Here is a 49,676-nt window from a genome sequence, read left to right as displayed (position 1 = left end):
ACCCCGCCTGGCGCAGGCGGTACTCCCCCGGCGTGGTACCGGCATGCCGCTGGAAGAACCGGCTGAAGTACGCCGGATCCTTGAACCCCAGCTGGTAGCAGATCGCATTGGCCGACCCACCGGAATACAGCAGCAGCCGCCGCGCCTCCTGCATCAGCCGCTCGAACACCAGGCGCTTGGACGGCAAGTCGGCGATACGCCGGCACACATCGTTCAGGCGCGCCTCGGTCACCCCCAGCGCCGCCGCGTACGCCGGTAGCGTCCAGTGGTCCAGGTAGTGGCGCTCGATCAGCTCGTTGAAGCGGCGGAACACCTGCAAGTCCTCGTGCCGCGCCGGGTTGGCCGGCAACGCATTGGCGCTCAGGCGCAACAGGCTGATCATCACCAGCCGCGCCAAGTCCTGCAGTGCCGTGCCCTGCCCCACCTGGCCCTGGCCGACCTCGCTGCCCAACAGGTCGAACAACTGCTCCAGGCGCTGCGCCTGCTCGCCTGCCTGGCCCTGCAACTGCCCCAGGGCGACACAGGCCGGGGCCAGTTGCGGGTTGCTGCCTAGCCCTGGCTCAGCCTGCAACAACTGCCAGACCAGTTGCTGGCTCACGGTCAGCACATGGCCGTCGGCGTCCGCCTCGGTGACGAAGGCATGTGGGATGGTCGGCGGAGTCAGGAAGAACATCGGCCCGGCCTCGTGGAACCGCTGGTCGTCGAGCAACACCCGCACGCTGCCGCTCTTGACGTAGTGCACCTGGAAGCACCGGTCATGGCGATGCACCGGCATGTTGCGGCCGAAGAACCCGGCCAGGTTGCCGAGCCGGTCGTAGTGCACCTCGCTGTCGCTGTAACGCTGGTCGTAGACCTGCCCGATATTGATGTTGGGGATCGGCTGTCGCGCTTTCATTATTGTTCTCTCGCCGGTTGGACTGCCCGCGATCGCCGCCTTGGCAGTGTCGATGCCTTGACGATCGTTAACATATTAAATATAACGTTAACACATTAACAAAAACACCATGAAGCATACCCCCATGCTTCGCAGAGCGCAGGAGAAAAGCATGAGCCGTGCCTTGCACGAGGTCGCCAGCGGCAGCCTGTTCGGCGTCGCCCTGAACTACCAGGGCCTGCTGCAGCAGCACCTGGCGTCTTTCCATGAAGCGCCCTACCGGCAACCGCCGGTCAAGCCGGTGCTGTTCATCAAGACCCCCAACACCCGTAACGGGCATGGCCAGGCCTTGACCTACCCCTCGGGAGTCGAACGCCTGCAACCCGGTCCCGCCCTGGGCGTTGTGATCGGCAAGGACGCCAGCCGCGTGAGCGTGGCCAAGGCCCTGGAACATGTGGCCGGCTACACCCTGGTCAACGAGTTCAGCCTGCCCGAGGACAGCTACTACCGCCCGGCGGTCAAGGCCAAGTGCCGCGATGGCTTCTGCCCGCTGGGGCCAGCACTGGTACCGGCGGCGCAGGTCGCCAATCCTGATGCGCTAGGTATTCGCCTGTGGGTCAACGGCGTGTTGCGCCAGCACAACAACACCGCCAACTGCGTGCGCGGCGTCGCGCAACTGATCGCCGAGATCAGCGAGTTCATGACCTTGCATGCCGGCGACGTGCTGATCACTGGCACCCCGGAAGGCCGCGTCGATGTGTTGCCAGGCGATCAGGTGACGGTCGAGATCGACGGCCTTGGCCAGCTCAGCACCCCTATAGTCGCCGAACGAGGACTCGCCCGATGAAGCATGCCCGTATCCAGTTCGACGGTCAGGTCCACGCCGTCACGGTCGAAAACGACCACCTGCGCCTGGCCGATGGCCGCCTGGTCCACCAAGACCAGGTGACCTGGCTGCCACCTGCCACCGGCAGCATGTTCGCCCTGGGCCTGAACTACGCCGACCACGCCGCCGAGCTGGCCTTCACCCCGCCCACCGAGCCGCTGGCGTTCATCAAGTCGCCCGGCACCTACACCGGCCACAACCAGATCACCTGGCGCCCGGACAACATCAAGTACATGCACTACGAGTGCGAACTGGTGGCGGTGATCGGCAAGCCGGCGCGGAACGTCAAGCGTGAGGACGCCCTCGCCTACCTGGCTGGCTACACGGTGTGCAACGACTACGCCATCCGCGACTACCTGGAAAACTACTACCGGCCCAACCTGCGGGTGAAAAACCGCGATGCCAGCACTCCGGTCGGCCCGTGGATCGTCGATGCCGCCGATGTGCCAGACCCGTCGAACCTCACATTGCGCACCTGGATCAACGGCGAGCTGAAACAACAAGGGACCACCGCCGACATGATCTTCGACATCCCCTACCTGATCGAATATTTCTCCAGCTTCATGACCCTGCAGCCCGGCGACATGATCGCCACCGGCACCCCGGAGGGCCTGGCCGACGTGGTGCCGGGCGACGAGGTGGTGGTCGAAGTGCAAGGCGTCGGCCGCCTGGTCAACCGTATCGTCAGCGAAGCCGAGTTCTTCGCCCGTAAAGCACAAGAGGCAACAGCATGATCAAGCACTGGATCGATGGCCGCGAAGTCGCAAGCCGCGACACCTTCGTCAACTACAACCCTGCCACCGGCGAGGCCATTGGCGAAGTCGCCAGCGGCGGCGCCGAGGAAGTCGCCCAGGCCGTGGCCGCGGCCAAGGCAGCCTTCCCGAAATGGGCCAATACCCCGGCCAAGGAGCGCGCTCGCCTGATGCGGCGCCTGGGCGAGCTGATCGAGCAGAATGTGCCACAGCTGGCCGAACTGGAAACCCTGGACACCGGCCTGCCGATCCACCAGACCCGCAACGTTTTGATCCCCCGCGCTTCGCACAACTTCGACTTCTTCGCCGAGGTGTGCACGCGCATGGACGGCCACAGCTACCCGGTGGACGACCAGATGCTCAACTACACCCTATACCAGCCGGTAGGCGTGTGTGCCTTGGTGTCGCCGTGGAACGTGCCGTTCATGACCGCCACCTGGAAGACCGCGCCGTGCCTGGCCCTGGGTAATACCGCGGTATTGAAGATGAGCGAGCTGTCGCCGCTGACCGCCAACGAGCTGGGCCGCCTGGCGGTCGAGGCCGGCATTCCCAATGGCGTGCTCAATGTGATCCAGGGCTATGGCGCGACGGCCGGCGATGCCCTGGTGCGTCACCCGGACGTGCGGGCCATTTCCTTCACTGGTGGCACCGCCACCGGCCGCAAGATCATGCACAGCGCAGGCCTGAAAAAGTACTCCATGGAGCTCGGCGGCAAGTCGCCGGTCCTGGTCTTCGAAGACGCCGACCTCGAACGCGCCCTGGATGCCGCGCTGTTCACCATCTTTTCGCTCAACGGCGAGCGCTGCACCGCCGGCAGCCGGATCTTCATCCAGGAGAGCGTCTACCCGCAGTTCGTCGCCGAATTCGCCGCCCGCGCCAAGCGCCTGATCGTCGGCGACCCGACCGACCCGAAGACCCAGGTCGGCTCTATGATCACCCAGCAGCATTACGACAAGGTCACCGGCTACATCCGCATTGGCCTGGAAGAAGGCGCGCGCCTGCTGGCCGGTGGCCTGGAGCGCCCGGCAGGCTTGCCGGCGCACCTGGCCAAGGGGCAGTTCATCCAGCCGACCGTGTTCGCCGATGTGAACAACCAGATGCGCATCGCCCAGGAGGAAATCTTCGGCCCGGTGGTGTGCCTGATCCCGTTCAAGGACGAAGCCGAGGCGCTGCGACTGGCCAACAACACCGAGTACGGCCTGGCCTCTTACATCTGGACCCAGGACATCGGCAAGGCCCACCGCCTGGCCCGTGGCATCGAGGCGGGGATGGTGTTCATCAACAGCCAGAACGTGCGCGACCTGCGCCAGCCGTTCGGCGGGGTCAAGGGCTCGGGCACTGGCCGCGAAGGCGGGCAATACAGCTTCGAGGTCTTCGCCGAGATCAAGAACGTGTGTATATCCATGGGTAGCCATCACATTCCGCGCTGGGGCGTCTGACGTCATCGTGGGGCAAGTCGCAGCGGCGACTTGCCCCACCACCCTCGGATCACAACAACAATCACTGGAGATTCCCATGGGCAAACTCGCTCTAGCCGCCAAGATCACCCATGTGCCGTCGATGTACCTGTCTGAGCTGCCCGGCCCGCGCCAGGGCTTTCGCCAGGCGGCCATCGACGGCCACCACGAGATCGGCCGACGCTGCCGGGAACTGGGCGTGGACACCATCGTCGTGTTCGACACCCACTGGCTGGTCAACGCCAACTACCACATCAACTGCGCGGCGCAGTTCGAAGGCCTTTACACCAGCAACGAACTGCCGCACTTCATCGCCAACATGAACTACGGTTTCCCCGGCAACCCGGAACTGGGCCACCTGCTCGCGCAAGAGTGCAATCGCCTGGGCGTGGAGACCATGGCCCACGACGCCACCACCCTGGCCCCGGAGTACGGCACCCTGGTGCCGATGCGCTACATGAACGCCGACCGCCATTTCAAGGTGATTTCGGTCTCGGCGCTGTGCACCTCGCACTACCTCAACGACAGCGCGCGCCTGGGCTGGGCCATGCGCCGCGCGGTCGAGCAGCACTACGACGGCACCGTGGCGTTCCTGGCCAGCGGTTCACTGTCGCACCGCTTCGCCCAGAACGGCCAGGCCCCGGAGTTCGCCACCAAGGTCTGGAGCCCGTTCCTGGAAACCCTCGATCACCGGGTGGTGCGCATGTGGCAGGACGGCGACTGGGCGGACTTCTGCGCGATGCTGCCGGAATACGCGGTCAAGGGCCATGGCGAGGGCTTCATGCACGACACCGCGATGCTTCTCGGTGCCCTGGGCTGGTCGCGCTACGACGGCAAGGCCGAGGTGGTGACGCCCTACTTCGGCTCGTCCGGTACCGGCCAGATCAACGCGATCTTCCCGGTCACCGCGCAGGACGGCAGTGCCATCCCTGCCGCCCAGGCCTCGAACCCGGCTGGCGTGGCCTCCACCAGCCGCCTGTAAGGAGCCGCTGCATGCCCCATCTGGTCCTGCTCTACAGCCCGGACATCGAAGCCGATGCCGACATGCCCGCACTGTGCCGCGCCCTCGCCGACTGCATGCTCGAACAACGGGATGAAACCGGCCGGCAAGTGTTCCCCACCGGTGGCACCCGGGTGCTCGCCTACCCCGCTGCCCATGCGGCGATTGCCGACGGCCAGGGCGACTATGGTTTCGTCTACGCCAACCTGCGCATGGGCGCAGGGCGCAGTGCCAGCGTGCACCGCCAGGTCGGCGACCAGTTGCTGGCGGTAATGCGCCAGCAGCTTGACCCCTTGCTCGCGCGACGCCCGGTGGGCGTGACCGTGCAGATCGACGAAAGCCAGGCCCAGGTGTACGACGCCAAGCACAGCAGCCTGCATCCCTTGTTCAACCGTCAGCCTTGAGGTTTCCATGCTCGACGCGCACATCATCCAGCAAGCCGCCGCCCGTCTCGACCAGGCCGAACGCGCCCGCGAACAGGTCGGCCAGTTCTCCCTCGAATACCCCGCCATCAGCATCGAGGATGCCTACGCCATCCAGCGCGCCTGGGTCGAGCAGAAGATCAAGGACGGCCGCCGGCTGGTCGGCCACAAGATTGGCCTGACCTCCCGCGCCATGCAGGTCTCCTCGAACATCACCGAGCCGGACTACGGCGCCTTGCTCGACGACATGCTGTTCGAGGAAGGCAGCGACATCCCCTTCTCCCGCTTCATCGTGCCGCGGGTGGAGGTGGAGCTGGCCTTCATCCTCGGCAAGCCCTTGAAAGGCCCGGACGTGACCCTGTTCGATGTGCTCGAGGCCACCGAATGGGTGATTCCGGCGCTGGAGATCATCGACGCACGTATCCAGCAGGTCGACCCACAGAGCGGCGCCACGCGCAAAGTGTTCGATACCATTTCCGACAATGCCGCCAACGCGGGCGTGGTCATGGGCGGTCGCGCGGTGCGGCCCGATGCCATCGACCTGCGCAAGGTGCCGGCGGTGCTTTATCGCAACGGCGTGATCGAAGAGTCCGGGGTCTCTGCCGCCGTGCTCAACCACCCAGCCAAGGGCGTGGCCTGGCTGGCCAACAAGCTGGCGGCCCACGACGTCGGCCTGGAAGCCGGCCAGGTGATTCTCGGCGGTTCCTTCACCCGCCCGGTGGCAGCTCGCCCCGGCGACACCTTCCATGTCGATTACGATCAACTCGGTTCGATTGCCTGCCGTTTCGTGTAAGGACTACCCATGGACATGCCCATCAACACCTTCAAGCAACGCCTGCGCAGCGGCCAGGCGCAAATCGGCCTGTGGCTGGGCCTGGCCGACCCGTACTGCGCGGAGCTGGCCGCCAACGCCGGTTTCGACTGGCTGCTGCTCGACGGCGAGCACGCGCCCAACGACCTGCGCAGCCTGCTCGGCCAGTTGCAGGCAGTGGCGCCCTACCCTGGCCAGGCCGTGGTACGTCCGCTAATCGGCGACACCGCGCTGATCAAGCAACTGCTGGATATCGGCGCACAGACCCTGCTGGTGCCGATGGTCGAGAGCGCCGAGCAGGCCTGCCAGCTGGTGCGCGCCACCCGTTACCCGCCAGCGGGCATACGCGGTGTCGGCAGCGCCCTGGCCCGCGCCTCGCGCTGGAACAGCGTTGCTGATTATCTGGATCACGCCGACGACCAGGTCTGCCTGCTGGTGCAGATCGAGAACCGCGAGGGCCTGGCCAACCTCGACGCCATCTGCGCGGTGGACGGCGTCGACGGGGTGTTCATTGGCCCGGCCGACCTCAGCGCCGCCATGGGCCAGCGGGGCAACCCCGGGCATCCCGAGGTGCAGGCGGCCATCGAGCAGGCCATCGTGCGTATCGGCCAGGCCGGCAAGGCGGCGGGGATCCTCAGTGCCGACGAGCAGCTGGCGCGCCGCTATATCGAGCTGGGCGCGGCGTTCGTCGCGGTGGGGGTGGATACCACCGTGCTGATGCGTGGCTTGCAGGGGTTGCTGGGCAAGTTCAAGGCCGGTACACCGAACACGGTTGCAAGTTCGGTGTACTGAGCCTTTCGCGACTCCACCGGCCCTGTACAGGGGGGGCGATGCACTATACCGGTAGGAGCCAGCCTTGCTGGCGAACCAGGCGACGCAGTGCCTGGCACCGGATCGTCACTCAAAGGCCGCCACCAACCGCTCGATCACCGCGCGCACCCGCGCGGTGTGGCGCAGGTCCTGGTGGGTGACCATCCACACCTCGTAAGGCTGTGCCCGGGTGCGCTGCGGCCACACCCGCCGCAGCCCGTCACGCTGGCCCAGTTCAAGCGGAATCTCGCCAATCCCCAACCCCTCGTGAATGGCCCGGCGCAACAGCATGCTGGCGTTGGCCGCCATCACCACCCTGCCCTCGCCGATCGGCACATCCACCAGGGTTGGCTGCGCCTGGCCACGCCAGTAAGGCTCGTACACCACCAGGTCATGCCCGGCGAAGCTGCCGTCTTGCGGCAGGCCGTGGCGTTGCAGGTAATCCTCTGCGGCGAACAACCCCATCTGCCAACTGGCCAGCTTGCGCAGCACCAGGTCGGGGCTGTCTGGTCGCTGGTTGCGTATGGCGATGTCGGTTTCGCGTTGCGACAGGTTGACGATATCGGAGCCGCCACTGAGCACCACGCGCACCTCGGGGTGGCTCTGGCGCAGTTCGCGCAACGCCGGAATGACGAACTCATGGGCCAGCGAATCGGTGGTGGCGATACGGACCTCGCCGGCTTCTTCATTGTCGGCGCCACGGGTACGCCGGGCCAGCTCCAGCGCGGCGTGCTCCATCTTCTGCGCCATTTCCACCGCCACCTCGCCGATGGCGGTCAGCTGGTAGCCGGCGGGGGTGCGCAGGAACAGGGTCGAACCCAGGTCCGCTTCCAGTGCCGCCACGCGCCGGCCCACCGTGGCCTGGTCGACTCGTAGCACCCGCGCGGCGCGGCGCAAGGTTTGCTCACGGCTCAAGGCCAGCAGCATGCGGGCGTCATCCCAGTTCATTCGTCTACTCCATCAAGGGCCACAAGTTATCCGGCCTTGCCGATGATCACTAACGTCGGCAAGGCATCCACCGCGCCGGCTGCTTCGCCAGCAAGGCTGGCTCCTACACGTGCGCTTGGCTGAAGAAAATCTGCAAAGGTGTGGCGCAAAATCGCCGCGCGACTGCAGCCTATGGGTTCCATACCCTGTGACGCACCTTTCTTCAGAATGACAGAGGTCCTCATGCGTCACATCGTTCCCAGCCACATGACCGCCATCGACATCACCCAGCCTGGCGGCCCGGAGGTCTTGCAAGCCGCCAGCCACGCCACACCGCAACCCGGCCCGCGCGAGGTGCTGATCCAGGTGCACGCCGCCGGCGTCAATGGCCCGGACCTGCTGCAACGCAAGGGCCTGTACGATCCGCCCGCCGGCGCCCCGGACATCCCGGGCCTGGAAATTGCCGGCCAGGTGGTCGCACTCGGCGCGCAGGTCAAGGGCTTCGCCCTCGGCGACGCGGTCATCGCCCTGGTCCAGGGTGGTGGTTACGCCGAGTATGCCGTGGCTGACGAGCGTACCACCGCGCACCTGCCCGACAACCTGTCGATGGTCGAGGGCGCGGCGCTGCCCGAAACCTTCATGACCGTCTGGGTCAACCTGTTCCAGCGCGGCGCTTTCAAGGCCGGCGAAAGCGTGCTGATCCACGGCGGCGCCTCGGGCATCGGCACCACCGCCACGCAACTGGCCAAGGCCCTGGGCGCGGCGCAGGTGTTCACCACGGTCAACGGCCCTGGGCAACAGGCAGCGAGCCTCGAGTTGGGCGCCGATGTCGCCATCGACTACAGCCGCGAGGACTTCGTCGAGCAGGTGCTGCTGCACACCGAAGGCCGTGGCGTCGATGTGATCGTCGATATCATTGCCGGCGACTATGTCGCGCGCAACTTCAAGGCCGCGGCCATGGACGGGCGCATCGTGCAGATCGGTGTGATCAAGGGCCCGGCCACCGAGGTCGACCTGTTCCCCATGCTCACCAAGCGCCTGACCCATATCGGTTCGACCCTGCGCGCGCGCAGCGCCGACGACAAGGCGGTGATCCTCGCCGAGCTGCAGGCCAAGGCCTGGCCCCATGTGCGCAGTGGCGCGGTCAAGCCGCTGATCCACGCCACCTTCCCATTGGCGGCGGCCAGCCAGGCCCATGCGCTGATGGAGTCTGGCCGGCACATCGGCAAAGTGGTGCTGAACGTCGCACACAAGGGCTGAGTCAGTCGAGCGCGCCACTGCCCAGGGCGATCCTGATCGCTTGGGCGGTGGTGCTCACACCCAGGCGCCGGCGGGCGGCGCGCAGGTGGTTTTCCACCGTGCGCAGCGACAGGCCGAGGGTGGCGGCGATATCGGCCTGGCGCTGCCCGGCGGCGGTCCAGGCCAGCACCTGGCGCTCACGCTCGGACAAGCGCCCCTCCCCGCTGGGCGCCTCCAGCAGCCGCCGAGCGCCCGCGAACGCGGCCTGGGCCAGCAGCGTCAGGGCCAGCCGTGCGGCAGGTGTCGCCACGACCTGCGCACCGCCGAAACTCATGGCGCCTTCCAGGCCTGCGGGACCGAATACCGGCACCTGCAAGCCGTGGATGCCCGGCCCGCTCGGCGCCCGCACCACCCGGTAGCGCTCGTTGCCAGCGTCCAGCCGCTTGCTCCAGAAGAACGGCTCGCGTGCCGCCAGCAGGTGACGGGTCACCGGACAGTGGCGCACGTAGGTCTGGGCGTCGACTGCCTGGCCATCGCCGAACCAGTCCCCCTCCACCCAATGGATACGCTCGAGCACCTCGTCCCGCGCAGCGCTGGCGCTGAACAGCACGAAGCGGTCATAGCCCAGCGGCCGGGCGACATTGCGCACGGCCGACTGGATATCCGCCAGGTCGGTGGCCTGCGCGATCCGCTGGACGGCTTGCACCACCTGATCGAATGGCAGGTCCCTCATCCGCCGTTGACTGCCTTGAGCAACGCCGCGGCGGCCAACTTGCCCAGGGCATTACCGGCCAACGGACTGTCGCCGGTGAGCAGCTTGCGGTCCTGGTGGACGGCACCGGAAATGCCCTTGTTGATGATCTCGACGCCCTGGGCCTGGAGCCGTTCGCCGAACTTCCAGGTCAGGTGGCCGGGCATGTAGCCGATATCCGGGGTCTTGGCATCCAGATCGTCAGGGAAGGCGCAGATCTTGTAGCCGTCGTAGAGCTTGCCGCCGGCCAGCAGCGCCGCCGGGCCGTGGCACAGGGTGATGACGAACTTGTCGTGGTCCGCCGCCCATTGCAGCACTCGCCCGACTTCCTCGCTTTCCGGCAGGCCGATCAGCGCGCCGTGGCCGCCCGGGATGAACACACCGATATAGTCCGAGTCCTCACCCAGGGCCTGTTCCAGCACATCGGCGAGCTTGCGCGGCTGCTTGAACGCTGGCTTGTAGCGATCGAACAGGCCCAGCACCTCGGTGTCCTCGCCGGGCATGGCCCAGTATTCGAACTTGACCGGGTTACCCGACAAGGTCGCGACGTCGAAGGCAAAACCGGCCTTGTCCAGGTGGTACATCGGCAGCAGGGTTTCCACCGGGTGGTTACCAGTGGAGAACAGCGTGCCGTTGTCGGTGAGCAGGTAGCGCTCGTCGGCGCCGATCAGCAAGATCTTCCAGCGCCCGCCCTGGTAGGCGTCGGGGTAGTCGGCGCCGCTGAGGTCGGACTTGCTCGAGGTGAACTGGCTGAGGGAATACGGCGAGGGGAAGAAAGCGTTGTCCTCGGCGGGGTCGGGGGTTGGGCGTTTTTCGTCGTTGGGGCTGGTCATGGTAGTGCTCCTGTGCCTGGGTTAGGTAACCGGATCCATGCTAGGAGGCCGCCGGATGAGCGGCAATGAGGGTTTTCCCTCAATGGTGGCGTCGGTGACGCGGCGGCCCCCGGGCAGTCTAGCCGAGCGCTGAGGGCGTATCGACGTCGCGCAGCACACCGCTGTCCTGCAAATCCAGGAGCAAAACGCTGTTCGCATGCCGCCGCAGCACCGAGCGCGCGCCTTCATCGCCGGACAACTGGCCAAGCTCGGCCCAGTAATCCCGGCCGAACACCACCGGGTGGCCGTTCTGCCCCTGATGACACGGCACCACGATGACCGAGGGCGCCGCCGAGGCAAGCAGACGACGGAAGGTCGCCGCCCCGATCCACGGCATGTCCCCGAGCAGGATCGCCACCGCCTGCGCCTCGCTGTCTGCCAGCGACGCCGCGCCGGCCGCCAGGCTATGGCCCATACCCAGGCCTGCCTCGGGGCTGTGGACGACCCGGCAGGCTGGCGGCAGCCCAAGATCCGCGGCCCGCTCGCCTGCGCGCAGCACCACGCGCACCTCGTCGAACACCGCCAGGGCGCGCTCGACGCTGTGCTGCAACAGGCTGCGGCCATCGCCCAGCAGCGCCCGGCGCTTGTCCGCGCCGAAGCGCGAACCTTGGCCGGCCGCCAACACCAGGGCGACGACGCTCACAACGCCTCGCGGGCGATGCCGCTACGGGTACGCAGGATATCGGCGAGCACCGCCAGGGCGATCTCCGCCGGGGTCTTGCTGCCCAGGTTCAGGCCAATAGGCGCATGTATACGCGCCATCTCGGCATCACCCAGCTCGCCGATACGGCGCAGGCGCTCCCGGCGTTTTGCCGAAGTGGCGCGCGAGCCCATCACCCCAATGTAGAAGGCTTCGGTACGGACGGCTTCGAGCATGGCCAGGTCATCGATCTTCGGGTCGTGGGTGAGGGCCACCACCGCAGTGTCGCGGTGGCAACCACCATTGGCGATGAACAGCGAAGGCAGTTCACGGCGGATTTCTACCCCGTCGAGCACCACATTGTCCATCACCTCGTCCCGTGGGTCGCACAGCACCACCTCGAACCCCAGGCCTTTGCCGAACTCCGCGCAGAAATGCGCGACGCTCGAATAACCCGCCAGCAGCAAGCGCTGGGCGGCGCCGATGCGCAGGCGCACGCAATGCTCGCCCTGCTCGACCCGTGGGCCCTGGCTGTGATCGTCGCTCAGTCGGCATTGGCCGCTGCGCAGGTCGACCTCGCGCAACAGTCGACGTCGCCCCAACAGTGCCGCCTCCAGCTCGGCAAAGTGCGCCTGGGTGGCGCAATCGGCGGGAAGGTGCTCGACCAGCACGTCGAGAATGCCGCCACACGGCAGGCGGATGTTCGCGCGCGTGTCGCTGCCGTCGCCATAACGCACCACGGCCACCGCCGCGCTGAACTCGCCCGCGCCGAGGCGCTCGAGAAAGTCCTCCTCGACGCAGCCACCGGACAGCGAGCCGAGCCAGTGCCCCTGGCCATTGACCGCCAGCAGCGAGCCCGGCGCGCGGGGCGCCGAGCCATAGGTGCAGAGCACCGTGCACAGCCACACCGGCAGCCCGTCGCGGGACCACTGCGCGGCCTGGCGCACCACCTGCAGGTCCAGATGCTGCACTTCAGTCCGCCTTCAGCTGGGCCAGTTGCTGGGTGCTGAAGTCGCCCGGCAAGCCACCCCAGGCCTCACGCAGGTAATTGACCATGTCGGTCAACTGCTGGTCGTCGAGCTTGCCGGCGAAGCCCGGCATCGGCTGCATGCGCTCGAAACCGGTGAACTGCTGCTCGCGGATGCCCTCGACGATCACCTTGACCAGGTTGCGCGAGTCGGCCTGGCGCAGGATGGTGTTGCCCTGCATGGCCACTGCGATGTGCGGCTTGCCCTCGCCGTCGCCGCCATGGCAACCGGCGCAGACGTTGAGGTATTGCTGGCGGCCACGCTTGGCGCTCTCGCCCAGGGTCTCGTGGGCCACGGCCTGGACCACCTTGGCCGCCGGCGGCCGGTCGCCGAGCAGGAAGGTGGCCATGGCGGCCAGGTCGCTGTCTTCGAGATGCTGGGTGCTGTGGTGCACCACCGGGTACATCTCGTTGAACATGCTGCCTTGGGCGCTCATGCCGTGCTTGAGGAAGGTCGCCAGGTCGGCCTGGTTCCAGCCGCGCTCGGCCAGGTCGTTGGCCAGCAGGCTCGGCGCCAGGTAGCCGCCGAGCAGGCCGCCGGTCAGGCGCTTGTCCTGCTCCAGGGCGCCGATCGGGTTGCGCGGGGTGTGACACTCGCCGCAGTGGCCGAGCACCTCGACCATGTACTGGCCACGCTTCCAGGCCTCGCTGTTGCCCTTGCCCTCTTCGAGTTGCACGCTCTTGCCGTAGAGCATGTTCCAGCCGATCAGGCCCGCGCGCACGTTGAACGGGAAGCTCAGGCTGGTTTCAGGGGCCGGGCGATTGATCGGCGCCACGGTCATCAGGTAGGCGTGGATGGCATCGGCATCTTCGCGCTTGACCAGGTGGTACGAGGTGTATGGCATGGCTGGGTACAGGTTGGCGCCGTCCTTGCGCTTGCCTTCGGTGAGGGCGGCGAAGAACTCGTCAGCGCTGTAGTTGCCGATGCCGTACTGCTTGTCCGGGGTGATGTTGGTGCCGTAGATGGTGCCGAACGGCGAATGGATCGGCAGCCCGCCCGCGTAGGGCGCGCCACCTTCGGCGGTGTGGCAGGCCATGCAGTCGGCGGCGCGGGCGAGGTATTCGCCGCGCTTGACCTGGTCCTGGTCGGCCGCCTGGACGCTGAAGGCCAGCGCCGCGCCAATGGCCAATGCCAGGCCGTTGAAAACGCGCATCATGCTCAAGCCTCCTTGACCAGACCGAGATCGGTCAGCACATCGCGGGTCGCCTCGTAATAACGCACGTAGCCAGTGCAGCGGCACACGTGGTGGCCCAGGCTGGCCTCGATGGCGTCCTCCAGCTCGCTCTTCTTCAGTGGCTGGCGCTGGGCCTTCTCCACCAGCACCGTGGCGGCGTTGACAAAGCCCGGGGCGCAGTAGCTGCACTGGAAAGCGAAGCGATCGACGAACTTCTGCTGGATCGGGCTCAATTCGCCCAGGTTCCCGGCTTCGTCACGCTTGGCGTGGCCTTCGATGGTGCGCACCTTCTTGCCCTCGAAGTAGTGCGCGCCGGTGATACAGGTGCGTACTTCCTCGCTGGTGCCGTCGGGATTGTCGACGATCACCACGCAGGCATGGCAGATGCCCTGGCCACAGCCCAGGCGGGATCCTGTGAGGTTCTGGTATTCGTGCAGGTAGTCGATCATCGCCAGGTCATCGGGGACCACCTCGGTGACGACGGATTGACCATTGAGGGTCAGTTGCAGCTTGCGATCAGCCATTGAGGGCCTCCTTGACGCGGGCGGGGGTGATGGGCAGGTCGCGCACGCGCTTGCCGGTGGCGTGGGCCACGGCGTTGGCGATGGCACCGACCACCGGGATCATCACCACCTCGGCGATGCCCTTGGACGGGTCGGTGGGCGACAGCGGCGGCAGGATCTCCGAGGTCTGCTTCCACACCGCCACGTGCTTGGCCATCGGCAGGCGATAGCGGTTGAAGTTCCAGTCGCCCTCGCCCGGGCCACCCTCGTACAACGGCATTTCTTCCAGCAAGGCATGGCCGATGCCCATGGCAATACCGCCTTCGAGCTGGCCCTTGACCAACTCCGGCACCAGCACCCGGCCGCACTCGACCCAGCTGTGGTGGTTGAGCACGCTCACCTCGCCACTGCCCTTGTTGACCTTGACCTCGACGATGGTCGCCACCGGGCTGTAGTAGGTGACCATGGCGTTGTTCAGCTGGGTGGCCGGGTATGCGGCGTTCTGCCGGTCGAGCAGGTGGAAGCCGGCGCTGTTCATCTGCGCCTTCTTGGCGTTCGGCGCACCGTCGCCGTACTTCACCGCCAAGCCGTCCAGCGGCAAACGCTCGCGCACGCCGTCGATGACAAAATCGGCCTCGGCCCAGCTCCAGCGGTTGAACGCATGCACGCTGACGCCAGTGACCAGGCCCATCTCATGAGCTTTCTTGGCCAGCACGGTGAATGGTATCGGCTCCAGGCCGTTGCCGGTCAGCGCGCCGTTGACCCACACCGCGCTCTCGCGGCGCACCACCAGCGGGTTGGCCTGGCCGCCGAACGGCCCCTGACGCCACAACGCAACCGCTGCCGGCCACAGGCCGTGGTTGAACAGCACACGGGCGGCTTCGCGGGTGGCGTGGCTGAAGTAGAACGCCGAGTTGGTCGCCGACGACGGCGAGGCCAGCTTGGCCACCCAGCGTGGGTTGCGCAGTGCGGCGTCCTGCTCGGCCTGGCTCATCAGGTACGGGTTGCCGCTGGTGCTCAGGGCCAACTCCGGCCATTCGGTCTGCGCGGTCTGCACCTGGTCGGCGGCGCGGCCAAGGAAGTCGCTTACCACGAAGGCCTGGGAGGTGGACATGCCCGTGCCCAGCTCGGTGCCGATATGGCGCAGGCTGATCTGGCCGTCGGCGTTGAACTCGATGGCTGCCAGCGGCGCTTCGGCGCCGGTGCCGAAGTCTTTCTGGGTGATGGCGAAGCCCACGCCGTACCAGTTGTCGTGGTCCTTGGCGTCCTCGGCCTGCTTGCGCGCCTGGCGGTTCTTCCACCAGTCGTGCTGGCTGGCCTTGTCGAGGATCTCGTGCAGGCGCAGGGCGCCGGCGGGCACCGCGCCCTGGGTGTTCTTCATGCCCGACTTGAGGGCATTCCTGCGGCGCAGCTCGATGGCGTCGACACCCAGGCGGTTAGCGATTTCATCGACCATCATCTCGGTGGCGGCCATGCTCTGCAGGGTGCCGTAGCCGCGCATGGAGCCGGCCTCGACCCCGCGCGAGTGATAGGCGGTCACGGCCAGGTCGTTCTGCGGCATGTAGTAGATCGACTGGGCCGCGGTGGCCCCCACTGCGGCCACCGACGGGCTGTAGTTGATGCGCCCGCCGCCATCAACGGTCATCTCGGCGCGGAAGATCTGGAAGCTCAGGTCGTTCTTGTCCACCGCCAGTTGGTAGCGGATGTCGAACGGGTGGCGCTTGATGCCGCTCTGGAACTGCTCGTAGCGGTCGTTGGCCAGGCGAATCGGCACGCCCGCGCCGTACAGGGCGGCCACGGCGGCGTAGAACGGGAAGATGTTGTTGTCCTTGGAGCCGTAGCCGACCGTGTAGCCCGGGTGCATGTTCAAGTGCTTCAGGCCGAAGCGCGACGGCTTGATCATGTGCACGCACTCTTGCGCCACTTCGAACGGGCACTGGCTGGCGACAACGAAATGCAAGGTGCCGGTAGCGGCGTCGAACCAGCCGTTGCCGTTGTCCGGCTCCAGCGCGGCCGGCTCGATCGACTGGGTCTTGTAGCGCTCATCGAACAGCAGCCAGTCCTCAGAGGGTTGCTTGAGCTGCTCGTCGATACGCTGGGCATGGTACATGCCCTGCTCGGTGAGGTTGCCGTGCTGCTTGGGCTCGGCGTTCCACACAGGCTTACGGGCAAGGATGGTGGGGAAAAGCGGCGAGTCCTTCAGGCTCGAGAAGGTATCCTCGTCGAACGGCGTCTTGCCGCCCACCCGCACGAAGCGGAAGCTGCCATAGGGGTCGCGCTGGTACAGCGGGGCTTGCGCACCATAGCGGATTGCCGCTTCGTTGAACTGCAACTTGAGCTTGGCCTTGCGGAAACGCTCGAAGTCGTGCCAGATCAGGATCGCCACCGGATGGCCGATGAACATAGGCACCTGGCCGGGCGGCAACAGCGGATCCGGGGAATGCGCCTCGGGCCAGGCGATGCCGTCCTTCTTCAGGTCATCGGCGGTGACGATGCGGTCCGGCTGCAACTCGGCGCCAAGCAGCGACAAGTCATAGCCGGCGTAGATGCGGTCGGCCTTGGTCGCCTTGAGCAGCAGCGCGTGGCCCTGCTGCTGCGGCCAGCCTGGCATATCCTTGCTGCGGATGTCGCGGGCGAAGACTTTTTCGCCACAGACCTTGGACAATGCGTCGTTGCGCACGCGCACCTTGCCATCATGGTTCATCCACTTCTGCGCCGAGGTGGTGACCTGGCTTTCCATCAGGGCAGCGAACGCCTGGCTGCCGAGCGGCGCCATGGTCACGCCGACACCGGCGATCAGCCCGCCTTGGAGGAACGAGCGCCGGGAAATATCACGGTTGGACATGGTTTATCCTCTGGGTAGCTCGTGGGCTGCCCATGCTTTTTCTGATGCTTGAGAAACTGGAAGGGCGCGCACGATCACAAAATCTGACTATTAAGTCAAGATGACGATCAGCTATACCCTCCTCCAGTCAAGCAGACAACTTGTCGCGGGGGCGGGCCACATGGCCGAAGATGGCCGAGGCGCCATTGGCGCCACACAACGGATTGCCGACGTCGGTGGCGACTTCCACTTGCACCTGGGCCTGCCGCGGGCCAAGCGCGCACCAACCTCGGCAATCCGCGCCAAACCGATAGCGCAAGTTAGGCAAAAGAATGCCCGCTCAAGGCGGGCTAGGCTCTGTACGAAAAGCCTAAGGGTGTCCCGCGCCACCTGCCCAGCATCGTTGGGGACTCGCTGAGCCCGGCGCCATCACCACTGGCATGATGGCTGAGCGTCTCGCGCCGTCTTATGGATGAGCCGGCGCCACATCATCAGTGGGCTCTGCAACAGCATGCCGCAGCTCCTCCACACGTGGTTTCCATCCGGTCTCATCCAGGGCCGTCAATAATGTCTCGGCATCCAGCGCAAGCACCTTTTCGCCACGCTTGCCAGTCATCTCGCGCCCAGCCAGCAAGGCATTGACGATGGCTTCTTCCACGGCCTCGGCCGCAGCCACGAACAGTTCGGTTATGTGGTCGTTGTTGAGCATTCGCACCGGCATTTCCACTTCGCCCTTGTGTGCATAGTTCGCCGCTGGCAACCCCTCGTTGCCGGTCGAGAAGGCCAGGAAGATGTCGCCGCTGGAGTCCTCGGTGCCACCGCCAGTACGGGCAATGCCAATCGAAGCACGTTGCGCCAGACGCTGGCATTGATGGGGTAGCAGTGGCGCGTCGGTGGCGATCACCACCACGATCGAGCCCATGCCCGGAGTGCCGTGCGTGCTGAATGGCGAGTCCAGATGCCCCAGGTGGCGCCCCACGGGATAGCCGTCGACGCGTAGCTCACGGCGCTGGCCATGGTTCGCCTGGACCAACGCACCGACCACCCAACCGCCCTGGTCCTCGGACAACCAGCGCGACGCGGTGCCAATGCCGCCCTTGAACTCGTGGCAGATCATGCCAGTGCCCCCGCCTACCGACCCCTCTTCCACCGCGCCATCGGTAGCGGCATCCAGGGCTTCGCGCACTTGCACATCCGTCACGTGCTGACCCCAGATATCATTGAGCAGGCCATCGTAGGTTTCCATCACCACCGGCATGCACCAATACACTTCATCATCCTCGCGCTGGTCCTGTTCGACAGCGATCAAGGTGTCACGCACGATTCCCACGCTATGGGTATTGGTGATGGCGATGGGCGTACTCAACAGCCCCGCTTCGCGTATCCACTCCAGGCCGCTGGCATCACCATTGCCATTGAGCACATGGCAGCCAGCGAAGCATGGCTCCTGGCGCGCCAAGGTCGCGCGTGGCTGGATGACTGTCACCCCTGTGCGTACCGGTGATTCCAGGTCTTCATCAAACAGCGTGCTGTGGCCGACACGTACCCCAGCAACATCGGTAATGGCGTTCAACGGGCCTGGGGTGCCATTGCCCAGTCGAATGCCCAGTTCACGTGCTCGCATCTGTATAGTTCCTTGTCTCATCATAATTTCTGGAAAGTGGGGCTGAGGCGACCGCGAGTGCAATAAAGGACTACGGACAACGCGAACAACCCAAGAATAATTACTACATCTCGAAGCGAAGATTCCTTCATCAGAGTTACCAGTAACCAGCAGGAACCATTACCCGCAAGCAATGCTGGCAACGGCCACAGCGGCATCCGGTATGGATGTTCACGGCTGCGGCACAGCACCCGGCTACAGAGCGCGCAGAGCGCCACCATCAGGTAGATCAGCAACAGCAGCAGCACGGTAAAGGAGGTCAGTTCCTCCAGGCTGCCCGACAGGCTCAGCAAGGCCGAGGGCAGCGCGAGGAACAGCGTGGCCAGCCACGGCGACTCCCAGCGCGGGTGGATCACGGTAAATGCACGGTTGAGGGTCGGCGTCCAGATCGCGTCGCGACCGCTGCTGTACACCACCCGCCCGACCTGGATGACGATGGCGACGATGGCGTTGAATACCGACAGGAAAATCCCGGCGCTGACCAACCGGGCCAGGGTCGGACTGCCATGGGCGGTCAACAGATAGCCGATCGGATCGCCGCTGGCCAGCATCGCCTGTAACGAGGGAGCGCCGATCAGCAGCGCGGCCAGCGGGATCACCTCGATAGCCACTACCACGGCCAACGACCACAGCACCGCGCGATGCACGGTACGTCCACGGTCCTTCATGTCCTCGGCCAGCAATACCGCGCCGCCATAGCCGTTGAAGGCGAACAGCGCCATGCCCACCGCGCCCATTACCAGCGCCCATGGCGCGGCGACCAGGGTGCCCTGCTCGAGCATCTGCGGCTGCAACAGGCTGGCCGCCGGCTGACTGGCATGACCGAAGCCCAGCACCACGATCACCAGCAACGCAGCGACTTCGCAGAACAGGAACATCCCGGTGATCCAGGCGTTCAGACGAATGTTGAGGATGCCCAGGGCATAGCTGCAGACCACGATCACCAAGGCCACGGCCTGGGTATCGAAGCGCGTGCCCAGGGCACTGTTCAGGTAAGTGGCGGCGCCTGCGGCGAGCACCGGCGGAATGAACAGCATCGACGCCAGCACGGTGAGGAAGGTGGCGTAGCCTGCCAGGCCGCCGAACACCCGCTTGGCATACACATACTCGCCCCCGGCCGAACTGTGGGCACGGCCAAGTTCGGCGTAGCACCAGGCGAACATCAGTGCCAGGGCACCGGCCATGATGAACGACAGGAAGGCGCCGCTGCCGGTCTGCTGGATGGCGAACGGGGCGATGACGAACACTGAACTGGCCGGGGTCACCGCCGATACGGTGATGGCGACCACGTCGAACACACCCAGGCGCTGCTTGAGTGCGCTGGTGGGCTCTGCACTGGAGCTCATGGCGTTTTTCCTCTGGTTGTTATTGGTTGTGAGGGGAAAACCGGTCGAGCGGCCGCGGGACCTGGGCCGGACTGTAGGCTGGTGAATGGTGGGCGCCAATTACCCTATGGGGGTACGCCCCTTGACGGGATGACAGAAAAACTCCAAGACTGCCTAGTCCTTTATCCAGCAATACCGCCAACTGTAGGAGCGGCCTTGTGTCGCGAAAGGACCGCAAAGCGGTCCCCGGATTTCAGAGTCACACATCAATCGCCGGGGCTGCCTTGCAGCCCTTTCGCGACACAAGGCCGCTCCTGCGCAGGGCACGCGTGTTGCAAATCCAGCTGATAGAGCCCGCGCATGCACAACCTTTTCACCGAAGCCAGCGCCCACACCGGCCTGGCGCGCACCGTCGAGCAACTCGGCCAGCCACGCTTCTGGCGGCAGCTGGTCCTGCTGTTGCAGCAGTGGCTGGCCTTCGACAACGCCTTGGCCATGCTCTACCCGCGCGACGGCCTGCCGCGGGCATTGGAAATCTTCGATGCCCGAGGCGAAGGCAACCCCGAGGCCATGGCCCTGTACCTCAGCGGCCTGTATCAGCTCGACCCGTTCTACCAGGCCTGCCAGGAGCGCATCGGCGATGGCCTGCACCGCCTGGAAGAAGTGGCGCCGGACCAGTTCCGCCAGAGCGAGTACTACCTCAAGTACTTCCACGACCATGTGCTGGAGGACGAGGTGCAGTTCATCGTCCAGCTTGGCGACAGTGGCGCGCTGTCGCTGTCACTGGGCAGCCGCGAACGCTTCGACCCGGCGCGCCATGGCCTGCTGGCGCTGATCAGCCCGTGGCTGCTGGCCCTGATGACCCAGCATTGGCAGCGCCAGGCGCAGCGCCCTGCCCCGGCGATGGCCCACCAGGTGCGCGATGCCATGAGCCTGTTCGGAGCGAAGGTGTTGTCCGAGCGCGAGCTGGAGATTGCCCGGTTGATCTTGCGCGGGTACTCGTCCAAGGCCATGGCCGAGCGCCTGGCGATTTCGCCGGAGACCATCAAGGTGCACCGCCGACACCTGTACGCCAAGCTGGATATCTCGTCGCAACCGGAGCTGTTTTCGTTGTTTTTGCAATCCTTGGGGCATGACCCGCAAGATCCATGATCGTCACTTGGTGGGCGAGCAAGGCCAACGCCCACGGGCCCGAGATACCTAGGCGCCGGCTCGCCGGCGAACACCGCCTGGTCTGATTCGCCCCTTGTACCCTGGCGTCACGGCGCTAAAGTGGCTGCATCGGCGTCTGGCCAAGCCAGCCAAGGCAAAAATGCAGAAACGCCCTGCAGATTTGCCAATTGTGCAAGGTAAATTCGCATGACAGGATCCTGCGATCCGCCCGCGAATTCCAGACTTCACTTGGAAAATCAATAACAAAGCAGGGAGACCGCGATGACCGCGCACGCTCAACCCTCGGCAACGGATCAGGTACTGGCCGAGGTCCGCAACCACATCGGCCACCTCACCCTCAACCGTCCCGCCGGCCTCAACGCCCTGACCCTGGACATGGTCCGCAGCCTGCGCCAGCAACTCGACCAGTGGGCCGACGACCCGCAGGTACACGCGGTGGCGCTGCGCGGCGAAGGCCCCAAGGGCTTCTGTGCCGGGGGCGATATCCGTTCACTGCACGACAGCTTCAAGGCTGGCGAAACCCTGCATGAAGACTTCTTCGTCGAGGAGTATGCCCTGGACCTGTGCATCCACCGCTACCGCAAGCCGGTGCTGGTGCTGATGGACGGCTTCACCCTCGGTGGCGGCATGGGCCTGGCCCAGGGCTGCGACCTGCGCATCGTCACCGAGCGCAGCCGCCTGGGCATGCCCGAGGTCGGCATCGGCTACTTCCCCGATGTCGGCGGTAGCTACTTCCTGCCCCGCGTGCCTGGCGAGCTGGGCATCTACCTGGGCGTCAGCGGCATCCAGATCAAGGCGGCCGATGCCCTGTACTGCGGACTGGCCGACTGGTACCTGGACAGCGCCCAGCTGGTCGCGCTCGACCAAGGCCTCGACACCCTGCAGTTCGGCGAGCACCCGCTCAAGGACCTGCAAGGCCTGTTGGCCCGCCTCGGCACCCAGGTGCTCGAGGACGCGCCGCTGGCCGCCCTGCGCCCGGTGATCGACCACTTCTTCGCCCTGCCCGACCTGCCCAGCATCATCGAGCAGCTGCGCGCGGTGACCATCGGCGACAGCCGGCAATGGGCGCTGGATACCGCCGCGCTGCTGGAAAGCCGCTCGCCGCTGGCCATGGCCGTGACCCTCGAGCTGCTGCGCCGTGGCCGCCGCCTGGCACTGGAAGACTGTTTCGCCATGGAACTGCACATCGACCGCCAGTGGTTCGCCCATGGCGACATCATCGAGGGCGTGCGCGCCCTGATCATCGACAAGGACAAGCAACCGCGCTGGAACCCGCCGACCCTGGCCGGTCTGACCCAGCAGCGGGTCGAGCAATTCTTCGAAGGCCTGTGAGCCCGGGAGTACACAGATGCAAGACCTGGAACTGAGCGAAGAGCAGATCATGATCCGCGACATGGCCCGGGATTTCGCCCGTGGCGAGATCGCGCCCCATGCCCAGGCCTGGGAAAAGGCCGGCTGGATCGATGACGAGGTAGTGCGCAAGATGGGCGAGCTGGGCCTGCTCGGCATGGTCGCCCCGGAGCAGTTCGGCGGCAGCTACACCGACTACGTGGCCTATGCCTTGGCCGTGGAGGAAATTTCCGCCGGCGACGGCGCCACTGGGGCGATGATGAGCATCCACAACTCGGTGGGCTGCGGTCCGTTGCTGGCCTATGGCAACCCCGAGCAGCAACAAGCCTGGCTGCCGAAGCTGGCCAGTGGCGAGGTGATCGCCTGCTTCTGCCTGACTGAGCCCCAGGCCGGGTCCGAGGCGCATAACCTGCGCACCCGTGCCGAACTGATCGATGGCCACTGGGTGATCAATGGCGCCAAGCAATTCGTCAGCAACGCCCGCCGCGCCAAGCTGGCCATCGTCTTCGCCGTGACCGACCCGGAGCTGGGCAAGAAGGGCCTTTCGGCCTTCCTGGTGCCCACCGACAACCCGGGGTTCAAGGTCGACCGCAGCGAACACAAGATGGGCATCCGCGCCTCCGACACCTGCGCGGTGACCCTCGACAATTGCCGCATCCCGGCGGCCAACCTGCTCGGTGAACGCGGCAAGGGCCTGGCCATCGCCCTGTCCAACCTCGAAGGCGGACGCATCGGCATCGCCGCCCAGGCCTTGGGCATCGCCCGTGCGGCGTTCGAAGCGGCGCTGCTGTATTCGCGCGAGCGTATCCAGTTCGGCAAGCCGATCAACGAGCACCAGAGCATCGCCAACCTGCTGGCCGACATGCAGTTGCAGATCAACGCCACCCGCCTGCTGATCCTGCACGCCGCGCGCCTGCGCACGGCGGGCAAGCCATGCCTGTCCGAGGCATCCCAGGCCAAGCTGTTCGCCTCGGAAATGGCCGAGCGAGTGTGCTCGATGGCGATTCAGGTGCATGGCGGCTATGGCTACCTGGAGGACTATCCGGTGGAAAAATACTACCGGGATGCGCGGATCACCCAGATCTACGAAGGCTCGAGCGAGATCCAGCGCATGCTGATCGCCCGGGAGCTCAAGCATTATCCGCTGTGACCGCCGCAGTTTTCGCCGGTGCCTACGACACACCTGACCAGCAGGTGCCAGCCTTGCTGGCAAACCAGGCGACGCGGTGAATGGCACCGGCTACGCCGGTGTTCGCCGGCAAGCCGGCTCCTACGCCGATTACGGCCTGCAACATCCGTAGGAGCCAGCTTGCTGGCGAACCAGGCGCCGCGATGGATGGTACCGGCTACGCCGGTGTTCGCCGGCAAGCCGGCTCCTACGCCGATTACGGCCTGCAACACGTAGGAGCCAGCTTGCTGGCGAACCAGGCGCCGCGATGGATGGCACCGGCTACGCCGGTGTTCGCCGGCAAGCCGGCTCCTACGCCGATTACGGCCTGCAACATCCGTAGGAGCCAGCTTGCTGGCGAACCAGGCGCCACGATGGATGGTGTGGGGACGGAGGTCTAGACTGAACGGGGGGCTGCCACACGTGGAGGTGTGAGATGAGCCAGTTCAAGCGATTGTTGGTCATGCTCGGCCCGCAGATGCGCCACACGCCCGCCCTGCAGCGCGCCGTGGCGCTGGCCGAGTCCAGCGGGGCCCTGCTGGATGTCAACGTTTGCGTCGATGATGTCGACACCTTCGGCCTGATGGCCGACAGCCGCGAGCGCGAACGCTTGCTCGAACACAACCGCCAGTGGCTGGCCGACGAGGCCGAACAGTTGCGCGGCGCCGGCCTCGATGTGTCCACCGAACTGCTGCTGACCCGCGACCCACTGGGCAGCGTGCTCGAGCAGGTCGAACGGCTGGGCTGCGACCTGCTGGTCAAGGACGTGCAGCACGAACCGATTCTCAAGCGCCTGCTGGTCACCCCATTGGACTGGCAACTGCTCAAGGACAGCCCGGTGGCCGTGCACCTGGTCAGCGACATCCGCCTGCCCCTGCCCCGACAGGTCGCCGCGGCCGTGGACCTGAACAGCCATGGCGACGGCGAGCACCTGGACCAGCAGGTGATCCGCAGCGCCCATGCCCTGGCCCTGCAATGCAACGCCGACCTGCACCTGCTGCATGTGTGCGACGCGGCCAAGACCCATATCGCCGACTTCGGCGCTGGCACAGTGACCATGCCCGGCTTCGACGCCAGTGTGCGCACCGCGCAGCGGGCAGCCTTCAACCGCCTGGGCGACCATCATCAGATTGCCCTGGAACGGCGGCATTTTCTCGAAGGGCCCGCGATCAAGGCGATCACCCAGTACATCGCCCATGGCCGGGTCGATGTGATCGTCATGGGTAACCATCGCCATGATGCGCTGCACGCATTCCTCGGCGGAACCACCGCGCACGTGCTGGAGCATCCGCTGTGCAACGTGCTGGCGATCAAGTCGGTGCGCTAGGTTCTGAATGCCCCTGCAGGCAAAGCGGCCGATTGGGTGTCGGTCGAATTTGCCTGCGGGCGGCCTGAATCAGAAGGCTTTGCTATAGAACAGCGAGTACGACTCGATGCCGTCGTTCGGCTCCTTGAGGCCAGCATTGGAATAGTGCATGGCACGAATCCCGACCTTTTGCTCGCCCGGCAGCTTCAGGCCAAAACCGATGCGGTCCTCGAAGTTGACCGAGGAGCCCAGGCGCTGGTCGCCGACGTCGGTCTTGGAGAACGCCGCCAGGCCGATGCCAGCCTCGATGAACGGGGTGTAGGTGAATCCGCTGAACTCATAGACGAACACCGGGCTGAACGACAGCGAGTGGGCACCACTGGCCTCACCGCCTTCCCAGTAGGTGTAGGCAGCGTCCCAGTAACCGGTGAGATGACCGGTGCTGCTTTCCAGCCATTTCTTGTCCCAGTCGAACGACAGGCCGATCCGGTAGGTCATGTCGCCCTGGCCGGTGGCACCCACGGCGCCGGAGATCTGAGCGGCCTGCGCCAGGTTTGCACCGGCGAATGCCAACACAGCGGCGGCCAGCGAGGTGGCGAGACGTTTTTTCATCAATGACTACTCCTGTGGTCTTCACGGACAGGCCCGCGACCAAGGGACGCGGGCCTGTGGCATGTGGGGGCTATGCCCCTCGATTTTGTACCTGCGTTCCGGCACGGAGTGCCGGGTTACAAGTGGTAATACTTCCGCGATTATGGTCCGCATTCGCGGAAAGTTGGAAGTGATTTGCCACTATTGGCTAAGTACCTGTAACTGGGACGATGGTTCAATAAATATTACTCCTGCACAGGGAGTGGCCATTCACGCTGGCCGGGGCCAGTGAAAAGGCTTCAACGCCAGTTCAGATCGACCCGCGCGGGGGTCTTGCCATCAACCGTGACCTGCTGCCGCACAGTCTGGCCTTTGGCGCTGCCAGTGACCAGGTAGTGGCCGGGGGGCAACTGCACGAAGATCAGCGGCCCGACATCCTGCAAAGCCAACACCTGCTGGCCTTGTGCTGATTGGATCGCCAGCGCCGCGCCACTCTGGAACTTGCCGTCGGCGCCGGTCGACAGGGTGATGTGCAGGTCGTAGCCGGGGGTTTGGCGCATGGCGTTGGCCTCGTCCTGGCCGATGCCGCCTTGCAGGTAGCGGATGCCGTTCTGTTCCTGAGCCTGCAAGTGCACGCCCTGTGGGTCGATCGGCGCGTTCAGGTCGGCGGCCGCGGCCAAGGTCCAGGGCATGGCCAGGGCCACCAGCAACGCCGCGCAAAGACCGTAATGATGGGTACGCATGGTGCATTCCTCCCTTCGAGGGATGGTCTACACAGTTTTGATCCCGCTGCGCGCGTGCCGTTCGGCCAACCGCGCGCCTTTAGTCCAAACTAGACCGGCTCGCAGGCTCAAGCGCCTCCAGCAGTTTGATGAACATGCCCAGACTGCGCGACACCGTGCCCCGTCGCCATACCAGCCAGGTCTGCAGATAGCGGAACTCTTCAGCCATGGGCCAGGCGCTGACCGTGCTGCAGCCCGGCATGTTGTCGAGCATGCTGCGCGGCAGCATCGCCAGCCCGGCACCTGCGCTGACGCAGGCGAGCATGCCGTGGTACGACTCCATCTCGTGGATCTTGCCCGGCACCGACTGGTCCTGGACGAACCAGCGCTCGAAATGATGGCGGTACGAGCAGTTGGCGCGAAAGGCATAGATGCTCGCGCCATTGACGTCGCGGGCACGGCTCACCGGCGCATGGTTGAGTGGCGCGATCAGCATCATCTCCTCTTCGAACACCGGCATGCCTTCGAGGCTGGGGTGCAGCACCGGACCATCGACGAACGCCGCCACCAGGCGCCCGGCCAGCACGCCCTCGAGCATGGTCCCGGAGGGCCCGGTGGACAGGTCCAGATCGACCTTGGGGTAGCGCTGGTTGTAGGCCGCCAGCAAGGCCGGAATGCGCACGGCGGCAGTGCTCTCCAGCGAACCCAGGGCGAAGGTGCCTTGTGGGTCATCACCGGCCACGCTGCAACGTGCCTCCTGCACCAGGTCGAGAATACGCCGGGTGTATTCGAGGAAGTTCCAGCCTGCCGGCGACAGGCGCAGGCGGCTCTTTTCACGGATGAACAAGTCCACGCCCAGGTCTTGCTCCAGTTGCTTGATGCGGGTGGTCAGGTTCGACGGCACCCGGTGAATTTGCTGGGCCGCTGCGCTGATGCTGCCGTGCTCGGCCACGGCCTTGAAGATCTCCAGTTGCACCAGGTCCACAGTCATTCTCCAAATGTGAACATTTCACTCATTATTATTCAGTTTTCATTAAAGATCACCACGCCTAGGCTTGCTGCACCGATGACCAACGACGAGCCTTTAGCCATGAGCGCGATCAGCAACCTGACCCATGCCATTTCCGTCGACCCGTACAGCGGCGAGCGGATCGGCCATCATGCCTTCGACACCGACGCCGCGCTGGAAGCGGCGCTGCAACGCGCCAAGGTGGGCTACAAGCAATGGCGGCGGGTGGCGCTGGAACAGCGCAGTGAATACCTGGTCGCCCTGGCCGATGCCCTGCAGGCCAATGCCGAGGTGTTCGCGCAGACGATCACCCACGAGATCGGCAAACCGATCAGCCAGGCCCGAGGCGAAGTCGGCAAGTGCGTCGAGCTGTGCCGGTGGTATGCCGAGCACGGCCCGGCGATGCTTGCCCCAGAGCCAACACAGATCGAAAAAGCCCGCATCGAATACCGTCCGTTGGGCCCGATTCTCGCCGTGATGCCGTGGAACTTCCCGGTCTGGCAGGTACTGCGTGGCGCCGTGCCGGCGCTGCTGGCCGGCAACACCTATGTGCTCAAGCATGCCCCCAACGTGATGGGCAGCGCCTATCTGCTGGCCGACCTGTTCAACCGCGCCGGCGTGCCTGACGGGGTGTTCGAGGTGCTCAACGTCGCCCCCGAGGGTGTCACCCGCGCGATCAACGACCCGCGCATCGCCGCCGTCACCCTCACTGGCAGCGTGCGCGCCGGCATGGCCATTGGTGCGCAGGCCGGTGCCGCACTGAAAAAGTGCGTGCTCGAGCTGGGCGGCTGCGATCCATTCATCGTGCTGGCCGATGCCGACCTTGACGCCGCGGTAAAGGCGGCGGTCGTCGGCCGTTACCAGAATACCGGCCAGGTCTGCGCCGCGGCCAAGCGCTTGATCGTCGAGGCAAGCATCATCGACGCCTTCACCCGCAAGTTCGTCGAAGCTACCCGCGCGTTGGTGGTTGGCAATCCGCTGGACGACGCTACCTACATCGGCCCGATGGCTCGCGTCGATCTACGTGACGAGCTCGACGGCCAGGTCCAGGCGACCTTGGCCGAAGGCGCGACATTGCTGTTGGGCGGGCACAAGCTCGACGGTGTCGGCAACTTCTATGCGCCAACAGTGCTTGGCGATGTAACCGCGGGCATGACCGCGTTCAAGCAGGAGCTGTTTGGCCCGGTGGCGGCGATCATCAGCGCGCGCGATGCCGAGCATGCCGTGGAACTGGCCAACGACAGTGAGTTCGGCCTGACGGCGACGATCTACACCGCCGACTACGCCCTGGCCGAGCGCATGGGCGCTGCGCTGGACACCGGTGGCGTGTTCATCAACGGCTACTGCGCCTCCGACCCTCGCGTGGCGTTCGGTGGCGTGAAGAAGAGCGGCTTCGGCCGTGAGCTGTCGCACTTTGGCCTGCGCGAGTTCACCAATGCCCAGACCGTCTGGTTGGATCGGCACTGATCCGCGCCACGTTGTCGCTGTCGATATTGCCAGGGGCGCCATGCGCCCCTGGCACATCCAAACCAACCGCCACCAGCCTAATCCCGCGCCAGCGCCTCGATCGGGTCCAGCCGCGCCGCGTTGCGCGCTGGCACGAAGCCAAACACGATCCCGATCAGCGTCGAACAGACAAAGGCCGTCACGATCGAGCCCAGCGAAAACACCATTTCCCATTGTTTGACGAACAACGCGAACAGATAGCCAATCCCATACGACAACGCGATTCCCACCACGCCGCCCATCAGGCAGACCATCACCGCCTCCACCAGGAACTGCTGGCGAATATCCGACTGCCGCGCACCCACCGCCATGCGAATGCCAATCTCGCGGGTCCGTTCGGTGACCGACACCAGCATGATGTTCATCACCCCGATCCCACCCACCACCAGCGAAATCACCGCGATCAGCGACAGCAGCAAGGTCAGTGAGCGGCTGGTCTTCTGCACCGTCTGCATGATGCTGTCGAGGTTGTTGGTGAAGAAGTCCTTGGTGCCGTGACGCTGCAGCATCAGCTTGTTGACCTCCTCCTCCACCCGCTTGCTCGGCATGCCATCCTTGATCCGCACGCTGATGCTGTCCAGGTGGCGCTGGCCGAGCACCCGCCCGGCCGCCGTCTCGTAGGGCATCCACACGTTGAGGGTGTTGCCGGCGACGAACAGGTTCTTGTTCTCGGCGGTCACGCCGATCACCGTGCACGGCAACTGGCCCACCAGGATCACCTGCCCCAGCGGGTTGACCCCGGCGCCGAACAGGCGCTTGCGGGTGTTGTGGTCGATCACCACCACCTGCGCCTGGCGCCGCGCGTCGTCGGCGCTGAACACGATCCCCGCCGCCAGCGGGATGTTGCGCACCTGGAAATACTGCTCGCTGACGCCGTTGAGCTGCACGTCGGCGTCGATGTTGCGGTAGCGCACCAGCGAGCTCTGGCCGATCACCGGGGTGGCGCTGTCGACGTAGTAGAGTTCGTTCAGCGCGCTGACATCGGCCGGCACCAGGGTCTCGATGGCCTTGGCCCGGCTGTCGCCGAAACTGCTGCCCGAATAGATGTCGATGGTGTTGCTGCCGATCGCCTGGATGTCCTTGAGCACATAGCCCTTGGCGCCCTCGCCGATGGCCGAGATCGACACCACCGAGGTGATACCGATGATGATCCCGAGCATGGTCAGCAAGGTGCGCATGCGGTGCGAAACCAAGGCGATCCAGGCCATCTTGAAGGCCTCGCGGAACAGCCCGAGGCTGGCCACCAGGCGCCGGGGCGCGGCCTCGCGGGGCGCTTGCTCGGCACCTGCCGCCGTCGGCACCTCGCGCACGCTGCGTCGGTCGCTGACGATCTGCCCGTCGCTAACCTCGATGATGCGCTCGGCATGGGCGGCGACCTTGGGATCGTGGGTCACCAGGATCACCGTGTGCCCGGCGCCGTGCAGTTCCAGCAGGATGTTCATCACCTCCTTGCCGCTGGCGGTGTCGAGGGCACCGGTAGGCTCGTCGGCGAGGATCACCTCGCCGCCGTTCATCAAGGCCCGGCAGATACTCACCCGTTGTTGCTGCCCGCCCGACAGCTGGCTGGGCCGATGCGCCAGGTGCCCGGCCAGGCCCAGGCGCCCGAGCAGCTCGCGGGCCCGCTGGTGACGCCCGCCCTGGGGCATGCCGGCATACACCGCCGGGATTTCCACGTTGCGCAGCGCATCCAGGTGCGGCAGCAGGTGGTAGCGCTGGAAGATGAAACCGAAATGGTCGCGGCGCAGCGCCGCCAGGGAATCGTCGTCGAGGTCACGGGTCTCCTGGCCGCTGACCTGGTAGCTGCCGGTGCTGGCGTGGTCCAGGCAGCCGAGGATGTTCATCAGGGTCGACTTGCCCGAGCCCGAGGCGCCAATGATCGCCACCAGCTCGCCGGCCTGGATCTGCAGGTCGATACCCTTGAGCGCCAGGAACTCGCGGTCGCCGGCCCTGAAGCTGCGGCTGACCCCTTGCAAGCGCAGCAGCGGTTGCTCGCTGCCGGCCAGCACAGCACGCTGCGGCGCCAGCTCGACATTCAAGTTCATGCTCATGCCCCCGCCTCGCTCGACACCGGTTCGCCGATCACCACCCGGTCGCCTTCGGCCAGGCCGTCCTTGACCTGCACCTTGACGTTGTTGTTGATCCCCGCCTGGACCTTGCGCACCTGGGCGAAGCCCTTGCTGTCGAGCACCCGCACCGGGTAGCTGCCGTCGGCGTCGCGCGGGCCCAGCGCCGCCACTGGCACGGTGAGCACGCCCTGGGCGGTGTCGAGGACAATGCGCACCTGGGCGGTCATCGAGATACGCAGCCGATGCTCGGGGTTGGGCACCTCGAACAGCGCGTTGTAGAACACCGCGCTGGCCTGCTTGGCCGCGCCGCTGTTCTTGTCGCTGCTCTCCAGGTAGTTCTGCGGCGCCGGCTCCGTGCCGCGCAGTTTGGCGTAGTAGCGCTGGTCGTCGCCGAGGATGGTGAAGTACACCTGCTGGCCGGGGCTGATATGGATCACGTCGGCCTCGGATACCTGGGCCTTGATGGTCATGGTGTCGAGGTCGGCCAGCTTGAGGATCACCGGCGCCAGCTGGTTGGAAATCACCGTCTGGCCTTCCTGGGTGACGATGCCCACCACATGGCCGTCGATCGGCGCGACGATGCGAGTGTAGCCGAGGTTGACCCGGGCCGTGTCGATCTGCACCTGGGCGCTCTTGATCTGCGCATCCAGCGAGCGCAGGTTGGCTTGCTGCACCTCGAACTCCGACTCGGCGTTCTCGAAGTCCTGGCGCGAGATCGACTCATCGGCCTGGAGCACATCGTAGCGCTGGTAGACCCGCTTGGCCTGCTTGAGCTTGGCCTGCACCGAACGCCGTTCGGCCTGCAGCTTCTCGGCGTCGACCTCGGCCTGGCGCAGGCTGTTGCGCGGCACCAGCGGGTCGATCTCGGCCAGCCACTGGCCTTCGCTGACCTTGTCGCCGAGCTTGACCTTGAGCGACTTCAACTGCCCGGACACCTGGGCGCCGACGTCCACCTGGCGAATGCCCTCCAGGGTACCGGTGGCCAGCACCGCGTTCTCGATATCGCCGCGCTCGACACTGGCGGTGATGTACTGCGGCGCCTTGGCCGGGGCCTGCACGGCGTACAACACGATGCCGGCGACCAGGGCCGCCGCGGCGCCGAGGGTGATCTTGCGAAACTTGCTGTTTTCCATGAGTGCCTACTACTGATCGAAGAGGGGGGCCGCGTTGCGGCCCTTTCGCGACACAAGGCCGCTCCTACAGACATTCATCCTCGAGGGCCCTGCCCTCGCCCGACCTCAGGTCAATCCCGCCTTGGCGGCAAGGGCCTGGCCGTCATGCCACCAGGCCGCCAGGCTGAACACATCCGGCACCTTGAGGATGCTGAAGTGATTGCCCGGCCCCTGCCAGACCTCCAGTTGCGGCATCAGCTGCCGCCAGCCCTCCTGCATCGCCACCTGCTCGCGCTGGTTGCCGGTGCTGTCCAGGGTTGGGTCGGCCACCAGCACCAGGCGCGCCAGGCCGTTGAAACCCGCCACTGGCCGATACACCGTGCGCAGCGCCGTGGCGAAGGTGCGGGTAACCCCGGCCAGCGCCTGCGGCGTGGAGCGCGCCGGCATCAGGCCGATGCGCACCATCGCCGCATGCAACTGCGTCAACTGCGTCTGGTCATCGGCCTCGGCGAACGCCTCGGCGTCGATACCCAGCGACTTGCCGGTGGACAGCTGCAACGACTCCACCAGCCGCTGCAGGGCCGCGGTGAAGGTGTGCGGCTTGCCGCAACTGCCACCGCCACCCGGCGCCTCGCTGTCGATCAGGGTCAGCGAACGTACCTCGCGCCCCTTGGCCTGCAGGCGCAGGGCCAGGGCATGGGCGACCCAGCCGCCGAACGAATGCCCGACCAGGTTCAATGGCCCTTCGGGGTGGAACGCCTCGATGGCTTGCAGATGGCACTCGGCGGCCGCCTCCACCTGGCTGTGCGGCACCTCGCCGGCGGCCAGGCCGCGGGCCTGCAAACCCAGTACCGGCCAATCCGGGCCCAGCGCCTCGGCCAGGCCGATGAAGCTGGTGACGCTGTCGCCGGCGCCCGGCACGCAGAACACCGGAACATGCCCCGGGCTGCCGCTCTGGATCGCCAGCAACGGCTGATGCGCCGGCAAAAGCGCGGCCTGTGTCGCGGCGATGGCGTCGGCGATGGCCTGGCCAAGCACCGCGACATGGGGTTCCTGCACCATGCTCTGGTGATCGCCCGGCACGCCGTGGCACTGCAACACTTGCCCCGGCAGCGCCTCGGCCCAGCCCAGGGTCGGGCTGTCGCAGGCAATGGCGCCGGTGCGCAGTTCGGCCTGGAACAAGTGCAGCGGCACCGGCAACGGCGCCAGGTGGTAATGAGCCAGGGCATGGCCGTGGGCGACATGCCGGGCGAAGAAGTGCCGCAGTTGCGCGTCGCTGGCCGGGGCCAGGCCCGGCACCAGCAATTGGCGCGCCCGGCAATGGCCGAGCAAGGCGTCGAAGGCCAGCGCCCCCGGCTCCAGCGCCTCGACCTCGGCCAACTGCGTGGCCCCCGCCGCGCCCTGGGCGCGCCAGTGCTCGCGGCAGTGCAGCAGCAATTGCGCCTCGGCCAGGTGCGGGCCGTGCCAGCGCGCCTTGCCCTGGTCGCTCAGGCGCGGCACATAGGTGTCGATCAGGCCGACGAAGGCCACCGCCTGGTCGGCCCCCAGCAACTGGGCGGCCACCTCGTAGGCCAGCACGCCACCAAACGACCAACCCGCCAGGCGGTATGGGCCATGTGGCTGCACTGCGCGCAAGCGCTGTACCAGGCGCGCCGCCAGGCACTCCAAGGTGTCCAGTTGCGGTTGGCCCAAGGGCACGCCCGGCAGGCCGTAGATCGGGAAGTCTCCCGGGATGTGCCGGCCCAGCACCGGGAAGTACAGATCCAGGCCACTGAACTCGTGGATCAGGAACAACGGCGGTTGGCTGCCCGTGGCGCGCACCGTGACCAGGGTATCGTCATGCTCCGGCGCCTCGCGCTGGCCCAGGCGCTCGGCCAAGGCAGCCACGCTGGGGTACTGGAACAGCTCCGCCAGGGTGGTAGGCAGCCCCGCGTGATCCATGGCGCTGACCAGGCGGATCGCCAGCAGCGAATGCCCGCCCAGCTCGAAGAAGCTGTCATGGCGCCCGACCCGCTCGACCTCCAGCACCTGCGCCCACAGCGCGGCCAGGGCCAGCTCCCGCTCGCCCTGCGGTGCCTCGAAGGCGGCCACCGCCAGGTCCTGCGCACCGGGCAGCGGCAGGGCCTTGCGGTCGACCTTGCCGTTGTTGGTCAACGGCAGCGCCGGCAAGGCGACGAACGCCGCCGGCAGCATGTACTCGGGCAGGCGCTCGCGCAGGAAGGCACGCAGCGCCGGGCCGTCCAGGGCCGGGTCGTGGCGGGTGAACCAGGCCACCAGGCGCAGCGGCCCCTGCTCCAGACGCAGGGCCATTACCACCACCTCGTCCAGCCCCGGGCACTGCGCCAGTTGCTGCTCGATCTCGCCCAGCTCGATACGGAAGCCCCGAATTTTGACCTGGTCGTCACTGCGGCCCAGGCACTCCAGCAGGCCATCGGCGCGCCAGCGGGCCAGGTCGCCGGTCCGGTATAGGCGCGCGCCGGCATGCTCGGCGAAGGGGTCGTCGACAAAGCGTTCGGCGCTCAGTTGTGGGCGGTTCAGGTAGCCCAGCGCCACGCCGTCGCCGCCGATGTACAGCTCGCCGGTGACGCCCTCGGGCACCACCCTTCCCTGCAGGTCGAGCACATACGCCGTGGTGTTGCCGATGGGGCGGCCGATCGGCACATGCTCAGCGCCCGGCGCCACCGTGGTGACCGCGTGAGTGGTTGCGTAGGTGGTGGTCTCGGTAGGGCCGTAGCAATGCACCAGGCGCAGGCCAGGCGCCTGCGCCAGCAAGGCACGAAACGCCCCCGGATCGCCACGCTCGCCGCCGCATAGCAGGATGCGCAGCCCGGCCAGGGCCTCGGGAATCAGCTGCACGTACTGGTTGAACAGCGCCGTGGTGACAAACAGCACGCTGGCGCCGCCATCGCGCAGCGCCGCGCCGAACCGCGCGGGCTCCAGCAGGGTCTGCTGGTCGATCACCAACACCTGCCCGCCGTTGAGCAACGCGCCCCAGACATCCATGGTGGCGGCGTCGAACGCCGGGTTGGCGACAAAGGCCAGGCGATCCTCGGCGTTGAAGTCGGCGTAGCCGTTGTTCAGCACCAGCCGGGCAATGCCGCGGTGGGCCACGCGCACCCCTTTCGGCGTGCCGGTGGAGCCGGAGGTGTACATCACATAGGCCACCGCGCCGGCGTCCACGACCAGGCCCGGGTTGTGCCCCGGCTGGTCGTCCAGCGCCAGGCAGTCGAGGTCGATGCGCCGCACCGCGCAATCACCGGCCATGCTGGCGAGGGTCAGCAGCGCCACGGCCTGGCAGTCCTGGGCCATGAACGCCTGGCGCTCGGCTGGGGCGTTGCTGTCCAGCGGCACATAGATCGCGGCGCACTTGAGCACCGCCAGTTGCGCCACCAGCAGCGTCAACGAGCGTGGCAGCAGGATTGCCACATGCTCGCCGGGCTTGAGCCCCTCGCCAATCAGCCAGTGGGCCAGGCGGTTGGCCTGCTCGTTGAGTTCGCCATAGGTCAGCTGGCGCTCATCGTGCACCGCGGCCAGGGCCAGCGGGTGACGGGCCACGCGCTGTTCGAACAGCTGTTGCACCGGCGCCTCGCGCGGGTAGTCGCGGGCGGTGGCGTTGTAGTCGCCGACCAGGCGCCGACGCTCTTCGGCGGCAACGATGCTGATACGCTCCATGCCCTGCTCCGGATCGTGCTCCAGCGCCTCGAGCAGCCCTGCCAGGGCCTGCTCGAAATAGCCGCACAGGCGCCGCGCATCGACACCTGGCGCGCACTGGGCGCTCAGGCTGAATGCCTCGCCCAGGTCATCGATGCTCAGCGCCAGCGGGTAGTTGCTGCGTTCCTCGGCGTGCAGCAGCTCGATGCCGGCCCAGGCCTGCTCCGCCGCCGCGTCGCCTGCCAGCGCGCTGGCGCTGTGGCGGTAGTTGAGCAAGGCACTGAACAGCGGCGCCCCTGCTGGCAGCGCGCTGCAACGCTGGGCCAGGGCTAGCTGGGCGTGCTCATGCACCAGCAGGCCGGTCAGCCGCCGGTGGGTGTCGAGCAGCGCTTCGCGCACCGGCAGCAGGCCAACGTCCAGGCGCAGCGGCAAGGTGTTAATGAACACCCCCAGCGCCCGTTCGATGCCCTCGCCGCCGTGCAGGCGCCCCAGCAGCACGGTGCCGAACACCACGCTGGCGCGCCCCGACAATTGCCCCAGCACCAGGCCCCAGGCCAGGTGCATCAGGCTGGCGGCGCCCACGCCCAGCAGGCGCGCCTGTTCGCGAACCCGCAGGGCCATGTCGGCCGGCAGCCAGTGCTGCGCCTCGGCCACGCCGTCCGGGTGCGGCTGCGCCTGGGCGCCGTAGGGCAAGGTCGGCTCGTCGATGTCACCCAGCTGTTCGCGGAAGAACGCCTCGTGCTGCGCCTCGCCCGCGCCTTGCAGCACCTGGGCGATGTAGTTGCGGTACGGCACCGGCGCCGGCAGCTGGTGCTGCTGGCCCAGCAGGCAGGCTTGCAGTTCGGCGCGTAGCACATCCTGGGCGACGTGGTCCATCACCAGGTGGTGGAACAGCAAGGTCGCGGTGATCGCCCCGGTTTGCCGGTGCTGGCTGTATTGCAGGCGCAGCAGCGGCGCGCGGGTGAGGTCCAGGCGCAAGACCGGGTTCTCGTCATCCGCAACCTCCAGCAACGGCAACGGCGCTTGGCGCCAGACCACCTGCAGCGGCTGCGCCAGGCCCTCCCAGGCCAGCGCGCTGCGCAGGATGTCGTGGCGGGCGATCACCTGCTCCAGCGCCTGGTGCAGGGCCAGCAAGCGTCCACGGTCGGCCACGGCAAAACGCGCCTGCAACAGGTACGGGTCGTCGCCCTCGCTGGCCAGGTGGTGGTAGAGGATGCCCGCTTGCAGCGGCCCCAACGGGTAGATGTCCTGGATATTGGCGGCGCCACCAGGTACCTGGGTGACGATGCCGTCGATGGCGGCTTGCGGCAATTGCACCAGCGGCAACAGCTCGGGGGTGATGTGCTGGCAATCGATGCCGATGCGGTTGGCCGGCACCTGCGGCCCGGCATCATGGCCAAGGGTCGCGGCCAGGGCGGCCAGGGTCGGTTCGGCGAACAGCACGCGGATATCCGCCTGCAGCCCTTGGGCACGCAGGCGGGCGATCAGGGTCACCGCCAGCAGCGAGTGGCCACCGAGTTCGAAGAAGTGGTCGTGGCGCCCTACCCTCGGCACCTTGAGCAGCTCGGCCCACAGCGCCGCCAGCTGGATCTCGGCCGCGCCCTGCGGCGCCTCGTAGCCACGGCTGAGTACCGCCTCGGCGCCCGGCTCCGGCAACGCCTGGCGGTCGAGCTTGCCGTTGGCGCTCAACGGCATGGCCGGCAACGTCACATAGGCCGCCGGCACCATGTAGTCCGGCAGTTGCGCCAAGGCGTGCTTGCGCAGCGCCTCGATTCCCGGCGCGCTGGCCCCTTCACGCAGGGTCAGCCAGGCCACCAGGCGCTCGCCGCGCAGCAGCACCGCCACCTCGCGCACCGCGCCGTGGCGCGCCAGGCAGGCCTCGATCTCGCCCAGCTCGATGCGCAGGCCGTGCAGCTTGACCTGGAAGTCGTTGCGGCCGAGGAACTCCAGTTCGCCATCGGCGCGGCGGCGCACCAGGTCGCCGCTGCGGTATATGCGTTCGCCCACCACGAACGGACTGTCGGCGAAACGCTCGGCGTCCAGCTCAGGCAAGCCCAGGTAGCCACGGGCAACCCCCACGCCGGCGATATACAGCTCGCCAACCACGCCACGGGGCACCGGCAGGCCCTGGCCGTCGAGCACGTAGAGGCGGGTGTTGGCGATCGGCCGGCCAATCGGCGGCGCGCCGGCCGGCAGCGGCTGGCTCGGTTCCAGGGTCCAGACGCTGCAATCGACGGTGGTCTCGGTCGGCCCGTAGACGTTGTGCAAGCGTGCCTTGGGCAAGCGCGCGCGCAACTGCTGCAGCAACGCCGAGGTCAGCTCGCCGCCGCCGCAGACGATATCGCTGAGGCTGTCGCAGGCCGCGCTGGCCTCCAGGGCGAGGAACTGCTGCAACAACGCCGGCACGAACTGCACCACGCCAACCCGGCGGCGCTGGATGACCTCGGCCAGGTAGACCGGGTCGCGCTGCCCGTCGGGCCGCGCCAGCACCAGGCGCAGGCCGGCGCACAACGGCCAGAACAGCTCCCACACCGAGGCATCGAAACTCACCGGGGTCTTGTGCAGCAACGCGCCTTCGGCACTCGGCGCGATCAGCCGCGAACTCCAGTGCACCAGGTTGCACAAGCTGCGGTGCTCGACCATCACCCCTTTTGGCGTGCCGGTGGAGCCGGAGGTGTAGATCACATAGGCCAGCTGGCGCGCGCCAAGGCCCTTGACCTGCGGGTTGTGCGGCGGCCGCGTGGCCCAGCTCGGCTGGTCGAGGTCCAGCCGGGGCAACAGGCTGGCGGCAAAACGCCCACGGCTGCTGGCATCCACCAGCAACGCCAGCGGGGCGCTGTCGGCCAGCATGTAGGCCAGGCGCTCGTCTGGATAGCCCGGATCCAGCGGCACATAGGCGCCACCGGCCTTGAGCACGGCGAGCAGACCGACCAGCAGCTGCGGCCCACGGGCCAGGCAGACCGCCACCCGGCTGTCGGGCCGCACGCCGCGGGCGATCAATTCATGGGCCAGGCGGTTGGCTGCCTCGTTGAGCTGCTGGTAGCTCAGCTGGCCGTCCTCGGCCTGCACCGCGATGGCCTGGGGCGCGCGCACCACCTGGGCCTCGAACAGTGCCTGCAGCGGTTGTTGCAGGCCGCCCACCAGCTCGCTGGCGTTGCAGCTGACCAGCTCCTGGCGGCGTTCGCTGGCGCTGAGCAGCTCGACCCGCGCCGGCACGGCCTGGTCGCTGCCGGCGAAGGCCCAGAGCAGTTGCTCCAGGTAACCGACATGGCGCTCGATGGTGGCGCGGTCGAACAGCGCGGTGGCGTACTCCAGCGCGCCGGCGAAGCCATCAGCGGTCTCGCCCAGGCTCAGGGTCAGGTCGAACTTGGCGATGGCCTGGGGCGTGCCCAGCGGCGCCAGTTGCAGCTCGCCCAGGCGCAGCGCCTCGCCCGGCGCGCCATTCCAGGCCAACGACACCTGGTACAGCGGGGTGTGGGCCAGGCTGCGCGGGGGTTGCAGCAACTCGACTACCTGTTCGAAGGGGATATCCTGGTGATCCTGGGCCTGGCTCACGCAGGCCTTGACCCGGGCCAGCAGCGCTGCCACATCGGGGCTGCCGGCGGTGTCGATGCGCAGGGCCAGGGAGTTGACGAACAGGCCGATCAGGCCCTCGACCTCGGCATGCCTGCGGTTGGCCACCGGGGTGCCGATGACCACTTCGGCCTGGCCCGACAGCCGCGCCAGCAACACCGCCCAGGCGGCGCCGAAGAGCATGAAGGGGGTAATCGCGTGGCGTTGGCACAGGTCCTTGAGGTCGGTGCTCAAGCGACGGTCCAGGCGCACTTCGACCCGCTCGCCCTGATAGTCCTGGCGCGTCGGGCGCGGCCGGTCGCTGGGCAGGGTCAACAGCAGCGGCGCGCCGGCCAGGGCCTGGCGCCAGTACTCGCCCTGGCGTTGCAGCTCGTCGCCGGACAGCCAGCGGCGTTGCCAGATGGCGTAGTCAGCGTACTGGATCGCCAGCGCCGGCAGCGGGTCGGCCAGGCCGGTACTGAAGGCCTGGTACAACGCCGCCAGCTCCTGGGTGAACACGCCCATCGACCAGCCATCGGCGACGATGTGGTGCAAGGTCAGCAGCAGCGCATGGCGCTCGCTGTCCAGGCACAGCAAGCGGCCGCGGATCGGCAGCTGGTGCGCCAGGTCGAACGGCAGCAGCGCCTCCTCGCGCAGCAGCCCCGCCAAGGCCTGGCCCTGGCCGCGCAGGTCGTGCCAGCTGAGGCTGAAGCCGCCGTTGCCCGGGGCCACCCGCACCCGTGCTGCGGCGCCTTCCTGGGCAAAATGGCTGCGCAGGCTCTCGTGGCGCTCGACGATGCGCGCCAGCGCGCGCTCCAGCGCCGGCCGGTCGAGCGGCCCGCGCAGTTCCAGGCCCAGGGGAATATGGTAGGCGGCGCTGGCATCGTCCATCTGTGCCAGGAACCACAGGCGCTGCTGGGCGAACGACAGCGGCTGCGACTGACCGCGCGGCGCCGCCTCGATGGCCGGCAGGGTGGCGGATGCCGCACCTTGCAGCGCGGCGGCCACCACCAACAGACGGTCGTCGGCGAACAGCTGGCCAAGGCCCAGCTCCAGGCCCAGGCGCTGGCGCAACTGGCCGACCATGCGCATGGCCAGCAGTGAATGGCCGCCCAGCTCGAAGAAACGGTCGTGACGGCCGACCCTGTCGACCTGCAGCAGCTCGGCCCAGAGCTCGGCCAGGGCGTTTTCCAAGGCGCCTTCAGGCGCTTCGTGGGCCTGGCTGGCCAGGGCCTCGCGCTCAGGCAGAGGCAGCGCGCGGCGGTCGACCTTGCCATTGGCGGTCAACGGCCAGCTGTCCAGCCGTACCAGCGCCGCCGGCAGCATGTAGGCTGGCAGGTGCCTGGCCAGGCTGGCACGCAGCTCGGCGGCTGATGCCACCTGGCCCTGGGCGATGAACCAGGCCAGCAGCCGAGGCTGGCCGGGCACCTCCTCGCCGGCCAGCACCAGCGCCTCGTCGATACCCGGCAGGCGCAGCAACTGCGCCTCGATCTCGCCCAGCTCGATGCGCAGGCCGCGGATCTTCACCTGGTCGTCGTTACGCCCCTGGTAGTCCAGGGTGCCGTCGGCGTTCCAGCGGGCCAGGTCGCCGGTACGGTACATCCGTGCCCCGGGCACCTCGCTGAACGGGTCGTCGAGAAAACGCTCGGCGGTGAGTTCGGGGCGGTGCAGGTAGCCTCGCGCCACCCCGGCACCGCCCACGTACAGCTCGCCGGTGCTGCCCATCGGCACCAGCTGGCGCGCTTCGTCCAGCAGGTACAGGCGAGCGTTGGCGATCGGCCGGCCGATATCCAGCGCGCCGCCGGGCAACACCAGCCCGGAGCTGGCGACCACCGTGGCCTCGGTGGGGCCGTAGTTGTTGACCACCACGCAGCCTGGGTCGCCGTGGAACTGGCGCAGGCGATCGCCGCCGATCAGCAAGGTGCGCAGGGTCGGGTGGCGCAACCCCTGGGCGAAGGCGTACTCGGCCACCGGGGTCGGCAGGAAGGCCACTTTCAGCGGCTGCTCCAGCCACCAGGCCAGCAGCGCGTCGAGCTGCTCGTTGCCCAGCGTGGCCGGCGGCAGGTGCAGCACGGCACCGGCGCACAGCGCCGGCCACACTTCCCAGGCCATGGCGTCGAAGCCGAAACCGGCGACGCTGGCGGTGTGGTCGCCGCCGCCCAGCTCGAAGGCCTTGCAGTGCCAATGCACCAGGTTGGCCAAGCTCTGGTGCTCGACCATCACCCCCTTGGGTTCGCCGGTGGAACCGGAGGTGTAGATCACATAGGCCAGCTGGTTCACCCCCAGCCCCGCTACGCTTGGGTTGTCGGTCCGCGCCGGCCAGTCCGGGCGGTCCAGGGCCAGCAGCGGCACGCTCACGCCTTGCAGGCGCTCGCACAGCGCCTGCTGGGCCAGCACCAGCGTCGGGGTGCTGTCGGCGAGCAGGTAGCGCAGACGCTCGTCCGGGTGCGCCGGGTCCACCGGCACATAGCCGGCACCGGCCTTGAGCACGGCCAGCAGCGCCACCAGGGTGTCCAAACCGCGGCGGGCGACCACCGCCACTCGCTGGTCGGGCCGCACGCCCTGGGCGATCAGGTGGTGGGCCAGGGCGTTGGCCCGGACATTCAACTCGCCATAGCTCAGCGACTGCCCGTCGACCACTGCGGCAACGGCCTGCGCGGCACGGGCCGCCTGGGTTTCGATCAAGCCATGCACGGTCTGCCCCTGGGGCAACAGCCGGCGGCTGTTGTTGAAACCATGCAGCAGGCGCTGGCGTTCGGCCTCGCCGACCAGCGCCACCTCGGCCAGCGCTTGCTGGTCGTTGGCCACCATGGTTTGCAGCAAGGTCTGGAAGTAGCCGGCGATACGCTGCACGCGCGCTTCGTCGAACAACGCCGTGGCGTATTCCAGGCTGCCGACCAGCGCCTCGCCCTGCTCGCCCAGGCTCAACGACAAGTCGAACTTGGCCACCTGGTTGGTCTGCGCCACCGCCTCCAGTTGCACGCCTTCCAGGCTCAGCGCGGCAGCGGCGCCGGCCTGCCAGTTCAGGGTGGTCTGGAACAGCGGGGTATGCGCCAGGCTACGCGCCGGGCGCACGATCTCCACCACCTGCTCGAACGGCAGGTCCTGGTGCGCCTGGGCTTGCAGCAGGCGGGCCTTGACCTGGCCGAGCAAGGCCTCGGTGCTGGGCGCCGCATTGGTGTCGACACGCACCGCCAGGGTGTTGACGAACAACCCCACCAGCGGCTCCAGCTCGGCACTGCCGCGCCCGGCCACCGGGCAACCGACCACCACCTCCGGCTGCCCGGCCAAGCGCGCCAGGGTCGTGGCCCAAGCGCCCAGCAGCACCATGTACAAGGTGGCTTGGTGACGCTGGGCCAAGGTGCGCAGGCCAGCGCCCAGGCGCTCGTCCAGGCGCAGCGCCAGGCTGGCGCCGCTGAAGTCCTGGCGGGCCGGGCGCGGCCGGTCGCAGGGCAGGCTCAGCAGGGTCGGCGCGCCATCCAGCGCCTCGCGCCAGTAATCAGCCTGGCGCTGCAACTGTTCGCCAGCCAGCCAGCGGCGCTGCCACACGGCGTAGTCGCCGTACTGGATCGCCAGCGCCGGCAGCGGGTCGGCGTGGCCGGCGCGCAAGGCCGGGTACAGCGCGCCGAGCTCGCCGGTGAGCACGCCCAGGGACCAGCCATCGGCGGCGATATGGTGCACGGTGAGTACCAGCACATGCTGCTGTTCGCCCAGTTGCAGTAGGTTGGCACGCACTGGCGGCCCGGCCACCAGGTCGAACGGCGCCACGGCCTCGTCCTGCAACCAGGCAACCAGGGCATCGGCGGCCAGGGCCTGGCGCCGCAGCCAGCCCGCCTGTGGCGTGCCCAGCAGCTCGACCTCGGCGCTGTCGCCGCGCGGCACGAAGCGGCTGCGCAGGGTTTCATGGCGCGCGACGATGCACAGCAGCGCGCGCTCCAGCGCATCGACGTCGAGCTCGCCGCGCAGGCCCAGGGCCAGGGGCACGTTGTAGGCCTGGTTGCCCCCTTCGAGCTGGGCCAGGAACCACAGCCGCTGCTGGGCGAACGACAACGGCAGCGCCTGGTCGCGGGCCACCGGCACAATTGCCGGCAGCGTGCTGCGCCCGGCCCCGGCCAGCACCTGGGCGACCGCCGCCAGCTCGGCATTGGCGAACAGCTCGGCCAAGGCCAGTTCCACGCCCAGGCGCAGGCGCACCTGGGAGACCATGCGCATGGCCAGCAGCGAGTGCCCGCCCAGGGCGAAGAAGTGATCATGCCGGCCGACCCGCTCCACCTGCAGCAGCTCGGCCCATAGCCCGGCCAGGGCGGTTTCCAGCTCGCCCTCGGGGGCCACGTAGGCCTGTTCGAACAGCGCCGAGCGTTCGGGGGCCGGCAGCGCGCGGCGGTCGAGCTTGCCATTGGCTGTCAGTGGCAACGCCACGAGCCCGACGAAGGCCACCGGCACCATGTAGTCCGGCAAATGGACCAGCAGTTGCGCGCGCAGTCGCTGGGGTTGCGGCGCCTCGATCCCTGCTTGCGGGGTGAAGTAGGCCACCAGGCGCGGCTGGCCGGGCTGGTCCTCACGGGCCAGCACCACCGCTTCGTTGATCCCAGGCAGGCTGGCGAGGCGGCTTTCGATCTCGCCCAGCTCGATACGCACGCCGCGGATCTTCACCTGGTCGTCGTTGCGCCCCAGGTAGTCCAGGGTGCCGTCGGCCAGCCAGCGCACCAGGTCGCCAGTGCGGTACATGCGCGCGCCGACGCCTGCGTCGAACGGGTCGTCGAGGAAGCGTTCGGCGGTCAGCTCAGGGCGGTTCAGGTAGCCCCGGGCCACCCCGGCGCCGCCGATGTACAGCTCGCCCGGCACACCCAGGGGCAACGGCTGCAGGTTGGCATCGAGCACGTACAGCCGGGCGTTGTCCACCGGCCTGCCGATGTGCAGCGCGCCCTCGGCCGCGATTACCCCGGAACTGGCCACCACCGTGGTCTCGGTAGGGCCGTAGTTGTTGACCACGGCGAAGGTCTGGGTGCGGTTGAACTGGCGCAGGCGGTCGCCGCCGATCAACAGGGTGCGCAGGGTCGGGTGGCCCAGCTGATGGCTGAAGGCATATTCGGCCACCGGGGTCGGCAGGAAACTCACATCCAGCGGCTGCTCACGCCACCAGGCGAGCATGGCGTCGAGGTCCTCATGGCCTTCGCCGGGCGGCGCCAGGTGCAGCACCGCGCCGCTGGCCAGCGCCGGCCACACTTCCCAGGCCATGGCGTCGAAACCGAAGCCGGCCAGGCTCGAGGTATGCCGGCCCAGGCACAGGTCGAAAGCGCGGCAATGCCAGTCCACCAGGTTGTTCAAGGTGCGGTGTTCGACCATCACGCCTTTCGGCTGGCCGGTGGAGCCTGAGGTGTAGATCACGTAGGCCAGGTGTTCGGCATTCAGCCCCGCGACTCGCGGATTATCCAGGCGTGCAGGCCAGTCGGGCTGGTCGAGGGCCAGCACCGGCACATCTATCTGCCCCAGGCGCTGGCGCAAGCCATGCTGGGTCAGCACCGCCACCGGGGCGCTGTCGGCCAGCAGGTAGTGCACGCGCTCGTCGGGATGGGCCGGGTCGACCGGTACATAGCCGGCGCCGGCCTTGAGCACGGCCAGCAGGCCGACCAGGGTGTCCAGCCCGCGCCGGGCCAGCACCGCGACCCGGTCGTCGGGGCGTACGCCCAGTTCGATCAACTGATGGGCCAGGGCGTTGGCCCGGCCGTTCAGCTCGGCGTAGCTCAGCGCCAGGCCCTGGCAGGTGGCGGCGTTGGCCTGGGGATGGGCCTGGGCCATGACCTCGATGCGTGCGTGCAGCGTGCCCGGGGTGATCGCGCCGCCCGGCGCCTGGTTGAACCCTTCGAGTAGTTCGTCGCGCTCATTGGCTGGCAGCATGGGCAGCGCCCGCACCTCCACGGCGCGCCCCTGGGCCAGGGCCGCCAACAGGCTGCGCAAGGTCTGTTCGAGGTAGGCGCAGACCCGCTGCGCCGGAACCTCGGGGCTGGCCAGCAAGGTCAGGCGAAACGCCTCGCCGAAATCGTCGACGCTCAGGGTCAGCGGGTAGTTGGTGGCCTCGGCAGCATGGACGATCTCGATACCTGCCCAGCCCGCCCGGCGCACCTCCTCGGCGCCCGAAGGCGCGCTGTGGCGGTAGTTGAGCAAGGCGTTGAACAGCGGCGTTGGCGCGGCAACGCCGCTGCAGCGCTGGGCCAGGGCCAGCGGCGCATGCTCGTGGCGCATCAGGCTGCTCAGGCGCTGGTGGGTGGCCTTGATTGCCGCGCCCAGGTCGTCCCCGTCCAGGTCCACCCGCAGCGGCAAGGTATTGATGAAGATCCCCAGTGCCCGCTCGGTGGCCTCGGCGCCGAGCAGGCGCCCCATCAACACCGTGCCGAACACCACCTGCCCTAGCCCGGTGAGGCCGCCCAGCACCCGCGCCCAGGCCAGGTGGAACAGGCTGGCGACGCTCACCCCCTGGGCCCGGGCCTGGCCGCGCAGCGCCTGGCACAGCGCCAGGTCGAGGTCCAGGGCATGCTCGTTGAGCGCCGCGCCGTCGCCCTGCACGTCGGCCAGGCCGTAGGCCAATGTCGGCACGTCGATGATACCGAGCATGTCGCGGAAGAACGCCTCGTGCTCGGCCTCGCCGACGCCCAGCAGGGCCTGGGCGACATGGTTGCGAAATGGCACCGGGCGGCCCAGGCGGGCCGTGTCGCCCAGCAGGTAGGCGAGCATTTCGTGGCGCACCACCTCCAGGGCGCTGTGGTCCATGGCCAGGTGGTGGAACTGCAAGGTGGCGCCGATGCGCCCGGCGCTGTCCGGCGCCTGGCATTGCAGGCGAATCAGCGGCGCCTGGGCCAGGTCGAAGCCGCTCTCGGGCGCTTGCCCGGGCGCCAACTGGATGACCCGCAGGCGGGCCTGGCGCCAGACCACCTGCAGCGGGGTCTCGACCTCCTTCCAGTGCACCGAGGTACGCAGGATATCGTGGCGGTCGATCACCCCCTGCAAGGCCTCGGCAAAGGCCTGCACCCGGGTGTCGTCGGCGAACACGAAGCGCGCCTGCATCACATAGGGGTCGTGCTCGCCGGCGCTGGCGTGGTGGAACAGCATGCCCTGCTGCAATGGCAGCAGCGGGTAGATGTCCTGCACATTGGCCGCGCCGCCGGGCACGGCGGTCACCAGGCGGTCGAGGCTGGCCTGGTCGAGCTCGACCAGGCTGAGCAGCTCGGGGGTGATGCGCGTGCAGTCGGCCGGGATGCGGTTGTCCGGCACCAGCACCGCGCCCTGGCGGCTGGCCACGTACTCGCCGCTGGCCAGCAGGGCCAGCAGCGCCGGCTTGTGCTCGCGCAACTGGGCCACCAGGTTGGCGTCGCTCAGCGCCTGGCGGTTGCCCTGGACCGCCAGCTGGCCGTCCTTGAGCGCCAGTTGGACATCGTGGGCGGCCAAGGTCGCCAGTAATTGGTTGATGCTCACAGGACGATCTCCATTCTGTCTGTGATGGCGGCATAGCCTGCCAGCGTCGGTTGTTCGAACAGGCTGCGCACGTCGGCTTCCAGGCCGGCTTCGCGCAGGCGCGAGGTGAGGGTCACGGCCAGTAGCGAGTGACCGCCCAGTTCGAAGAAGTTGTCTTGCCGCCCTACCCGCTCCACGCCCAGCAGTTCGGCCCAGACCCGCGCCAGCAGCGCTTCGGTCTCGCCGATCGGCGCCTGGTACTCGCGACCCGGCAGGTGCGCCAGGTCTGGGGCCGGCAGGGCCTTGCGGTCGAGCTTGCCGTTGGGGGTCAGCGGCAGGCTGTCGAGGTGGATGAACAGCGCCGGTACCATGTATTCCGGCAACTGCGCCAGCAGCGCCGCGCGCAGGGCCTCGGCGGCCAGCGGCTCGCCTGTGTGGTAGGCGACCAGCCGCGGCCCGGCCGGCGCTGCGTCGTGCACCAGCACCACGGCCTCGCGCACACCAGCCAGGCGCATGATGCCGGACTCGATCTCGCCGGGCTCGATGCGCAGGCCGCGTAGCTTGATCTGGTGGTCGGTACGGCCGAGGAACTCGAGGCTGCCGTCGCGGCGCTGGCGCACCAGGTCGCCACTACGGTACAGACGCTCATCCGGGTTGAACGGGCTGGCGATGAAGCGCTCGGCCTGCTGCTGCGGCAAGCCAAGGTAGCCACGCGCCACCCCGGCACCGCCGATATGCAACTGGCCGGCGACACCCAGCGGCACGGGTTGATCATGGGCATCGAGCACGTACAGGGTGGTGTTGTCGATGGGCCGGCCAATCGGCAGCGCGCCACCTGGCACCGGTTGCTGCGGGTGCAAGGTCCAGACACTGCAATCGACCGTGCTCTCGGTGGGGCCGTAGACGTTGTGCAGGCGCACCTGCGGCAAGCGCTCGCGCACCTGGCGGGCCAGGGCTTCGGTCAGCTCGCCGCCACCACAGACGATGTCGGTGAGGCTGGCGCAGCCGGCGCTGCCCTCCAGGTCAAGGAACTGCTGGAGCAAGGCCGGCACGAACTGCACCACGGTCACCTGCTGACGCTCGATCAGCTCTACCAGGTACTGTGGATCGCGCTGCCCGTCCGGGCGCGCCAGCACCAGGCGCAGGCCACTGCACAGCGGCCAGAACAACTCCCACACCGAGGCGTCGAAGCTCACCGGGGTCTTGTGCAGCAGCGCGCCACCGGCCGGGAACAGCCGCTGGCTCCAGTTCACCAGGTTGACCACATTGCGGTGCTCGACCATGACGCCCTTGGGCACCCCGGTGGACCCGGAGGTGTAGATTACATAGGCCAGGTGGCGGGCGTTCAGCGCCGGCACCTGCGGGTTGTCAGCCGGCAAGGCGGCCCAGATCGACTGGTCGAGGTCTACCTGCGCCACCGCCGACACGCCCGCCAGGGCCCGGGTGGACGCCTGTACCAGCACGGCACGCGGCTGGCTGTCGCTGAGCATGTGGCGGATACGCTCGGCCGGGTAGTCCGGGTCGAGCGGTACATAGGCGCCGCCGGCCTTGAGAATGGCCAGCAAGCCGACCACCAGGGCCGGGCCGCGTTCGACGCAGATCGCCACACGATCGTCCGGCTGCACGCCGAGGGCGATCAAGTGGCGGGCCAGGCGGTTGGCCTGCTGATTGAGCTGGCCATAGCTCAGCTCGCCCTGCTCGGTGCTGACCGCCACCGCGTCGGGGTTGCGCAGGGCCTGGGCCTCGAACAGGCCATGCAAGGTCTGGCTGATATCGTGGGGCACTGCGCTGCGGTTGAAGTCGACCAGCACCTGGTGGCGCTCCTCGGCTTGCAGCACCGGCAAGTCGAGCAAGCGCCGCTGCGGCTGCTGCTCCAACGCCTCGGCCATCCCCAGCAAGACCTGCTGCACCTGCCCGCATACCCGCGCCGCGCCTACGCTGGCCGGGGCCAGGGCAACCAGGCGCAAACGCGCGCCGATATCGTCCACGCTCAGGCTTAGCGGGTAGTTGCTGCGCTCCTCGCTCTGCAAGGTCTCGATGCCTTGCAAGGCCTGGCGCTGGGCTTCGTCGACCTGGCTGCCATGGCGGTAGTTGAGCATGGCGCTGAACAACGGCGCCGGCGCGGCCACGCCGCTGCAACGCTGGGCCAGGGCCAACGAGGCGTGCTCGTGGCCGAGCAAGGCGCTGAGGCCCTGCTGGGTCGCCTGCAGCGCCTCGGCCAGGCTGACATCCGCCAGGTCCAGGCGCAGCGGCAAGGTGTTGATGAACATGCCCAGAGCCCGTTCGGCGCCCTCGCCGCCTTCCAGCCGCCCCAGCAGCACGGTGCCGAACACCACGCTGTCGCGAGCGCTGACGGCCGCCAGCAGGCGCCCGTAGGCCAGGTGGAACAGGCTGGCGACGCTGATACCACGCTGCCGGGCCTGCTGGCGCAGGCGCAGCGCCAGGCTGTCGTCCAACCAGTGCTGGGCTTCCTCGATGGCCTGGCCATCCAGTTGCACATCGCCCAGGCCGAACGGCAGGGTCGGCTCGTCGATATCACCCAACTGCTCGCGGAAGAACGCCTCGTGCTCGGCCTGGCTGACGCCCAGGCGCGCCTGGGCCACGTAGTTGCGGTACGGCACGCCCGGTTCGGCGGGCACTGGCAGGCCTTGCAGGTAGCCCACCAACTCCTGGCCGAGCACATCCAGCGCGGTGTGGTCGAGGACGATATGGTGGAACTGCAGGGCCGCCAGGCGGCCAGGGCCTTGCGGTTCCGGCCAGTGGTACAGGCGCACCAGCGGCGCCTGCGCCAGGCTCAGGGCATGGGGCACCTGGTCCTCGCCGGCCACCTCGAACACCGCCAGCGGCGCCTCGCGCCAGACCACCTGCAGCGGCTGCGGCAGGCCATCCCAGAGCACCGAGGTGCGCAGCACATCATGCCGGGCGATGACCTTGCCAAGGGCATCGACGAACGCCTGCAAGCGCTCATGGCTGGCGAAGGCCATGCGCGATTGCAGCACATAGGGGTCGTGCTCGGGCGAACTGAGGTGGTGGTAGAGAATGCCCTCCTGCAACGGTGCCAGC

At 67.5% G+C, this 49,676-nt stretch carries 32 protein-coding genes and 1 pseudogene; 13 read left to right on the top strand and 20 right to left on the bottom strand.

Annotated elements, in window-relative coordinates:
* A partial coding sequence (gene hpaA / locus E3U47_RS20555) for a 4-hydroxyphenylacetate catabolism regulatory protein HpaA (protein WP_134693443.1) occupies positions 1-895 on the bottom strand: 895 nt, incomplete at its 3' end.
* 151 nt (positions 896-1,046) lie between these two features.
* On the opposite strand from hpaA, the gene E3U47_RS20550 reads away from it, so the two are divergent.
* The 7 genes from E3U47_RS20550 to hpaI all read left to right on the top strand — a co-directional run bounded on the left by E3U47_RS20550 (position 1,047) and on the right by hpaI (position 6,994).
* On the top strand, positions 1,047-1,721 hold the full coding sequence (locus E3U47_RS20550) for a fumarylacetoacetate hydrolase family protein (protein WP_134693442.1): 675 nt from the start codon (positions 1,047-1,049) through the stop codon (positions 1,719-1,721).
* Positions 1,718-2,494 carry a fumarylacetoacetate hydrolase family protein gene (locus E3U47_RS20545; RefSeq protein ID WP_134693441.1) on the top strand — a complete coding sequence of 259 codons (777 nt, stop codon included), beginning with the start codon at positions 1,718-1,720 and terminating at the stop codon, positions 2,492-2,494. Before E3U47_RS20550 ends, E3U47_RS20545 begins: the two co-directional genes overlap by 4 nt.
* Positions 2,491-3,951, top strand: a complete 1,461-nt coding sequence (gene hpaE / locus E3U47_RS20540; protein ID WP_134693440.1) for a 5-carboxymethyl-2-hydroxymuconate semialdehyde dehydrogenase — start codon at positions 2,491-2,493, stop codon at positions 3,949-3,951. Before E3U47_RS20545 ends, hpaE begins: the two co-directional genes overlap by 4 nt.
* 76 nt (positions 3,952-4,027) lie before the next feature.
* Complete coding sequence (hpaD, locus tag E3U47_RS20535) at positions 4,028-4,951, top strand: 3,4-dihydroxyphenylacetate 2,3-dioxygenase (protein ID WP_134693439.1); 924 nt, start codon at positions 4,028-4,030, stop codon at positions 4,949-4,951.
* An 11-nt stretch (positions 4,952-4,962) separates the two neighbouring features.
* The gene (locus E3U47_RS20530) at positions 4,963-5,373 is read left to right on the top strand and encodes a 5-carboxymethyl-2-hydroxymuconate Delta-isomerase (RefSeq protein ID WP_134693438.1); all 411 of its coding nucleotides are present in this window, start codon (positions 4,963-4,965) and stop codon (positions 5,371-5,373) included.
* A 7-nt stretch (positions 5,374-5,380) separates the two neighbouring features.
* Positions 5,381-6,184: a 2-oxo-hept-4-ene-1,7-dioate hydratase gene (gene hpaH, locus E3U47_RS20525; protein WP_134693437.1), complete on the top strand. Its 804-nt coding sequence runs from the start codon at positions 5,381-5,383 to the stop codon at positions 6,182-6,184.
* Between the two features lie 9 nt (positions 6,185-6,193).
* Entirely contained in the window at positions 6,194-6,994 is an 801-nt protein-coding gene (gene hpaI / locus E3U47_RS20520; RefSeq protein ID WP_134693436.1) for a 4-hydroxy-2-oxoheptanedioate aldolase, read from the top strand.
* Between the two features lie 105 nt (positions 6,995-7,099).
* On the opposite strand, the gene E3U47_RS20515 is transcribed toward hpaI, so the two are convergent.
* The gene (locus tag E3U47_RS20515) at positions 7,100-7,960 is read right to left on the bottom strand and encodes a LysR family transcriptional regulator (protein WP_134693435.1); all 861 of its coding nucleotides are present in this window, start codon (positions 7,958-7,960) and stop codon (positions 7,100-7,102) included.
* 26 nt (positions 7,961-7,986) lie between these two features.
* Positions 7,987-8,184, bottom strand: a complete 198-nt coding sequence (locus E3U47_RS20510) for a hypothetical protein (protein WP_134693434.1) — start codon at positions 8,182-8,184, stop codon at positions 7,987-7,989.
* A gap of 22 nt (positions 8,185-8,206) precedes the next feature.
* Here E3U47_RS20510 and E3U47_RS20505 point away from each other — a divergent pair, with 22 nt between their 5' ends.
* Positions 8,207-9,199, top strand: a complete 993-nt coding sequence (locus E3U47_RS20505) for an NAD(P)H-quinone oxidoreductase (protein WP_134693445.1) — start codon at positions 8,207-8,209, stop codon at positions 9,197-9,199.
* Position 9,200: 1 nt separating this feature from the next.
* On the opposite strand, the gene E3U47_RS20500 is transcribed toward E3U47_RS20505, so the two are convergent.
* From E3U47_RS20500 to E3U47_RS20455, 10 genes and pseudogenes are all read right to left on the bottom strand, one after another.
* A complete protein-coding gene (locus tag E3U47_RS20500) occupies positions 9,201-9,911 on the bottom strand; it encodes a PA1136 family autoinducer-binding transcriptional regulator (RefSeq protein ID WP_134693433.1) in 711 nt (236 codons plus the stop codon).
* The gene (gene hchA / locus E3U47_RS20495) at positions 9,908-10,762 is read right to left on the bottom strand and encodes a glyoxalase III HchA (protein ID WP_134693432.1); all 855 of its coding nucleotides are present in this window, start codon (positions 10,760-10,762) and stop codon (positions 9,908-9,910) included. The genes E3U47_RS20500 and hchA overlap by 4 nt, the downstream gene beginning before the upstream one ends.
* Before the next feature lie 118 nt (positions 10,763-10,880).
* The gene (locus E3U47_RS20490) at positions 10,881-11,444 is read right to left on the bottom strand and encodes an NTP transferase domain-containing protein (protein ID WP_134693431.1); all 564 of its coding nucleotides are present in this window, start codon (positions 11,442-11,444) and stop codon (positions 10,881-10,883) included.
* Positions 11,441-12,412 carry an XdhC family protein gene (locus tag E3U47_RS20485; protein WP_134693430.1) on the bottom strand — a complete coding sequence of 324 codons (972 nt, stop codon included), beginning with the start codon at positions 12,410-12,412 and terminating at the stop codon, positions 11,441-11,443. The genes E3U47_RS20490 and E3U47_RS20485 overlap by 4 nt, the downstream gene beginning before the upstream one ends.
* A gap of 1 nt (position 12,413) precedes the next feature.
* Positions 12,414-13,625 (bottom strand): cytochrome c, encoded by a 1,212-nt coding sequence (locus E3U47_RS20480; protein WP_134693429.1) that lies wholly within the window; start codon positions 13,623-13,625, stop codon positions 12,414-12,416.
* 2 nt (positions 13,626-13,627) lie between these two features.
* Positions 13,628-14,167 carry a (2Fe-2S)-binding protein gene (locus E3U47_RS20475; protein ID WP_134693428.1) on the bottom strand — a complete coding sequence of 180 codons (540 nt, stop codon included), beginning with the start codon at positions 14,165-14,167 and terminating at the stop codon, positions 13,628-13,630.
* The gene (locus E3U47_RS20470) at positions 14,160-16,991 is read right to left on the bottom strand and encodes a xanthine dehydrogenase family protein molybdopterin-binding subunit (RefSeq protein WP_134693427.1); all 2,832 of its coding nucleotides are present in this window, start codon (positions 16,989-16,991) and stop codon (positions 14,160-14,162) included. Before E3U47_RS20470 ends, E3U47_RS20475 begins: the two co-directional genes overlap by 8 nt.
* Positions 16,992-17,154: 163 nt before the next feature.
* A pseudogene (locus E3U47_RS25275) lies at positions 17,155-17,247 on the bottom strand (glycerate kinase); the annotation flags it as partial.
* 189 nt (positions 17,248-17,436) lie between these two features.
* Positions 17,437-18,594, bottom strand: coding sequence for a P1 family peptidase (locus E3U47_RS20460; protein WP_134693426.1), 1,158 nt, complete (start codon positions 18,592-18,594; stop codon positions 17,437-17,439).
* Between the two features lie 20 nt (positions 18,595-18,614).
* Positions 18,615-19,979, bottom strand: coding sequence for an APC family permease (locus tag E3U47_RS20455; protein WP_134693425.1), 1,365 nt, complete (start codon positions 19,977-19,979; stop codon positions 18,615-18,617).
* A 339-nt stretch (positions 19,980-20,318) separates the two neighbouring features.
* On the opposite strand from E3U47_RS20455, the gene E3U47_RS20450 reads away from it, so the two are divergent.
* From E3U47_RS20450 to E3U47_RS20435, 4 genes are all read left to right on the top strand, one after another.
* Positions 20,319-21,110 (top strand): helix-turn-helix transcriptional regulator, encoded by a 792-nt coding sequence (locus tag E3U47_RS20450; protein ID WP_134693424.1) that lies wholly within the window; start codon positions 20,319-20,321, stop codon positions 21,108-21,110.
* Between the two features lie 282 nt (positions 21,111-21,392).
* The gene (locus tag E3U47_RS20445; RefSeq protein WP_134693423.1) at positions 21,393-22,463 is read left to right on the top strand and encodes an enoyl-CoA hydratase/isomerase family protein; all 1,071 of its coding nucleotides are present in this window, start codon (positions 21,393-21,395) and stop codon (positions 22,461-22,463) included.
* Positions 22,464-22,479: 16 nt separating this feature from the next.
* Positions 22,480-23,631, top strand: coding sequence for an acyl-CoA dehydrogenase family protein (locus E3U47_RS20440; protein WP_134693422.1), 1,152 nt, complete (start codon positions 22,480-22,482; stop codon positions 23,629-23,631).
* Positions 23,632-24,085: 454 nt separating this feature from the next.
* Positions 24,086-24,976: a universal stress protein gene (locus E3U47_RS20435; protein ID WP_134693421.1), complete on the top strand. Its 891-nt coding sequence runs from the start codon at positions 24,086-24,088 to the stop codon at positions 24,974-24,976.
* Between the two features lie 69 nt (positions 24,977-25,045).
* On the opposite strand, the gene E3U47_RS20430 is transcribed toward E3U47_RS20435, so the two are convergent.
* The 3 genes from E3U47_RS20430 to E3U47_RS20420 form a co-directional block, all read right to left on the bottom strand.
* Complete coding sequence (locus E3U47_RS20430; protein ID WP_134693420.1) at positions 25,046-25,567, bottom strand: acyloxyacyl hydrolase; 522 nt, start codon at positions 25,565-25,567, stop codon at positions 25,046-25,048.
* Positions 25,568-25,845: 278 nt separating this feature from the next.
* A complete protein-coding gene (locus E3U47_RS20425) occupies positions 25,846-26,289 on the bottom strand; it encodes a carboxypeptidase regulatory-like domain-containing protein (RefSeq protein WP_134693419.1) in 444 nt (147 codons plus the stop codon).
* Between the two features lie 79 nt (positions 26,290-26,368).
* Positions 26,369-27,253, bottom strand: coding sequence for a LysR family transcriptional regulator (locus E3U47_RS20420; RefSeq protein WP_218568163.1), 885 nt, complete (start codon positions 27,251-27,253; stop codon positions 26,369-26,371).
* 105 nt (positions 27,254-27,358) lie between these two features.
* On the opposite strand from E3U47_RS20420, the gene E3U47_RS20415 reads away from it, so the two are divergent.
* Positions 27,359-28,744 carry an aldehyde dehydrogenase family protein gene (locus E3U47_RS20415; protein WP_134693417.1) on the top strand — a complete coding sequence of 462 codons (1,386 nt, stop codon included), beginning with the start codon at positions 27,359-27,361 and terminating at the stop codon, positions 28,742-28,744.
* 77 nt (positions 28,745-28,821) lie between these two features.
* On the opposite strand, the gene E3U47_RS20410 is transcribed toward E3U47_RS20415, so the two are convergent.
* The 4 genes from E3U47_RS20410 to E3U47_RS20395 all read right to left on the bottom strand — a co-directional run.
* The gene (locus tag E3U47_RS20410) at positions 28,822-30,825 is read right to left on the bottom strand and encodes a MacB family efflux pump subunit (RefSeq protein WP_134693444.1); all 2,004 of its coding nucleotides are present in this window, start codon (positions 30,823-30,825) and stop codon (positions 28,822-28,824) included.
* 2 nt (positions 30,826-30,827) lie between these two features.
* The gene (gene macA / locus E3U47_RS20405) at positions 30,828-31,982 is read right to left on the bottom strand and encodes a macrolide transporter subunit MacA (RefSeq protein WP_134693416.1); all 1,155 of its coding nucleotides are present in this window, start codon (positions 31,980-31,982) and stop codon (positions 30,828-30,830) included.
* A gap of 105 nt (positions 31,983-32,087) precedes the next feature.
* Positions 32,088-46,634: a non-ribosomal peptide synthetase gene (locus E3U47_RS20400; protein WP_134693415.1), complete on the bottom strand. Its 14,547-nt coding sequence runs from the start codon at positions 46,632-46,634 to the stop codon at positions 32,088-32,090.
* Positions 46,631-49,676 (bottom strand): non-ribosomal peptide synthetase (locus E3U47_RS20395; RefSeq protein WP_134693414.1); only part of this gene is annotated, 3,046 nt, incomplete at its 5' end. The genes E3U47_RS20395 and E3U47_RS20400, both read right to left, overlap by 4 nt.

It is taken from the genome of Pseudomonas sp. RIT623 (genome assembly GCF_004519305.1).
GTDB lineage: Bacteria > Pseudomonadota > Gammaproteobacteria > Pseudomonadales > Pseudomonadaceae > Aquipseudomonas.
Note: the sequence above shows the minus strand (reverse complement) of the source record. Positions and strands in the feature narration are given on the sequence as shown.

Bases quoted from the DNA above. Each gene is read 5' to 3' on its own strand.
- E3U47_RS20550 (WP_134693442.1), top strand. From the start codon at position 1,047: ATGAGCCGTGCCTTGCACGAGGTCGCCAGCGGCAGCCTGTTCGGCGTC.
- E3U47_RS20545 (WP_134693441.1), top strand. From the start codon at position 1,718: ATGAAGCATGCCCGTATCCAGTTCGACGGTCAGGTCCACGCCGTCACG.
- hpaE (WP_134693440.1), top strand. From the start codon at position 2,491: ATGATCAAGCACTGGATCGATGGCCGCGAAGTCGCAAGCCGCGACACC.
- hpaD (WP_134693439.1), top strand. From the start codon at position 4,028: ATGGGCAAACTCGCTCTAGCCGCCAAGATCACCCATGTGCCGTCGATG.
- E3U47_RS20530 (WP_134693438.1), top strand. From the start codon at position 4,963: ATGCCCCATCTGGTCCTGCTCTACAGCCCGGACATCGAAGCCGATGCC.
- hpaH (WP_134693437.1), top strand. From the start codon at position 5,381: ATGCTCGACGCGCACATCATCCAGCAAGCCGCCGCCCGTCTCGACCAG.
- hpaI (WP_134693436.1), top strand. From the start codon at position 6,194: ATGGACATGCCCATCAACACCTTCAAGCAACGCCTGCGCAGCGGCCAG.
- E3U47_RS20515 (WP_134693435.1), bottom strand. From the start codon at position 7,960: ATGAACTGGGATGACGCCCGCATGCTGCTGGCCTTGAGCCGTGAGCAA.
- E3U47_RS20510 (WP_134693434.1), bottom strand. From the start codon at position 8,184: ATGAGGACCTCTGTCATTCTGAAGAAAGGTGCGTCACAGGGTATGGAA.
- E3U47_RS20505 (WP_134693445.1), top strand. From the start codon at position 8,207: ATGACCGCCATCGACATCACCCAGCCTGGCGGCCCGGAGGTCTTGCAA.
- E3U47_RS20500 (WP_134693433.1), bottom strand. From the start codon at position 9,911: ATGAGGGACCTGCCATTCGATCAGGTGGTGCAAGCCGTCCAGCGGATC.
- hchA (WP_134693432.1), bottom strand. From the start codon at position 10,762: ATGACCAGCCCCAACGACGAAAAACGCCCAACCCCCGACCCCGCCGAG.
- E3U47_RS20480 (WP_134693429.1), bottom strand. From the start codon at position 13,625: ATGATGCGCGTTTTCAACGGCCTGGCATTGGCCATTGGCGCGGCGCTG.
- E3U47_RS20475 (WP_134693428.1), bottom strand. From the start codon at position 14,167: ATGGCTGATCGCAAGCTGCAACTGACCCTCAATGGTCAATCCGTCGTC.
- E3U47_RS20470 (WP_134693427.1), bottom strand. From the start codon at position 16,991: ATGTCCAACCGTGATATTTCCCGGCGCTCGTTCCTCCAAGGCGGGCTG.
- E3U47_RS20460 (WP_134693426.1), bottom strand. From the start codon at position 18,594: ATGCGAGCACGTGAACTGGGCATTCGACTGGGCAATGGCACCCCAGGC.
- E3U47_RS20455 (WP_134693425.1), bottom strand. From the start codon at position 19,979: ATGAGCTCCAGTGCAGAGCCCACCAGCGCACTCAAGCAGCGCCTGGGT.
- E3U47_RS20450 (WP_134693424.1), top strand. From the start codon at position 20,319: ATGCACAACCTTTTCACCGAAGCCAGCGCCCACACCGGCCTGGCGCGC.
- E3U47_RS20445 (WP_134693423.1), top strand. From the start codon at position 21,393: ATGACCGCGCACGCTCAACCCTCGGCAACGGATCAGGTACTGGCCGAG.
- E3U47_RS20440 (WP_134693422.1), top strand. From the start codon at position 22,480: ATGCAAGACCTGGAACTGAGCGAAGAGCAGATCATGATCCGCGACATG.
- E3U47_RS20435 (WP_134693421.1), top strand. From the start codon at position 24,086: ATGAGCCAGTTCAAGCGATTGTTGGTCATGCTCGGCCCGCAGATGCGC.
- E3U47_RS20430 (WP_134693420.1), bottom strand. From the start codon at position 25,567: ATGAAAAAACGTCTCGCCACCTCGCTGGCCGCCGCTGTGTTGGCATTC.
- E3U47_RS20425 (WP_134693419.1), bottom strand. From the start codon at position 26,289: ATGCGTACCCATCATTACGGTCTTTGCGCGGCGTTGCTGGTGGCCCTG.
- E3U47_RS20415 (WP_134693417.1), top strand. From the start codon at position 27,359: ATGAGCGCGATCAGCAACCTGACCCATGCCATTTCCGTCGACCCGTAC.
- E3U47_RS20410 (WP_134693444.1), bottom strand. From the start codon at position 30,825: ATGAACTTGAATGTCGAGCTGGCGCCGCAGCGTGCTGTGCTGGCCGGC.
- macA (WP_134693416.1), bottom strand. From the start codon at position 31,982: ATGGAAAACAGCAAGTTTCGCAAGATCACCCTCGGCGCCGCGGCGGCC.